Source organism: Mesorhizobium sp. M0491 (assembly GCF_040321265.1).
In the GTDB taxonomy this organism is placed as follows: Bacteria; Pseudomonadota; Alphaproteobacteria; order Rhizobiales; family Rhizobiaceae; genus Mesorhizobium.
In genome coordinates this window covers 1-54,981 of the sequence record NZ_JAMYRE010000032.1, presented here as the reverse complement: position 1 = coordinate 54,981, position 54,981 = coordinate 1, and the positions used below count along the sequence as shown (strand labels likewise).

Sequence of the window (54,981 nt, the reverse complement as noted above, 5' to 3'; positions counted from 1 at the left end):
TGACCGGATCGGCAGCCATGTCCTCGTCGGCGATGCCGAAGGCGGCGGACGGCGTTGCCGGGGTCAGGATGACATCGACGCCGGCGGCGAAGACAGTCTCGAAATCCCGCTTGATCAGATTGCGCACCTTCTGCGCCTGCAGATAGTAGGCGTCGTAATAGCCGGCCGACAGCACATAGGTGCCGATCATGATGCGGCGCTTGACCTCGCGGCCGAAACCCGCGGCGCGGGTCTTCTCATACATGTCGACGATATCCTTGCCCGGCACGCGCAAGCCGTAGCGGACGCCATCATAGCGGGCGAGGTTGGACGAAGCCTCGGCCGGCGCCACGATGTAATAGGCGGGCAGCGCGTATTTCGTATGCGGCAGGGAAATGTCGACGATCTCGGCGCCGGCGTCCTTCAGCCAGGCAATGCCCTTCTGCCACAGCGCTTCGATCTCTTCGGGCATGCCGTCGACGCGGTATTCCCTGGGAATGCCGACCTTCATGCCCTTGATCGGCTTGCCGATCACCGCCTCATAATCCGGCACCGGCCGGTCGACCGACGTCGTGTCCTTCGGATCGACAGAGGCCATCGATTTCAACAGGATCGCGGCATCGCGTACGTCGCGCGCGATCGGGCCGGCCTGGTCGAGCGACGAGGCGAACGCGACGATACCCCAGCGTGAGCAGCGGCCATAGGTCGGCTTGATGCCGACCGTCCCGGTGAAGGCGGCCGGCTGGCGGATCGAGCCGCCGGTGTCCGTCGCGGTCGCGCCGGCGCACAGGAAGGCGGAGACTGCCGTGGCCGACCCGCCAGAAGAGCCACCCGGCACCAACTGCGCATTGTCCAGGCTGCGCACGGTCCTCGTGCCGCCGGCCGAAACGAAGCCGCCGTCGCCCTGATGCGTCGTGGGCATCACCGCAGTATCGAGGCGCGAGCGCCGCCACGGATTGATGACCGGGCCATAGTAGGACGTCTCGTTGGACGAGCCCATGGCGAACTCGTCCATGTTGAGTTTGCCGAGCATAACGGCGCCGTCGGCCCACAGATTTGACGTAACGGTCGATTCGTAGCGCGGCTTGAACCCGTCGAGCACATGGCTGCAAGCCTGCGTGTGGACGCCTTCGGTGCCGAACAGGTCCTTGATCCCCAACGGAATGCCTTCCAGCGCACCGCCCTCGCCCTTGACCAGCCTGGCGTCGGACGCCTTGGCCATGTCGCGCGCCTTGTCGCCGGTCACGGCGACATAGGCATTGAGCGCCGGATTGGCGCGCTCGATAGCGCCGAGATAGGCCTCGGTGATCTCGGTCGCGGTGATTTCCTTGTCGCGCAGCTTGGCGCGGGCCTGTGAAATCGTCAGCTGGGTCAGGTCGCTCATCCAAGGCTCTTTTCGTAAAACACCGACCACTCAGAATCGGGATAATCCAGCACCGGGCCGCAGCGCGAAAACCCGGCGCGTTCGTAGACTGTCCACGCCGCGGGATGACGATCGCCCGTCTCCAGCACCAGGCGCTTCAGCCCCTCGTTGCGCGCGAGCGATTCGACCCGCTCAACGATTTTCGCGCCGATCTTCTGCCCGCGATGCGACGGCCTGATATACATGCGCTTGACCTCGCCAATGGCGCCGTCATGACGCTTCAGCGCGCCGCAGCCAATGGCCAGGCCATTATCGCGGGCGATGAAAACCGTCGTGTCCTCACCGGCCATCTGCTCGACCGTCAAATGGTAGCAATGCTCCGGCGGCGTCAGTTCGAGCAAGGTCTCGTTGAGTTCCGTGACCAGCCTGCGCACGTCGTCCTGGAGCGGCTTCTCAATGGCGATCTCGATTGCCATCGGCCGGTTTACTCCACGACCTTCGGCACGAGGAAGAAATTCTCTTCGGTCGCCGGCGCGTTAGCGACGATGTCGGCGGCCTTGCCGCCGTCGGTGACGACATCGCTGCGCTTCTTCATGTCCATCGGCGTTACCGAGGTCATTGGTTCGACACCGGAAACATCGACCTCGTTCAGCTGCTCGACGAAGCCCAGAATGGCGTTCAGCTCCCCGGTCATCCGTTCGGCATCTTCTTCGCTCACCGCGATGCGGGCGAGATGCGCGACGCGCTTCACTGTCTGAAGATCTACGGACATGTTTTTGCCTCGGGGAAAACCAGTTCGGGCTATAGCGGCGCCGCGCGCGCTGCGCAACATGCATCGTGCGAGAGACCAGGCTGTGCCGGCGGCCCGCTCGTGGGCCCTCAGAATACGTCTATGGCAGAGCAACGCCTTCGCACAGATAGTAGCTGCCGCTGTTGCCGCTTGCTTCGCTTTCGTCGTCGACGGGCCGAACCGACACGAGATCGATCTGCTTGGCGTTCATTTGCGTCACGGAGAGAACGTCGGGAAAGACATAACCCGGTTCCTGGCAGATGGCCGTCACCGCCCAGCTCGGCGAAGCCGTGGCCTTGCTGATCTGCAGAAACTCGCAATTGTATTCGACGCTCTGCAGGCCGTGCGCCGAAAGCACGATGTTGCCTGCGTCGATCAGCGTTTGCAGCGTGTCCTTTTTGGCCTGTTTGCAAAGCTCCTCGGATTGCAGGTAGACGCCCTCGATGAAATCATCCGCGGCGAGCGCGGGCGACGCCGCGACCAACATCGATACACAAAGAGATTTCCTCAAAGCCATGGTCTTATTCCGCTTTCGCCACGCCTAGATCGTAATCGTCTCACCGATATCAGGCAATGCCACCGTCACGCCGGACCCTTCCATGCCGGCCTCGAACTTGTCGGCGGTCGGATCGATCATCGGAAACGTGCCGAAGTGACAGGGAACCACGGTATCGAATTTGAAGAAGCGCCGGCAGGCAAGTGCAGCCACCGCGCCGCCCATGGTGAAACGGTCGCCGATCGGCACGATGCCGATCTTCGGTTCATGCAACTCGTTGATCAGCGCCATGTCGGAGAAGATGTCGGTGTCGCCCATGTGATAGAGCGTCTTGTCTTCCGGGAAATGCAGGACGAGGCCGCCCGGATTGCCGAGATAGGTGTTCTGGCCGCCCTCGCCGGGGAACGAGGATGAGTGCAGCGCCTGGACAAAAGTGGTGGTGAAGCTGCCGCAATCGACGGTGCCGCCGATGTTGCCCGGGTTGATCTTCTTGTCGCTGACACCCTTGCCGACCAGATACATGCAGATCTCGAAATTGGCGACCAATTGGGCGCCGCTTTTGCCGAGCACTTCCACGGCGCCGCTGATGTGGTCGCTATGGCCATGCGTCAGCAGCACATGCGTGATCCCCTCGGCCGGTCCCTCCCAGCCGCCCGTCCAGGACGGATTGCCGATCAGATAGGGATCGATGAGGATCTTGGCATCAGCGGTCTCGATGCGAAAGGCCGAGTGGCCGTACCAGGTCAGTTTCATGAATGCATTCCTCGATTTTTATCTTGCCAAAGGATAGAACGCCGACGGCCCGGAGATCAAAGGGTTACTGTGTCCGCCACGCGTTTGACAAAACACGTGGCGGTGAAAGGCGAAGGACGGCCGGTGGGCATTATCACGATCGAGGAATTGCCGGCGCGGCTGACCGGCGGCAAGACGCTGGCGGGGCTTGACCTCGGCGACAAGACGATCGGCGTCGCGGTCTCGGACCAGAGGTTTTCCTTCGCCCATCCGCGCCCGGTCATCATGCGAAGGAAATTCTCGCTCGATGCGGCGGTGCTGCTCGCCTTGCTGCGGAAGGAGAATGCCGGCGCGGTGGTGATCGGGCTGCCGATCAACATGGACGGTTCGGAAGGGCCGCGTGCGCAGAAATCGCGCGCCTTCGTCCGCAACATGGCCCAGATGAGCGACCTGCCCTTCGTGCTCTGGGATGAAAGACTATCGACGGTCGCGGCCGAAAGGACGCTGATCGAGATGGATTTCTCGCGCCGCAAGCGCGCCGGCAAGATCGATTCGGCGGCAGCCGCGTTTATTCTGCAGGGAGTTTTGGACCGGCTTCAGTCGCTCCACGCATCCGCTCGAACGGAACCGGACCCGCCCAGCGCTGTCTGACCCAGCCGGCGATTTCGCGGCGACGGCGGAAGGCCCAAAGCGCCATCAGCAGCAACCCGTCGAAGACGCACGTCTTCGCCACCATGCCGGGAATGATCGCCGGATCGATGCCGAGCATCTGGCCATAGAGCTGGAAGAAGAAGTCGTGCATCTGTCGGCTGAGCATCGTGTAGCCGAAATTGATGTCATTGGCCGACAGATAGAACCAGCCCCAGAAAATCGCCATCGGCGCCGCCCAAAATCCGAAGATGTAGCGCATCAGCGGCCTCCCCTGGGATTGGAGCCGGTCTTGGAGACCGTTCGGCCTGATATGAGTGAAAGCAGCGAATTGTGGGCCGCGGCTTTTGCCATGCCATGCGCGACGGCATGGATCTCGCTTTCGCCGGAAGCCGCTGCCGCAACCACGGACCGCCGCTCGGCAAGCATGGCGACATAGGACGCCAGAAGTGCCGCCAGTTGCACGGCGACAGCCATGAAGAGCCCGTTGATGCCTTGCGCGGCGCCACCGACGACGATCAGCGACAACACGCCGGACGCGCATATGAAGGCGATGCGGGCGACGCTGTCGGCGCCCGCGCTGGTCGCGTCGTTGACCAGGGCTTCGACAAAGGCCCAGAAAAACAGAACCGCGACGACAAGCAATGCGGTGGCGAGCGGCGCCACGACGACGAAATTGTCGAGGTCGACGAAGCGGGTACCCTCGATTGTAGTGCCCAGCACGCCGAGCGCCGCCGCCACACCCCGGTTTCCGTCGATGCAGATTAGCGCAAGCAGGGCGAAAACAATCGCCCAGTGCAAGGCCAGAAAAGAGGTCAGTACCTGTCGCATCGGTGTTCCTGCTTCGCAAAGCAAGAGACGGCCAATCTGAACCATTCCCTGCTTGCACTAGGACAGTGGGCCTTGCCGTCCGCCATCGCAACGGAAACCATTTGTTAAGGTTAACGACGATTAGCCATACGCGTGAGGATGCCCGCCAACACGTCAAAACTGTGGATGGCGCCGGTTTTTGCGATGCTCGTGCTCAGTTCACCGGCGGATAGAGCGTGTCGATGATCATGCGTGCATCGTGGCGCGAATCGATCATGCCATAGGTGTTGCGCCATTGGCCGGCCAAACGCGTCTCGACGAAAGCGTCGGCGATCCGCCCTGCCCCCAGACGGCGCAATTCCGCCGCCGCAGCCGACAGTGCCAGCTGCTCGGTCAGCAGCCGGGCAGAACCTTCGTCGGTTGAAGCAACCTGCATCGCCGCCTTCAGCACGCCGATCGTGCCGCGTCCGCCGGCGCCGAGATCACGGTCGATGCCGGCCAGCACATCCTCGAACAGGCCGGGCGCACGGCCGAGCACGCGCAGCACATCAAGCGCCATGACATTGCCCGAGCCTTCCCAGATCGCATTGACCGGGGCCTCGCGATAGTAGCGGGCGAGTGGCGCCTCCTCGACATAGCCATTGCCGCCGAGGCACTCCATAGCCTCATAGAGCAAAGGCGGCGCGATCTTGCAGACCCAGTATTTGACGACCGGCGTCATGGCCCGAGCAAACGCCGCCTCGCCGCGATCGCCGGCCGCCTCGTCGAAGGAGCGCGCCAACCGGAACGACAGCGCGGTGGCGGCGGCGACATCGAGCGCCATGTCGGCCAGAACGCGCTGCATCAACGGCTGCTCGATCAGGGTCGAACCGAACACCTGGCGATGGCGGGCGTGGTGAACGGCCTCGGCCAGGCCCGCGCGCATGATCGCCGACGATGCGATGGCACAATCGAGCCGGGTCAGGGTGACCATGTCCATGATCGTCTTCACACCGGCACCGGCTTCGCCGACCATCTCGCCGATGGCATTGACAAATTCGACTTCGGAGGAGGCGTTCGAACGATTGCCGAGCTTGTCCTTCAGCCGCTGAAAGCGGAAGCCGTTGCCCGAGCCGTCACCGAGAACGCGCGGCACGAGGAAGCACGATAGTCCCTCAGGCGCCTGCGCCAGCACCAGGAAGGCATCCGACATCGGCGCCGACATGAACCATTTGTGCCCGTTCAGACGATAAAAACCGCTGCCGGCGCGTTCCGCCCTCGTCACATTGGCGCGCACATCGGTGCCGCCCTGTTTCTCGGTCATGCCCATGCCGAGCGTCAGCCCGGTCTTCTCGACCGGCGGCTTTTGGCTCTGGTCGTATTTGCGCGTCGTCACGCGCGGCGCCCATTCGCGAAACAGTTTCGGGCTGGCCATCAAGGCCGCCAGCGAAGCGTTGGTCATGGTGATGGGGCACAGATGCCCGGTCTCGAGCTCAGCCGTCAGATAAAACCGGGCGGCGCGGACCTGATGGCGGCGGCCGATCTCGGTGTCGCCGTTTTCCCACACCGAGGAATGCAGCCCGTTGGCCACAGAGCGGCGCATCAAGGCATGATAGGCGGGATGGAACTCGACCACGTCGATGCGCCGTCCCTGGCGATCATGCGTCCTGAGCTTCGGCGTCTCGACATTGGCGAGGCGCGCCAATTCCTGCGCCTCCTGCGTCAGCACAAAGCGGCCGAGACCGTCGAGATCCTTGCGCACCGGATCGGAAAAACGCTCCGCGAGCTGGATCAGCAACGGATCGCCCCGCCAGGCGTTGCCGCCCGTCAGCGGCGGCGGCTGGTTCGTCACGTCGTCGGTCACGCCCAATCCTTCTATCGTCAGAAAGCCACGAATCCGAGGCTGTCGGCTAGATATAGCCAAGCCATGCAGCGCGCGCGATGAAAATACCGGCCGATACAATCGGCTATCTACACGAAAAAATTGAGGAGAACGGCTGCAATGCAAAGCTGGCGCTTGCAGCCGCAATATCTCCACCCTATAGCAGCGCCTTGAGATGACCGACGCTTCGTCCCCCTATCCTCATCGCCATCTTCTGGGCATCCGCGACCTTTCCCCCGCCGATATCGAGCTGTTGCTCGACAGGGCGGACCGGGCGGTCGCGATCTCGCGGCAGTCCGAGAAGAAAACCTCGACGCTGCGCGGCCGCACCCAGATCAACCTCTTCTATGAAGCCTCGACGCGCACACAGTCGTCGTTCGAGCTTGCCGGAAAGCGGCTCGGCGCCGATGTCATGAACATGTCGGTGGCAAGCTCTTCGGTGAAGAAGGGCGAAACGCTCATCGACACGGCGATGACGCTGAACGCCATGCGGCCCGACATCCTGATCATCCGCCACCAATCGGCCGGTGCTGCCGCCCTTCTGGCGCAGAAGGTCGGCTGCTCCGTCGTCAACGCCGGCGACGGCGCGCATGAACACCCGACACAGGCGCTGCTCGATGCGCTGACCATTCGTCGCGCCAAGGGTCCGCTGTCGAAGCTCATCGTGGCAATCTGCGGCGACATCCTGCATTCGCGCGTGGCGCGTTCCAACATCATGCTGCTCAACGCGCTCGGCGCGCAGGTGCGCGTCGTCGCACCGTCGACGCTGCTGCCCACCGGCATCGAGAAGATGGGCGTCATCGTCACCCGCTCGATGGCCGAGGGCCTCAAGGACGCCGACGTGGTGATGATGCTGCGCCTGCAGCGCGAGCGCATGGAGGGCGCCTTCGTGCCTTCGGTCCGCGAATATTTCCGCTATTTCGGCCTCGATGCCGAGAAACTGAAGGCCGCCAAGGATGACGCGCTGGTGATGCATCCCGGGCCGATGAACCGCGGCGTCGAGATCGCCTCGGAAATCGCCGACGGTCCGCAAAGCGTCATCCAGGAACAAGTTGAAATGGGCGTCGCCGTGCGCATGGCGGTGATGGAAGCGCTTCTTGACCCGCGCCGTAATCAAGAGGGCCGCGGCGCATGAGCATAACGGTCTTTGAGCGCGCCCGCGTTGTCGACCCCTCGCGCGGCATCGATGAAGTCGGCGCCGTCTTCGTCGATGGCCGCAAGATCGTAGCCGCCGGCAAAGCAGCGCTGAACCAGGGCGCGCCCGAGGGCGCCACCGTTATCGACTGCGCCGGCAAGGCGATCATTCCAGGCCTGATCGACGGCCGTGTCTTCATCGGCGAACCGGGCGGCGAGCATCGCGAGACCATTGCGTCGGCAAGTGTCGCGGCGGCGGCCGGCGGCGTCACATCCATCGTCATGATGCCCGATACCGATCCGGTGATCGACAATGTGGCGCTGGTCGAATTCGTGCTGCGCACCGCCAAGGACACGGCCATCGTCAACGTCTTTCCGGCTGCGGCGATCACCAAGGGCCTCGACGGGCGCGAAATGACCGAGTTCGGCCTGCTGCGCGAAGCCGGCGCCGTCGCCTTCACCGATGGCCGCCACACCATATCGAGCGCGCTGGTGATGCGCCGCGCGCTGACCTATGCGCGCGACTTCGGCGCCACCATCGTGCATGAGACGCAGGATGCGGACCTCGGTTCATCCGGCGTGATGAATGAAGGCCTCTACGCCAGCTGGCTCGGCCTCTCCGGCGTTCCGCGCGAAGCCGAATCCATCCCGCTGGAGCGCGATCTGGCCTTGGCCCGGCTGACGCGTGGTTCGTACCATGCAGCAAAGATCTCGACGGCGATGGCGGCAAACGCCATAACGCGTGCGAAAGCCGACGGCGCGACGGTGACGTCAGGCGTGGCGATCCACAATCTGTCGCTGAATGAAAACGATGTCGGCGAATACCGCACCTTCTTCCGCCTGACGCCACCTTTGCGCGCCGAGGAAGACCGGTTGGCGATGATCGAGGCGGTCAGGGACGGCACGATCGACATCATCGTCTCCTCGCATGATCCGCAGGATGTCGACACCAAGCGCCTGCCCTTCGCCGATGCGGCGGCCGGCGCCATAGGGTTGGAGACGCTTCTGGGCGCCGCACTGCGGCTCTACCACAATGGCGATGTGCCGTTGCTGCGGCTGATCGAAACCCTGTCCACCGCTCCCGCAAAACTGTTCGGCCTGCCCGGCGGCACGCTGAAGCCGGGCGCTGTCGCCGATCTTGCGCTTGTCGACCTCGACGAACCCTGGATCGTCAGCGAAAGCGGCATTCGTTCGCGGTCGAAAAACACCTGTTTCGAAGGCGCGCGACTGCAAGGCAAGGTCTTGCAAACGCTGGTTGCGGGCCGCACAGTGTTTTCCGCCTGAACCGGCCACGGCGCATCGCGCCTGATCCGGCCGAACTGGGGAAATGCGGGGGAAACAATGATTTACAGCCTCATCCCAGCGCTCGTGTTCGGCTATTTGCTTGGCTCGATTCCGTTCGGGCTCCTGCTCACCCGCGCGGCTGGCCTTGGCGATGTGCGCAAGATCGGCTCCGGCAATATCGGCGCCACCAACGTTCTGCGCACCGGCAACAAGGGCCTTGCCGCCGCGACACTGCTGCTCGACGCGCTGAAGGGCACGGCCGCCGTGCTGATAGCAGGCCATTTCGCGCCTGACCTGGCGATCTGGGCCGGTCTCGGCGCCTTTCTCGGTCATCTCTTCCCGGTCTGGCTCGGTTTCAAGGGCGGCAAGGGCGTCGCCACCTATCTCGGTGTGCTGATCGGCCTTGCCTGGCAGGTGGCGCTGATCTTCGCCGTCGCCTGGCTGGTGATGGCATTCCTCTTCCGGTATTCCTCGCTTGCGGCGCTGACAGCGGCGGTCATCGCGCCGATCGCCCTCTATGTCCTGAGCACACCACAGAATGCGGTCTTGTTCGTGGTGATGAGCATCATCGTTTTCATCAAGCACCGGGAAAACATTTCGCGCCTGCTTGCCGGCACCGAAGGAAAGATCGGAGCCAAGGGTTGAGCGATCACGCCACCATGGCGGGCCAGCCGACCGCCGGGCCGCGGCTCAGCGACCGGCAGCGGCTGAGCTGGCTGCGGCTGATCCGCACCCAGAATGTCGGCCCCGCATCCTTTCGCGACCTCATCAACCGTTTCGGTTCGGCCGAGGTGGCGCTAGAGATATTGCCGGAACTGATGATTTCGGGCGGCGCCATCCGGATCGCCCGCATCCCTTCCGTAGCCGAAGCCGAGGCGGAACTGGAACTAGCCGGAAAGGCCGGCGCCCGCTTTGTCGGGATCGGTGAGACAGACTACCCACCCCTGTTGCGCAACATGGACCATCCGCCGCCCCTGCTGGCGGTAAAGGGCAACGCAGCTGTTTTCCGGCTGCCGGGTGTCGCCATCGTTGGGGCACGCAACGCGTCGCTGGCCGGCATCAAGATGGCACGCATGCTGGCGGCCGACCTCGGCCGCGACGGCTACGCAATCGTCTCCGGCCTGGCGCGCGGCATCGACACGGCGGCGCATCAGGGCAGCCTGGCGACCGGCACGATCGGCGTCCTGGCCGGTGGCCTCGACCTGCCTTACCCGCCTGAAAATGCCGGCCTGTGCGAGGAAATCGCCGAGCGCGGCGCCATCATTTCAGAGATGCCGTTCGGCTGGCAGCCGCGCGCCCAGGATTTTCCGCGCCGCAACCGCCTTGTCGCGGGTGCGGTCCTTGGTCTGGTGGTGGTCGAGGCAGCGCAACGCTCCGGCTCCCTGATCAGCGCCCGGCTTGCGGGAGAAATGGGCCGGCTGGTCTTTGCCGTGCCGGGCTCACCGCTCGATCCACGCGCCGCCGGTACCAACGGCCTGCTCAAGGATGGTGCCACCCTGGTCACCGAGGCATCGGATATTTCCAGGGCGATCGCCCCGCTGACCGGCATGCGGGCGCCCGACATGCCGCCGTTCGAAGAGCCGCCCGACTTCTCGGCCACACCACCGCCCGGCGAAAGCGACCGCGCCCGCGTCATCGAGGCGCTCGGCCCGACGCCAGTGGCGGTCGACGAGATCATCCGCCACACCGGCCTGCACCCGGCCCAGGTCTTCATGGTGCTGCTGGAACTCGACCTCGCCGGCCGGCTCGAACGCCACGCCGGCGCCAATGTTTCGCTGGTGTTCGGGGAGCCTTCGGTCTGACGCTGTTCGCATTTTCGCGCCGCCGAACTCCTTCGAGAAGCTCGGCGAGGATGGCCTTTTCAGCCGGCTTTCCGCTTTACCGCGCCTGTGCTCATCTGTTCGACGCCAAGACCGGCCGGCGGATTGTAGGGCAAAGGTCTGATATCCTGAGGCAAAGGTCTCAAGCAAAAGTTGGCTCTTGCCACTCGCGTCCGTTGGCACCAATCTCGCTCAGCCGCTCATCGGTGGATGTCGGCATGACAGGATCTTGCCATGACCCGCGATCAGATGCTCGCCCACCTTCGATCCGCCGACGCGGTCGCGCGCGAGGCGGCGGATCATGGGCATCATCCGTTTGGTTGCGTGCTGGTCGGGCCGGACGATCGGGTGCTGATGCGGCAAGGCAATCTCGACACGGTGCGCCACGCCGAGACGGAGCTCGCCCGGCGCGCCGCGGCAGCCTACGAGCCGGAGTTCTTATGGCAATGCACGCTGGTCTCAACCGGTGAGCCCTGCGCGATGTGCACCGGAACGCTCTACTGGGCGAATATCGGCCGGCTGGTCTACGGCTTCGAGGAGACCGAGCTGCTGGCGCTCACCGGGGATCACGCAGAGAATCCGACGATGAGCCTCTCTTCGCGCACCGTCCTCGACTCCGGCCAGAAAAAGATCGAGGTCTTTGGCCCCTTCCCCGAAATCGCCGACGAGATGCTCGCACCGCACCGCGCTTTCTGGAAGCGTTGACGGCTTCCCCACCGGTTGTGGTGTGCCCTTCCCGAGAGATGGGTGACAGTTTATCGCGTGGATTTGGTGAGCGCGATGGGATTCGAACCCATGACCTACTGATTAAAAGTCAGTTGCTCTACCGGCTGAGCTACGCGCTCCCGCGGGCGAAAGGCGGCCCTCGAAATTGCGCGGAACATAGGGAGAGTGCCTCGACCGGTCAACCGGAAAAAGAGGGCTCGCAAACACGGGCGGCTTCGCCCTGTCGCGACACTGGCCAGCCGCGCCACCGGTGGGAGAACAGCCAAGGGAACATTGGCATTTCTGCCCGACAGCGGCATCCAGTCCGGGGAACAATTGTATGCGCCGCTCGTTTCCCCGCACAGGGACGTCCGCCAACCATCGAGGAGAAGACCAATGAACAGAATCACAACGAGCCTGCTGGCGGCCACTCTCTCCGTCACATTCGTTGCGGCGGAGGCGGTGTCCGTTAATGCCCAACCGAACTATGTGCCGCAGTCCCAGGTCGCGGTGCCGGATGTGCAGACAGTCCAGTACCGGGAGTGGCGCAAGGACCGCTACAATCGCAATTTTTCGCGTGACCGCAGTTTTTCGCGTGACCGCAGTTTTTCCCGCAATCGCGGCGCGTATTGGAACGGCCATCGCGGCTATCGCGAATATGGCCCCGGCTATCGCCGCCATGGCGATCATTGGTTCCCGCTGGCGGCGTTCGCGACTGGCGCCTTGATCACCGGTGCCATCATCAACAACGAGAACAATCGCGTCTACGGAGGCAACGCCCACGTCCAGTGGTGCTACGACCGCTATCGCAGCTACCGTGCTTCGGACAACACGTTCCAGCCGAATTACGGCCCCCGCAAGGAGTGCCGTTCGCCGTACTGATCCAAAGTGTGAGTGCTGGGTAAAAAGCCCGCGCCGGAAACAGCGCGGGCTTTCTATCGAGATACCTAGGCGGGAAAGTCGTTGTCAGATCGCCCAGTTGATGCTCTTAAAAATCAAATATAGCGCTCCACCCTCACCACGCGGTGAACGGTAGGCCCCAAGAGCGTCGCAAATCCGAGCCATCGCTCCAGTCAATTCCCAGCCTAGCGCTTCCAGGTCATTGTCGGCGTCCGTCACGTAGGCCTGCGTCAACTCATCTATGCTGTTCTTCTCGCCGAAGGAGCGAACGAGCTTGGCGTCGCTAAGAAGCTCGCCGGGCAAATTCGAATTTGCCCACGCCCACAGCCAGTTGCTGGCCTTGGCGCTCGTAGAGCCCGCAATCTGGATCTCGGTGACGATCTTGACGCCTCCTTCATCCGAGAACAGGAGCTTTCCGGCCGTAAGGTCATAATCATAGCGCGACCAGCTGCCGAGGTGGAAATCTTTGTTCAAGCGTGCATTCTTGGCATTCAGCTGTTCGATAGCCTCGTCGTGCCACGCAGGATACCAGTCTGGCTTCATCCCCCTCGCCCCATCACTCACCACCTGATGGCTGCTTATTGCACGCTCAGCGTCCTTCGCACAGCATCGCGCCAACCAGCGAGCTTGGCTGCGCGCTTTGTGGCATCCATGTCAGGCTGGAAGCGCCGTTCGAGTGCCCAGCTTTTCGCGAACTTCTTGGCATCCGGCCACACGCCGGCCTTCGAGCCGGCAAGCCATGCGGCACCCAGCGCCGTCGTCTCCAGAATGGTCGGGCGGTCGACCGGTGCATCGAGGATGTCGGCGAGGCGCTGCATCGTCCAGTCGGACGCTACCATCCCGCCGTCGACCCGAAGCACGGTCTTGGCTGAGGCGCCCTTCCAGTCCTTGCGCATGGCGTCGAGCAGGTCGCGCGTCTGGTAGGCCACGGCTTCCAGGGCGGCGCGGGCAAACTCCGCCGGGCCGGAATTGCGGGTCAGCCCAAAGATGGCGCCGCGTGCTTCGGCATCCCAATGCGGCGCGCCGAGCCCGACGAAGGCCGGCACCAGATAGACGTTTTGGGTCGGATCGGCTTCGGCAGCCAGTTTGCCGCTCTGCTCGGCCTTGCCGATCACCTTGATGCCATCGCGCAGCCATTGCACCGCAGCACCGGCAATGAAGATCGAGCCTTCCAGCGCATAGGTCGTCTTGCCGTTCAGCCTATAGGCAATGGTAGTTAGCAGCCGGTTCTTCGAACGCACCAGATCGCTCCCGGTGTTGAGCAGGGCAAAGCAGCCGGTGCCGTAGGTCGATTTCATCATGCCTGGCTCGAAGCAGGCTTGGCCGATGGTTGCCGCATGCTGGTCGCCGGCTACACCGAGGATTCTTATCTCGGCACCAAAGAGATTTTTCTCCGTGATTCCATAATCATCGGCGCAGTCTTTCACTTGGGGAAGCATTTCTGCCGGGATGTTGAGGATCGACAGCAGCTCATCGTCCCAGGCATTCTCAGCGATGTTGTAGACCAGCGTGCGCGAGGCGTTGGTGGCGTCCGTGGCGTGAACCTTGCCGCCGGTCAGCCGCCAGATCAGGAAACTGTCGATGGTGCCGGCGAGCAGTTCGCCTTTCTCGGCGCGTTTTCTGGCGCCCTTCACCTTGTCCAGCATCCAGGCGATCTTGGTGCCGGAAAAATAGGGATCGAGCAGCAGCCCGGTTTTCTTGGTGAATGTCTTCTCCAACCCTTGCTTCTTGAGTTTCTGGCACAGCGGCGCGGTGCGCCGGTCCTGCCAGACAATGGCATTGTGGATCGGCTTGCCGGTCGCTCTGTCCCAGATGACGACGGTTTCGCGCTGATTGGTGATGCCGATCGCGGCCACGTCGGAAGCATTCCGGCCGGCCTTCTTCAGCGCCGCCTTCACGGTCGACACCACACTCGCCCAGATATCCTCGGGATCGTGCTCGACCCAGCCGGAAGCCGGATAGTGCTGGGCGAATTCCTTTTGCCCGCTGCCGGCGACCTTCATCTCGCCGTCGAACAGTATCGCCCGGGTCGAAGTCGTGCCCTGGTCGATGGCAAGGATATATCCGGTCATTATGCCTCCCCGCTTTGTCTTTTACACAAACAGGGGAGACGGCAAGATGCCGCCTCCCCCAATGTCACACGGGCGCAGACGCCCGCTTAGAACAGTCTTACTTTTGCCAGCTCTTCACCAGCTCGTCGTAATTGATGGTGACCGGCTTTTCCTTCTCGTTCTCGATCTTCAACTGAGGAGCGAGATTGCCCTTCTTGACCGCGTCGGCGTTCCAGTAGGCGAGGTCATGCTCTTCGGCCATCTTCGGGCCGATATCGCCCTGGATGCCGGCCTTTTCCAGGCGTTCCATGACCTTTTCCTGCTCAGAGCAAAGCGAGTCCATCGCCTCCTGTGCCGTCTTGGCACCCGACGACGCATCGCCGATCGCCTGCCACCAGAGCTGTGCCAGCTTCGGATAGTCCGGAACGTTCGTTCCGGTCGGCGACCACTGAACACGGGCCGGCGAGCGGTAGAACTCGATCAGGCCGCCGAGCTTCGGAGCGCGTTCCGTGAAGCTCTTGTCCTGGATCGTCGACTCGCGGATCAGCGTCAGGCCGACATGGCTCTTCTTCACGTCGACCGTCTTCGATACGACGAACTGCGCATAGAGCCAGGCGGCCTTGGCGCGATCGTCAGGCGTGGACTTGAGAAGCGTCCATGAACCCACGTCCTGGTAGCCGAGCTTCATGCCGTCCTTCCAGTAGACGCCATGCGGCGAGGGAGCAAAGCGCCATTTCGGGGTGCCGTCCGCGTTCACGACCGGCAGCCCTTCCTTGACGAAGGAGGCGGTGAAGGCGGTGTAGGTGAACATCTGCTGCGCGACCGTGCCCTGCGACGGGACGGGGCCGGATTCGCCGAACGTCATGCCTTGGGCTTCCGGCGGCGCATAGGCCTTCAGCCAATCCAGGTACTTCTGGATCGAATATACGGAAGCCGGGCCGTTGGTGTCGCCGCCGCGCGCGACGCACGAGCCGACAGGCTGCGACTTCTCGTTGACCTTGATGCCCCATTCGTCGACCGGAAGACCGTTCGGCAGGCCCTTGTCGCCATTGCCGGCCATGGACAGCCAGGCATCGGTGAACCGCCAGCCGAGCGAGGGGTCCTTCTTGCCGTAGTCCATGTGGCCATAGACCTTCTTGCCGTCGATTTCGCGGCCGGTGAAGAACTCGGCGATGTCCTCATAGGCCGACCAGTTGACCGGAACGCCGAGGTCGTAGCCGTACTTGGCCTTGAAATCGGCCTTGTTCTTCTCGTCGTTGAACCAGTCGTAGCGGAACCAGTAGAGGTTCGCGAACTGCTGGTCCGGCAGCTGGTAGAGGTCGCCGTCCGGAGCGGTCGTGAACTTGGTGCCGATGAAGTCGGCGAGGTCGAGGTTGGGATTGGTGACATCCTTGCCCTCATTCGCCATCCACTTGGTCAGGCTGCGCGCCTGCTGGTACCGCCAGTGGGTGCCGATCAGATCGGAGTCGTTGACGTAGGCGTCGTAAATGTTTTCGCCCGACTGCATCTGCGTCTGCAGCTTCTCGACGACATCCCCTTCGCCGATCAGGTCGTGAGTGATCTTGATGCCGGTGATCGCGGTGAAGGCGGGCGCCAAGACCTTGGACTCATAGCTATGCGTATCGATGGTCTCGGAGACCACCTTGATGTCCATCCCGGCGAAAGGCTTCGCGGCATCGATGAACCATTGCAATTCGGCTTCCTGGGCGCCGCGATCGAGCGTCGACAAGTCCTTGATTTCGGTATCGAGGAAAGTCTTGGCTTCGTCCATTCCGGCATAGGCCTGGCCTGCTCCCCAGAGCAGGACAAGCGCAGTCGTTGATGTTAAAAATTGCCTTCGCATTTCGTTTCCTCCACTTTTCAAGTTTCAAGTGCGATCTGGAGCGGCCGCCGGCACGCGGTCGCTCCAACAGTTTCCCCCTCTATACGTAGCGGAACACGCCGACGGCGTAGACTACGGAGAGAGCGAGAGCCCACCACAGGTTGGGTCCGACAAGACCCAGCCAAGCGAGATGGATAAAGGCGCTGCCGAGCAGCGAAACAAAGAGGCGGTCGCCGCGCGTCGTCTCGAAGCGCAGGAGGCCGACCCGGGGATTGCCGCCAGGCGAGGCGTATTCCCAGACCGCCATGCCACAGAGCAGTACCAGGATCGTGATGAAAAAGATCGCCGTTGGCAGCGTCCATGCCATCCAGGTGAGGTTCATGGTCATACCCTCCCTAGGGCAAAGCCCTTGGCGATGTAGTTGCGGACGAACCAGATCACGAGCGCGCCTGGAAGGATGGTGAGCACGCCGGCGGCGGCCAGCACGCCCCAGTCGAGCCCGGAGGCCGAGACCGTACGCGTCATGATCGCCGCGATCGGTTTGGCGGCCGTCGTGGTCAAGGTGCGCGCGATCAGCAGTTCGACCCATGAGAACATGAAGCAGAAGAAGCAGGCCACGCCGACGCCGCTTGCGATCAGCGGCATGAAGATTTTCAGGAAGAAGCGCGGGAAGGAATAGCCATCGATATAGGCGGTCTCGTCGATCTCCTTCGGCACGCCGGACATGAAACCCTCGAGGATCCAGACCGCCAGCGGCACGTTGAACAGGCAGTGCGCCAGCGCCACCGCGATATGCGTGTCGATCAGCCCGAACGCCGAATAGAGCTGGAAGAACGGCAGCGCGAACACTGCCGGCGGCGCCATGCGGTTGGTCAACAGCCAGAAGAAGAGGTGCTTGTCGCCGAGGAACCGGTAGCGCGAGAAAGCGTAGGCCGCCGGCAGCGCCACCGAAACCGAGATCACCATGTTCATGACGACATAGATGATCGAATTGATGTAGCCCTTGTACCAGGACGGGTCGGTGAAGATCACGATGTAGTTGGCCAGGGTCGGGCTCTTCGGCCACAGCGAAAACGCGCCCAGAATCTCCTGATTGGTCTTGAAGCTCATATTGACCAGCCAGTAGATCGGCAGCATCAGAAAGATGATGTAGATCGTTGGCACCAACCACCAGAACCGGGATTCTTCGCCGCGCCGGCGCATCAGCCGCGCAAGCTGGTCCTGCGACAATGTGCTGGCGAGCCCGTCCGAAACCGCCGTCTCACGCACTCGGTCCTGCCTCGTCGTTCCTTCGTTGGCGCCGCTCATCTCAGCGCTCCGCATCGACATTGGTCATGACGGTGTAGAACACCCAAGACAGCAAAAGGATGATCAGGAAGTAGATGATCGACATGGCGGCCGCCGGCCCGAGATCGAACTGGCCGATCGCAATCTTGACCAGGTCTATCGACAGGAACGTCGTCGAATTGCCAGGGCCTCCGCCCGTGACCACGAACGGCTCGGTGTAGATCATGAACGAGTCCATGAAGCGCAGCAGCACTGCAATCAGAAGCACGCGGTTCATCTTCGGCAGCTGGATGTAGCGGAACACTGCCCAGCGTGAGGCGCCGTCGATCTTGGCCGCCTGGTAGAAAGCATCGGGGATCGAGACCAGTCCGGCGTAGCAAAGCAGAACGACGAGGCTTGTCCAGTGCCAGACGTCCATCAGGATGACCGTCACCCAGGCGTCGGTCGGATCGTTGACGTAGTTGTAGTCGAAGCCGAGCGACGACAGCGTGTAGCCGAGCAGGCCAATGTCGATGCGGCCGAACACCTGCCAAATCGTGCCGACGACGTTCCACGGGATCAGCAGCGGCAGAGCCATCAGCACCAGGCAGACCGGCACGCCCCAGCCTTTCTTGGGCATGTTAAGAGCGATGAAGATGCCGAGCGGAATCTCGATGGCGAGGATGGTCGCGGAAAAGATCAGGTTGCGGACCATCGACAGCCAGAAGCGTTCCGACTCCAGGATTTCGGTGTACCAGTCCGAGCCGTTCCAGAAGAAGACGTTGTTTCCGAACGTGTCCTGCACCGAATAGTTGACCACCGTCATCAGCGGGGTCACCGCAGAGAACGCCACCAGCAGAAGAACCGGCAGCACCATGAACCAGGCCTTGTTGTTCCAGGTCTTCTCCATCTAGGCCTCCATCTCGACACGCCAGGAATCGGCATAGATGTTGATGCCGGCCGGGTCGAACCGCACCTTCGGATCGGCGGGCAGGGTCTCGTCCTCACCGATCACGGCAGAAATATCGCGGCCTTCGAGCTTGGCGCGCACCACCTTGTGGCGGCCGAGATCCTCGACCTTGCTGACCTGCACGGCCATGCCTTCGCGGCCGAGCCGGACATATTCGGGACGGATGCCGAGCTCGACGGCGCCGCTGCCTGCCTTTGGCGCGCCCGGCAGTTCGATGCGCTGCGAGCCGAGCGTCGCCGTCTTGCCGTCGATTGCCACCGGCATGACGTTCATGCCCGGCGAGCCGATAAAATAACCGACAAAGGTATGGCGTGGCCGTTCGAACAATTCGGCCGGTGTGCCGATCTGCACGATGCCGCCATCATACATGACCACGACCTGCTCGGCGAAGGTCAGCGCCTCGGTCTGGTCGTGGGTCACATAGACCATGGTGTAGCCAAAGCGGCGGTGCAACTGCTTCAGCTGCGAGCGCAGCACCCACTTCATGTGCGGATCGATGACGGTCAGCGGCTCGTCGAACAGGATGGCGTTGACGTCGGAGCGCACCAGCCCGCGGCCGAGCGAGATCTTCTGCTTCTGGTCGGCGGTCAGGCCCCTCGCCTTCTTCTTCGCCCAGGACGCCAGATCGATCATCTCCAACGTCTCGCGAACCTTGCGGTCGACATCGGCTTCCGGCACGCCGCGGTTGCGCAGCGGGAAGGCCAGATTATCGTAGACGGTCATGGTGTCGTAAATGACCGGGAACTGGAACACCTGCGCGATGTTGCGCTCCTGCGTCGATAAATTGGTCACGTCCTTGCCGTTGAACAGCAACTGGCCGTGCGAGGGGTGCAACAATCCCGAAATGATGTTGAGCAGCGTGGTCTTGCCGCAACCGGAGGGCCCGAGCAGCGCATAGGCGCCGCCGTCCTCGAAGACATGATGCACTTCCCGCAGCGCGAAATCGGCATCCTTCTGCGGGTTCGGCAGGTAGGAATGTCGGACATGGTTGACGTCGATGCGTGCCATCTCTTTGCCCTCAAGCCGCCAGCTTCGACGCAGTCACGGCGCTGCCGTGCTCGTCGAAAACCATGATGTGGCGCGGATCGATGAACACCTCGACCACCTCGTCTGGCTCGAAATGCCTGATACCATGGGTCAGCATGACCCAGCGCGCATCGGCGAAATCGAGATGGATGAAGCTCTCCGATCCGGTGATCTCGGTGATCGTCACCTTGGCACGCACCGGCACCGCCGCCGCATTGGGCCGCTCGAGCGACAAGTGGTGCGGCTGAAAACCGATCGTATAGATGGCGTCGGCAATGCCGGAGAGTTCGGCCGGCACCGGTAGGTTCACGCCGCCCTCGAGCAGGAAATCCCGACCCTTCTTGGCGAGCACGATGGTGTTAAGCGGCGGATCGGAAAACGTCCTGGCTGTCACCAGATCTACCGGCTTGCGGAACACCTCGATGGTCGGTCCGAACTGGGTGATCTTGCCTTGCGAAAGCGTCGCCGTGTTGCCGCCAAGCAGCAGGGCCTCGTGCGGCTCGGTGGTGGCGTAGACGAAGATGGTGCCGGCGGCGGCGAATATCCTGGGCAATTCGGCGCGCAGTTCCTCGCGCAATTTGTAGTCGAGATTGGCGAGCGGTTCATCGAGCAGGACCAGGCTGGCGTTCTTGACGATGGCGCGCGCCAGTGCGGTGCGCTGCTGCTGGCCGCCGGACAGGCTGAGCGGCGTGCGGTCGAGATAGGGTGTCAGCTTGAGAAGTGCGGCGGCTTCACGTACCTGGCTGTCGATCCTGGCCTGCTCGATGCCGGCTACCCGCAGCGGCGAAGCGATGTTCTCATAGACGGTCATCGCCGGATAGTTGATGAACTGCTGGTAGACCATGGCGATCTTGCGCTTCTGCACCGGCACGCCGGTGACATTCTGGCCGTCGAACCAGATCGAGCCGGAGGTCGGCACATCGAGGCCGGCCATCAACCGCATCAGGCTGGTCTTGCCGGAGAGCGTAGGTCCAAGCAGGACGTTGAGCGAGCCGTGCTGGAGCGTCAGCGACACGTCGCTTATATGCTCGACCGCACCGACCGTCTTGGTGACGTTTCTCAGTTCCAGCATGACGCCTCCTCCCAGGCCTTCTGCATCAGCTCAAACCCCTCTTCATTCGGCAGCCGCGACATGCCGCCGGCTTATGCCGTGCATGAATTCATCGAGCGCCGCCACCTGCTCGCGGCTGAGATGCAGGCCGCGCTTGGTCCGGCGCCACAATACATCTTCTGATGTGACGGCCCATTCGTTTTGAACAAGATAGCGCACCTCGGCCTCATAGAGATCGGCGCCGAAGTTACGGCCCAGATCAGCATTCGATTTGGCCAGCCCCAGCAGCATCCTTGCGCGGGTGCCGTAGAGCCGGGTCAGCCGGCGGGCCAGGCGCGCGTCGAGGAACGGATAGGCGGTTTTTAGTTTCGCCACTTCGGCATCGAAACCGGTGGCCGGGAAATCGCCGCCCGGCAGTGGCGCGTTCGCCGTCCATGGCTTACCGCGCTTGCCGAGAAAACCCTCGATCTTTTCCAGCATCGATTCCGACAGCCGGCGATAGGTGGTTATCTTGCCGCCGAAGGCATTGACGATCGGGGCAGCGCCCTCGCCGCCATCGGCCTTGAGCACATAGTCGCGTGTCGCTTCTTGCGCCTTGGAGGCGCCGTCATCATAGAGCGGGCGGACGGCCGAATAGGTCCAGACGATATCCGAGCGCGTCACCGGCTGCGCAAAATATTCGCTTGCCGCGGCGCAGAGATAATCGATCTCGGTGTCGCTGATCTTCACGTCATGCGGATCGCCGGGATAATCCTGGTCGGTGGTGCCGATCAGGGTGAACTCTTCCTCATAGGGAATGGCGAAGATGATGCGGCCATCCTTGTTCTGGAAGAAATACGCGCGTGGATCGTCGAACTTCCTGGCGATGACAATGTGGCTGCCCTGCACGAGGCGGACATTGTGCACATCGTTGAGCCCGACGACGCCGGACAGCACATGATCGACCCAGGGGCCGGCGGCATTGACCAGCAGTCGCGCCTTGATCTCCTCGGTCTCGCCGGTCTGCAGATCCTCGATCTGGATTGCCCACAGGCCGTTTTCGCGGCGCGCGCCGGTCACTTTCGTGCGGGTGCGGACCGTTGCGCCGCGGTCGGCGGCGTCACGTGCGTTCAGCGCCACCAGCCGCGCATCATTGACCCAGCCATCCGAATACTCGAAGGCCTTTTTGAACAGTGGCTTCAAAGGCTTGCCGGCCGGATCCCTGGCCATGTCCAGCGTCCGGGTCGCGGGCAGCAATTTGCGCCCGCCAATGTGGTCGTAGAGGAAGAGACCGAGCCTGATCAGCCAGGCCGGGCGCAGGCCCTTGGCATAGGGCAGCACGAAGCGCATTGGCCAGATGATGTGCGGCGCGTTCTTCCACAAAACCTCGCGCTCCATCAGCGCCTCGCGCACCAGGCGGAATTCGTAGAATTCGAGGTAGCGCAGGCCGCCATGGATCAATTTGGTCGAACCCGAGGAGGTTCCGCTGGCGAGGTCGTTCATCTCGGCGAGAAACACGGAAAAGCCACGACCGACGGCATCACGGGCAATGCCGCAGCCATTGATGCCGCCACCTATGACGAAAATGTCACGGATCGGAGATGCGTCCACAATTCCTCCAACGATTTCGCATTGCACCATTTTTGGGCTTTTACGAAACCGTGTCGGAATTATTTCGAAATGATAACGAATGTCAAACGAAATATCACGAGCGCGTGATATCGGGTGAAAACCGCCTAGGCGAGCGACGTCTCGATCAGCTGAACCTCGGCCTCCTGGCAGATCTTGCGCACCGACGGGATGTCGCAACGATCGGTGATGAAGGTGTTGACCTGCGACAGATGGCCGATGCGCACCGGTGCGGTTCGCTCGAATTTGGTCTGGTCGGAAACTAGGATGACATGCCTTGCATTGGCGATGATCGCCTGCGCCACCTTGACCTCGCGAAAATCGAAATCGAGCAAGGCGCCGTCATGGTCGATGGCGGATGCACCGATCACCGCGTAGTCGACCTTGAACTGCCTGATGAAGTCGACCGCCGCTTCGCCGACCACACCGCCATCAGAACCGCGCACAACCCCGCCGGCGATCACCACCTCGATCGAGGGATATATCCGCATCCTATTGGCAACATTGATGTTATTGGTGATGACCATGAGACCGTTGTGATCGAGCAACGCCTTGCTGACCGACTCTGTCGTGGTGCCGATGTTGATGAACAGCGAGGCATTGTCGGGAATCAGTCTGGCGGCCGCACGGCCGATCGCCTCCTTTTCGTCGGCGGCGATCTTGCGTCTCGCCTCATACTCCATGTTCTCGATGCCGGAGGGATACAGCGCGCCACCATGGATGCGCGAGAGCAGCCGCTGGTCGCACAAATCGTTGAGGTCCTTGCGTATGGTCTGCGGCGTCACATTGAAGTGGGCGGCCAGATCATCGACCAGCACGCGGCCATGATCCTTGGCCATCTGGATAATCTCGGCATGGCGCGGCGACAGATACATAGGCAACCTCCCGTTTTCGTTTTTCTTGTCTATAGTCGAAAACGAAACCGATGAAAAGGCATAAGCCGGCTAACGAAATCAGCGATCCAAGCCACGTGCGATATCAGTAATCACCACAAAAGCCATATCGACATCGGCGGCGGTCGCCTCGAACTGGCCGACCTGGAAACGGATTGCTATCAGTCCATCGACTTTCGTCTGCGTCAGGTAGATGCGGCCATCGTCGTTGATCGCATTGACCAGGCGCAGATTGTGCTCGTCCGCATCGGTTGCGGTCTTGTGTCGGAACGAGAACAACGACAGCATCGGTTCGCTGACGATCTCGAAATCCGGCTCCCTTGCCAGCCGCGCCGCCAACCCTTCGCTCCACGCGACATGATTGCGGATCATCATGCGCAGGTTTTCCAGACCATGGGCGCGCAGCAGGAACCACAATTTCAGGGCGCGGAAGCGCCTGCCGAGCGGCACCGACCATTCCGAATAGTTGATGATGCCGTCATGACCGTGCGTCTTCAGATAATCCGGCTTGATGGCCAGCGTCTTCACATGGCTTTCGGGGTCGCGCAGGAACTGGATCGAGCAGTCGAACTGGGCGCCCAGCCATTTGTGCGGGTTGAAGACGATCGAATCGGCGCCTTCGACGCCTGTCCAGAAATGCCGATACTCCGGACAGATCATCGCCGACCCCGCCCATGCGGCATCGACGTGGAGATAGAGCCCATGCCGCCGCGCCACCTCTGCCACCGCGGCGATGTCGTCGGTGCCGCCGGTGCTGGTGCCACCGACGCAAGCGATGATGCCGGCCGGCAGCATGCCCGCTTCCCGGTCGGCGATGATTGCCGCCTCGAGCGCTGCGGTGTCCATGGCGCGAAAGCGGCCGCCGACCGGAATGCGCACGAGATTGTCCTCGCCGATGCCTGACACCCAGATCGCCCGGTCGATCGATGTGTGCACCTGATCGGAGGAATAGATGCGCAGCCGCGCCTGCCCTGCCAGGCCTTGTTTGTTGCCTTGCCACTCGAGTGCCCGCTCGCGCATGGTGAGCACCGCGGCCAGTGTCGCCGACGAAGCCGAATCCTGGATCACCCCGGAAAACCCTTCGGGCAGACCGAGCGCCTGGCGCATCCAGTCGACGGTGCGCGTTTCGAGTTCGGTCGCTGCCGGTGACGTTTGCCAGAGCATGCATTGCGCGGCCATCGCCGAAACCAGATATTCCGCCACCACCGAGACCGGCGCCGCATTGGCCGGGAAATAGGCGAAGAAACGCGGATGCTGCCAATGTGTCATTCCAGGCAGAATCTTCTCTTCGAAGTCGGCGAAGATCCGGTCCATCGGTTCGGCGTCTTCGGGCGGCGACGCCTCTATGCCTCGGAAAATGTCGCCAGGCTCGACCAGCGGCCGCACCGGCCGCTCGCGCAGCGTATTGCGGTAGTCGGCGCCCCAGTCGGCGGCGCGCCGCGACCATTGCCGGAAATCATCGTTGTTCATCCTGTCCTCCCGACATGATCCATCGCTACCATCCATCGCGGCTGGTCTCTTTATTAATTAACGCGTGAAATATATGCAACCAGCAACGGATGCCGCACGCCTCAGCCGGGGAAATCCGGCAGGCTGGCAAAGGCCGTCTTCAGCGCATTCGACCAGCCGTCGGAGATCGTGCGGTAGTACTGGTCATCCTGGCCGATCCGCTTCTTCAATCCGACCTTGAAGGCGTCCTTCTCCAGGAAGAGCAGGTCGAGCGGCAAGCCGACGGACAGGTTCGACTTCAACGTCGAATCGAACGACACCAAAAGCAGCTTCACCGTCTCGGCCAGGCTCATCGTCCTTTCGTAGGCGCGGATGATGATCGGCTTGCCGTATTTGGTCTCGCCGATCTGGAAAAACGGCGTGTCATCGGTCGATTCGATGAAATTGCCTTCGGGATAGATCATGAACAGGCGCGGCTCGCTGCCCTTGATCTGACCGCCGAGGATGAAGGACGCATTGAAATAGGAATCCGCCTTTTCGCCAGCGGGTGACGAATTGGCGATGACCTCCTTGACCGTGTCGCCAACAATGCGGACCGTTTGGTACATCGACGGCGTTTCGAGCACCGTAGAATGCCTTTCGGAGATCGCCTTGGTGCGCTCGTCGAGCAGGCTGACCACGGCCTGCGTCGTCGCCAGATTGCCCGCCGACATCAAAACGATGACACGCTCGCCCGGCTCTTCCCAGACATGCATCTTGCGAAAGGTGGAGATGGAATCCATGCCTGCATTGGTGCGCGTGTCCGACATGAACACGAGCCCGCGGTCGATCTTCAGGCCAACGCAATAGGTCATGGAATCTCTTCTAGAGCAATTCCAGGAAAAGTGTGAAGCGGTTTTCCGTGCGGAATTGCGTTAAAACAAGGGGATAGAGCGGTTCGGCGTTCCTTGAAACGATGAATCGCTCGGCAGCAATCGTGCGGAGGATTACTGCTCCACCGTGACGGTGACCGCAAGCCGTTCTTCCGCCTGTCCCAGCCGAATTCCCGACACCGGCGTGGCGTCGCGGTAATCGCGGCCCGTTGCCACCTTTACATAACGCTCGTCGGGTGAAATGCCATTGGCGGCATCAAAGGCAACCCAGCCGAGACCCGAGACATGCGCTTCGGCCCAGGCATGGCTGGCCGCCTGCTCGACCGTGGCATCCAGCATCAGATAGCCGCTGACATAGCGAGCTGGAAAGCCCATGGCGCGGGCGGCGGCGGCAAAGATATGGGTATGATCCTGGCAGACCCCGGTCTTGAGCGCCAAGGCTTCCTCCGCCGGCGTCGTCGCGTTGGTGGTGCCGGGCGTGTAGGCGACGCGTTCGCCGATGATGGCCATCAGCCGGTGCAGCCTTTCAATGTCGCTGCCCTTGCCGACCGACGCGGCGAGATCGCGAACACCGCTGCCGATCGTCGTCAATGGTGTCTCATGGCTGTACAGCCAGAGCGGCGTAAAGCCCTGGTGTGGTCCCGAGACACCCGCGGTGTCGCGCGTCACCACTTCGCCTGATGCTTCCACAGTGATGAAGTCGCGCTCGCCCTCGACGCTCAACAGCCTTGTGTCGTTGCCGAAATGGTCGACGAAGCGGACCTCTTCGCGCGCGCCTTCGATCGCCAGAGCCCAGGACAGAACAGTCTGCGTCGATCCGCTGACCGGAAGCAACCGCAGCCGCTGCAACAGATAGTGCACCGGCGCATCGTAGCGGTATTCGGTCCGATGGGTGATCTTCAGCCGCATGCTTCTATTCCGTTTGTGAGCACGATCTCCGGACAAACGGTTTCCATTTGTCTGAGAAAACCGGCTCCACCTTTCGGGACCATGCTCAATTGAACCGATAATCTTGTGCGATCTCTTCGCCCAGCTTGGTGTTGTCGCGAATGAAATTGGCCAGGAATTCATGCAGGCCGGCGTCGAATATGCCCTTGATCGACCCGGCTCTCAGCATTGTCTGCGTCTTCTCGGCCGTTGCGTGGCAGGCATGGCGTTCGCCGTAATCGTCGCCGAGGAATTTCAGATGCTCCGACAGGAAGCGATAGCAGAACATCAGCGAGCGCGGCATACGAACGTTGAGGATCAGATAATCGGCAATGTTGGTCGGCTTGTAATCGGCATCGTAGACCCAGCGATAGGAGCGATGCGCCGAGACCGAACGCAGGATCGATTCCCACTGATAATTGTCGAGCGTCGAGCCGACCCAGGAGATCGACGGCAGCAGCACATAATATTTCACGTCGAGGATGCGCGCCGTGTTGTCCGCGCGCTCGACATAAGTGCCGAGCTGCGAGAAGTCGAAGATCTCGTTGCGCAGCATGGTGCCGTAGAATGAGCCGCGGATCAGCGCCGTCTCGCGCTTGATGGCGTCGAGCACGCTGGGCAGGTCGCGCTCGTCGATCGGCCTGGCCAGCATCCGCTTCAGCGACATCCAGGCTTCGTTGATGCTTTCCCAGGTTTCGCGCGTCAGCGCGGTACGCACCATGCGGGCATTGTTGCGGGCCGTCTCGATCGACGCCATCGTGCTCGACGGGTTCGACGTGTCGCGCAACAGGAAGTCGGCGACATTGGCGGCGGTATAGTCAGAATATTTCTGGCTGAAGGTGACGTCGGAACCGGCGCTGAGCAGCACCGAACTCCACTCTTCCGAGGCGCTCTGCGTGCGGGTCAGCGCCATGCGCAGGCCGGCATCGACCAAGCGCGCCATGTTTTCCGCCCGCTCGATATAGCGGTTCATCCAATAGAGCCCGTTGGCGGTGCGGCCTAAAAGCATTGAATTGGCCCCTCGGGCTAGTGAGTAGGGAATAGGCAGTAGGGAATAGTAAGAGTTTGAATCTCAATGGAATATGGCATTTCCCTGTCCTCTGCTTCCACTACTGCCTACTGCCTACTGCCTGCTGCCTGCTGCCTGCTGCCTACTGCCTAATTCCTTACTCACTCACTTCAATCATCCAGCACCCACGTATCCTTCGTCCCGCCGCCCTGCGAGGAATTGACCACCAGCGAGCCTTCCTTCAGCGCGACGCGGGTCAGCCCGCCGGGCACGATCTGGATGCGGTCGGAGACCAGCACATAAGGCCTGAGATCGACATGGCGCGGCGCCAACCCCTTTTCCGTCAGGATCGGGCATGTCGACAGCGCGAGCGTCGGCTGGGCGATGTAATTCGAAGGTTTTGCCTGGAGTTTCTTGGCAAACGTCTCGCATTCCTTCTTGGTTGCTGCCGGCCCAACCAGCATGCCGTAGCCGCCGGAACCGTGCACTTCCTTGATCACCAGTTCGTCGATGTGTTCGAGCACGTATTTCAGACTGTCGGCCTCCGAGCAGCGCCAGGTTGGGATGTTGCCCAGGATCGCCTTGCGGCCGGTGTAGAATTCGATGATCTCGGGCATGTAGGAATAGATCGCCTTGTCGTCGGCGATGCCGGTGCCCGGCGCGTTGGCGATGGTGATGTTGCCGGCCCGATAGACATCCATGATGCCGGGTATGCCAAGTGCGGAGTCCGGCCGGAAGGTCAGCGGGTCGAGGAAGGAATCATCGACGCGGCGGTAAAGCACATCGATCTGCTTGTAGCCTTCGGTCGTGCGCATCGCGACATGCCCGTCGACGACCCGCAGATCCTGGCCTTCGACCAGTTGCACGCCCATCTGGTCGGCGAGGAAGGCGTGTTCGAAATAGGCGGAGTTGAAACTGCCGGGCGTCAGCACCGCAATGGTCGGCGCACCCTTTGTGCTTTGCGGCCGCACCGCCGCCAGCGACTGGCGCAGAAGCTGAGGGTAGTTTTCCACCGGCCGCACCTTGATCTTCTGGAACAGCTCGGGGAACAGCTGCATCATCGTCTCGCGGTTCTCCAGCATGTAGGAGACGCCCGACGGCGTGCGCGCATTGTCCTCCAGCACGTAGAATTCGTCCTCCGAGATGCGGACGATGTCGACGCCGATGATGTGGGTATAGACGCCGGCCGGCGGCCTGACCCCGATCATCTCCGGCAGGAAGGCCTCGTTCCTGGCGATCAATTCCCTGGGGACGCGCCCTGCGCGCAGGATTTCCTGGCGATGGTAGATGTCGTCGAGGAAGGCGTTCAGCGCCTGCACGCGCTGCTCTATGCCCTGCGTGAGGCGCCGCCATTCATTGCCTGAAATGATGCGGGGAACGATGTCGAACGGGATCAGCCGCTCGGAGGCTTCCTGCTCGCCATAGACGGCGAAGGTGATACCGGTCTTGCGGAAGACGCGTTCGGCGTCCTGCATCTTCTCGGTCAACCTGGCTGGGTCCTGCTCCTTCAGCCAGCGATCATAAGCCGAATACGGTCTTCTCAATCCGGAGACTTCCGGAAGCATTTCATCGAACGCTGCCAATCGCATACTCCCCTGTGACGCCATTTCACTGGCGTCGCCGGAGAAAATCAAGCGCAATCGGTGATTTGGGAGATACGGGCGATCAGTATGTTGCGCCTGCCTAAAATTGAGGCAGTCGAAATATGACCCTGGTCAGCCTTTGCCTCGTGCCCGGGCAAATGCGTTTGCCAGCTAGAAAGCGCGGAACGTGACGACGGTGAACGTGTCCTTGATGCCGGGGAGAATCTGCACCTTCTCATTGACGAAATGGCCGACGTCTTCCTCATCGTCGACGTAGAATTTGGCGAGCAGATCGTAATTGCCGGCGGTGGAGTAGATTTCCGAGGCGATCTCGGCATCGGCAAGCGCGCTGGCAACCTCATAGGATTTGCCGAGCTCGCATTTGATCTGCACGAAAAACGCCTTCATGGCTTCGTCCCGCTAAACGTCCAAGTCCAGCGGCCCTTCTGGCAGACTGGAGGCGGGCTTTCAAGCGCTGGAATCCGTACCCAGCCGGCCCAGGCCTGGGCTGCGACCTTCCGCAGCTGCTACACCAGCATGCAACCTGCCGCCGATCGCCAGCGATTATTCGCAATCGCTGAAACCGCGATGCGCTGCCAAGCGTATGTTATGATGCGTCTTCGGACAGCACCATTTTTGAGGGAAGATATTTCGCGGGATAACGGAGACAGGCCATGCGCCACGCCTTTTTCGCAATCGCAGTCGTTCCATTCCTCTTTGTATCGTCGGCATTGGCCGGCGATGCCGAGATCAAGGCGGGCCAGTCCGTCATCGACAGTCAGCTAGAGGCCCTCATTGCCGATGACGGCGCCACTGCCTACAGCTTCGCCGCCCCGAATGTGAAGCGGATCTTCCCGACCGTCGACGCCTTCATGAACATGGTGACCAACGGCTATCCGCCGGTGCGCAAGCCGCGGACCTATTCCTTCGGCAAGGTCGAGGAGACGGCTCCGGGTTCGATCGTCCAGCAGGTGCTGATCGTCGGCCCCAACGGCAAGGACTACGAGGCTGTCTACACGTTGCAGCAACAGCCCGACGGCACGTTCCAGATCACCGGTTGCAGCCTGCGCGCCTCGAATTCGCTCAGCACTTGAGGCCTCACAGCAACGGGATATCGCCCCTTGCCCAGCCCTCGGTGATTTCCGCGCCGCGCGCCTCGAAGGCGCCGGCCTCGATCGCAGCGCGGATATCCTGCATCAGCTTTTGATAGTAGGAAAGGTTGTTCCAGGTCAAAAGCATGGCGCCAAGTGCCTCCTGTGAGCGCACCAGATGATGCAGATAGGCGCGTGAGTAGTCCCGGGCGGCAGGGCAGTCGCTTTCCTCGTCGAGCGGCCGCGGATCGTCGGCATGGCGGGCGTTGCGCAGATTGACCTTGCCGCGCCTTGTATAGGCAAGGCCGTGGCGGCCGGCCCGCGTCGGCATTACGCAGTCGAACATGTCGATGCCGCGCGCCACCGATTTCAGGATATCGTCAGGCGTGCCGACGCCCATCAGATAGCGCGGCTTGTCCGCTGGCAATTCCGGACAGGTGATGTCGAGCATTTCGAGCATCACCGCTTGCGGCTCGCCGACGGCCAGGCCGCCAACCGCGTAGCCCTTCAGCTCCATCGCGCTCAGCGCCTGCGCCGAACGCACCCTGAGCGCTGCGTTGTCGCCGCCTTGCACGATGCCGAACATCGCCTTGCCCGGCTGATCGCCGAACGCCGTCTTGCAGCGCTCGGCCCAACGCAGCGACAGCTCCATGGCGCGCTCGATCTCCTTCATCTCGGCCGGCAGCGCCGTGCATTCGTCGAGCTGCATCTGGATGTCGGAATCAAGCAGTCCCTGGATCTCGATCGACCGCTCCGGCGACATCTCGTAGGCAGCGCCATCGATATGCGAACGGAAGGTGACGCCCTTTTCGGTCAGCTTTCTCAGCTTCGACAGCGACATCACCTGGAAACCACCGCTGTCGGTCAGAATCGGATGCGGCCAGCGGGCGAACTCGTGCAGGCCACCGAGCCGCGCGACGCGCTCGGCGCCGGGCCGCAGCATCAGATGATAGGTGTTGCCCAGGATGATGTCGGCGCCGACACCGCGCACCTGGTCCATATACATCGCCTTGACGGTGCCGCCGGTGCCGACCGGCATGAAGGCCGGCGTGCGGATTTCGCCGCGCGGCATGTCGATCACGCCGCGTCGCGCCTTGCCGTCGGTTGCCAGAACCTTGAAGCTGAACGGCTTAGCCATTGAATTCCTTGTCGTGGACCGGGGCGTCCGGCGCCTGATTGTCAAGCGACTGGCGGTAGTGGATGCCGCGCATGGTGGAATCGCGGTGCTGGCGAATGCCCGCGCGCAGTTTTTTCACTTCCGCGACCAGCGCATCACGGTCAAAGGCTTGCAGATCATCGTCCATCGCTCGTCTCCGCTCGGAAAAGCAGGCTTGCGTCGCCATAGGAATAGAATCTGTAGCGGCTCTCGATGGCATGCGCATAGGCCGCGCGCATCGTGCCGAGGCCGCTGAAGGCCGAGACCAGCATGAACAGCGTCGAGCGCGGCAGATGGAAATTGGTCATCAGCACGTCGGCGGTGCGAAAACGGTAGCCGGGCGTGATGAAGATATCGGTCGGACCGGACCACGCAGCCAGAGTACCGTCCTCACGCGCCGCACTCTCCAGCAGACGCAGCGAGGTCGTGCCGACAGCGACGATGCGCCCGCCCCTTGCTCTTGCGGCATTCAGGGCGTCCGCAGTGGCTTCGCTGACCGAACCGGTCTCGGCATGCATCTTGTGGTCGGCGGTATCGTCCGCCTTCACCGGCAGGAACGTGCCTGCGCCGACATGCAAGGTGACGAAGCGGCGTTCGATGCCCTTGCTGTCAAGCGCTGCAAAAAGCTCCGGCGTGAAATGCAGGCCCGCTGTCGGAGCCGCAACGGCGCCTTCCTCGCTTGCATAGATGGTCTGGTAGTCGGCCCGGTCGCGTTCGTCGTCGTCGCGTTTCGAGGCGATGTAGGGCGGCAGCGGAATGTGGCCGACCGCGTGCAGCGCCTCGTCGAGGAACGGCCCCGACAGATCGAAGTCAAGCAGCGCTTCGCCGCCCTCGCCTTTCTCGATCACCGTGGCGTCGAGCTGACCGAGGAAACAGGAATTGCCGTCATGGCCGAAATGGATACGGTCGCCGGCTGCGATGCGCTTGCCCGGCCGCATGAAGGCCAGCCAGCGGTCCGGCGCCATGCGCATATGCAGCGTGGCTTCGACCTGCGCCGTCGCCTCACCCCGCCGCCGGATGCCTTTGAGCTGCGCTGGAATGACCTTGGTGTCGTTGAACACCAGCACGTCGCCGGCCCTGAGCAACGATGGCAGGTTGCCAACCGTCCGGTCGTCGAGCGCCTCGCCCGGCTTGACCACCAGCATCTTGGCGCTGTCGCGCGGCTCCGCCGGGCGAAGCGCGATGCGCTCCTCCGGCAAATCGAAGTCAAAGAGATCGACGCGCATCAGTAGAGCCGGACGAGCAGCGCTCCGACCAGCAGCAGCACCGCGCCGGCGATGCGACCGAGCGAGATTTCACGCACCGCGACGCCGAGGAAGCCGATGCGGTCGATGAGCATGCCGGCCAGCAACTGGCCGGCGACCAGAAACGCCATCAGCGCGGCCGCACCCATGCGTGGCGTGAGAATCGTCGACAGCGTGACATAGAAACCGCCCAGCATGCCGCCGGCCACGAACAGCCAGGGCGCCGGCGCCTTCCAGTCGAGCGAGATGCCCTGCAGCTTCACCACCGTGACGGAAATAATGCCGAGCACGATCGCGCCCGACAGGAACGAAAACGCAGCCGCCGCGACCGGGAGGCCCAGGCCGCGCGCCAGTTGCGAATTGATCGGCGCCTGAATGGCAATGAAGGCGCCGGACAGGATGCCGAGAAGCGACCAGACGACGCCCATCATTGTCGTTTGCCCTTACTTGACGTCGGCCGCGACCTTCAGCGAGACGATCTTGTCGGGATCCTGCACCGGCTCGCCGCGCTTGATCTTGTCGACATTGTCCATGCCTTCGATGACCTGGCCCCAGACCGTGTACTGACGATTGAGGAAGGCGGCATCGTCGAAGCAGATGAAGAACTGCGAATTGGCCGAGTTCGGGTTCTGCGAACGGGCCATCGAGCAGGTGCCGCGAGCATGGTTGGCGTTGGAGAATTCAGCCTTCAAATCCGGCTTTTCAGAGCCGCCCATGCCCGCGCGGGACGGCGCGAAGGAATGCTTGCTGGAATTGCCGAACTTGACGTCGCCGGTCTGCGCCATGAAACCCTCGATAACGCGGTGGAAGACCACGCCGTCATAGGCGCCTTCCCTGGCCAGTTCCTTGATGCGGGCGACATGGCCCGGCGCCAGGTCGGGGAAAAGTTCGATGACCACATTGCCCTTGGTCGTTTCCATGATGAGCGCGTTCTCGCGGTCCTTGATTTCGGCCATGTCAGATATCCTTTTTCAGAAAAACAGAGTTATTCGACAATTTACTTGTCGGCGGCGATGCGCACCTTGATCATCCGGTCGGGATCGGTGACCGTGCCGTTGTCCGCCTGGTCGCCCTTCTTGATGTGATCCACCAGTTCCATGCCGCTGACGACATTGCCGACGATCGTGTACTGGCCATCGAGGGGCGGTGCCGGAGCGAACATGATGAAGAACTGCGAATTGGCCGAATTGGGGTCCTGCGAGCGGGCCATACCGACCACGCCGCGCTTATAATGTTCGGTCTGTGAGAATTCGGCGGGCAGGTCGGGCAGGTCGGAACCGCCGGTGCCAACGGCCTCGGCGCTGAAACCCTTTTTCATATTGCCGAACTTGACGTCGCCGGTCTGCGCCATGAAGCCGTCGATGACGCGGTGGAAGGCGACGTTGTCATAGGCGCCTTGGCGCACCAGCTTCTTGATCTGCTCGACATGCTTTGGCGCCAGATCGGGCCTCAGCGCAATGGTGACGTCGCCGTCCTTCAGCGTGATGATCATTGTGTTTTCCGGGTCGGCGGCGAAAGCCGAGACCGACGCAGCCACAAGACCGGCGAGCACGACAAGGAACGAGGCTAGCTTTTTCAGCTGCATGGTTTTCTCCGAAAACTTACTTCTTGAACTTGGCTGTGAGCGCGCCGGCAACCGCCGCCGGCACGAAGGGGCGAATGTCGCCGCCCATCGAGGCAATCTGGCGGACAAGTGTGGCGGTAATGGTGCGTACCGAAGGACTGGCGGGCAGAAAAACCGTCTGCAGTTCAGGCGCCATGGTCTCGTTCATGCCGGCCATCTGCATCTCATAGTCGAGGTCGGTGCCGTCGCGCAGGCCGCGGATCATGATCGAGGCGCCGTGCTTCCTGGCGGCGTCGATGACCAGCCCGTCGAAGGCGACGATCTTGATGCGGGCACCATCGCTGCCGAATTCCGTCTTCGTCGCCGTCTCGATCAGCTTCACCCGCTCCTCGAAGGAAAACAGCGGCTGCTTGCCCGGATGGATGCCGATCGCCGCATAAACGATATCGGCCACGGCCAGCGAGGCCTTCAGCACATCGAGATGGCCGTTGGTCAGCGGGTCGAAGGAGCCGGCATAGAGGGCGATGCGTTCAGTCATGGCTGGTGCTTCTAATGCATGATCCCAAAAAGTGGAAACCGGTTTTTGCGGACAAACGGTTTTTCGTTTGTCCTAGAGATCATGCTCAAATGAAAGCTAGAGCCTGTTCCATCTTCCGTCCATCAAGATGGAACAGGCTCTAGCGAGCCTCTCTCGCAAAGGCAAATCCGATCGGCGCGCCGGCCATGAACCTTTTCCGGCACATGAACGACAGATGAACACGCTGATCACGAAGCCTTCACGCAGCGTTCACTAAGGTTGCACCTTAATAAGATGAAACCAAAATCCCATCTATCCGTTGTTAGGCGCAGGAGAACACGCACATGCTGATCTACATGCTCGCCACCGCAATGACCGTCGCCATGCTGATCGCCACCGTCTTTGGGCTGCATCACGAGGCACAACGCATCCGCGTCAAGGCAAACACCAAGCGCTTCGAAGGCTTCGGCCTGCGCAAGCCATATCGTCACTACTGATAAAGCCTGATTTGCTGCTGCGCCGGCCAACTGGCCGGCGTTGCCATGTCAAAACCTGGGTGCCGGACTTAGTCCGTACCCTCCGGACCGGCGTCAGGCGCCGGAGCGGCATCGGGACCGCCCTCGACCGTCTCGTCGCTTTCTTCGTCCGCTTGCGGTTCCGATATCCGCTCGACCGAAACCACCTTTTCACCTTCAGCCGTGTTGAAGATGGTCACGCCCTTGGTGGCGCGGCTGGCGAAACGGATGCCGTTGACCGGCACCCGGATGACGGTGCCGCCGTCCGACACCAGCATGATCTGGTCGTCATTGCCGACCGGGAACGTCGCCACCAGCCTGCCAATCTCGGCTGCCTTCGACACGTCGGTGGCGCGGATGCCTTTGCCGCCGCGTCCAGTCAGCCGGAAATCATAAGACGACGAACGCTTGCCGTAGCCGAACTCGGTCACCGTCAGCACGTATTGTTCGTGCGCCTTGAGCTCTTCGTATCGGCTTTCGGAAAGCTCCGTCTCCTCGCCGATCTCCTCATTGGTCAGCGCGATCTCTTCCTCTTCGCCGGCCGTTTCTGTGGCAAGACGCCGCTCCGCCGCCGCGCGCTTCAGGTAAGCGGCGCGTTCCGCCGGCGAAGCATCGACATGCTCTATCACCGACATCGAGATGATGCGGTCGGTCTCGGCCATGGTTATGCCACGCACGCCGACCGAATTGCGGCTCTGGAAGACGCGCACGTCGCCGACGGAGAAGCGTATGCACTGGCCGGAACTGGCGGTCAGCAGCACGTCGTCCTTGTCGGTGCAGGTCTCGACGCCGAGGATCTCGTCGCCTGCTTCCTCCAGCTTCATGGCGATCTTGCCATTGCGGTTGACCTGGACGAAGTCGGATAGATCGTTGCGGCGCACGGTGCCACGTGTGGTGGCGAACATCACGTAGAGTTCGCTCCAGCTGGCCTCGTCCTCGGGCAGCGGCATGATGGTGGTGATGCGCTCGCCCTGCTCCAGCGGCAGCATGTTGATCAGCGCCTTGCCGCGTGATTGCGGATTGCCGATCGGCAGCCGCCAGACCTTTTCCTTATAGACGATGCCGCGCGAGGAAAAGAACAGCACCGGTGTATGGGTGTTGGCGACGAACAGCCGGGTGACGAAATCCTCTTCCTTGGTCGACATGCCGGAGCGGCCCTTGCCGCCGCGGCGCTGCGCCCGGTAGAGCGACAGCGGCACGCGCTTGATGTAGCCGGAATGGCTCACCGTCACGACCATGTCCTCGCGCTGGATCAGATCCTCGTCTTCCATGTCCGAACCGCCGTCGGTGAGTTCGGTGCGGCGCGGCGTGCCGAACTCGTCGCGCACGGCGGCAAGCTCGTCCTTGACGATCTTCTGGACACGCGCTCGGGACGACAAAATGTCCAGATAATCAATGATTTCAGCGCCGATCGTGTTCAACTCGTCGGCGATCTCGTCGCGGCCGAGCGCGGTCAGGCGCTGCAGGCGCAGTTCGAGGATGGCGCGCGCCTGTTCCTCTGACAGATTGTAGGTGCCGTCTTCATTGATCCGATGACGCGGGTCATCGATCAGGAGGATCAGAGATTCCACGTCGCCAGAGGGCCAGCGCCGCTCCATCAACTGCTCACGCGCTGTCTGCGGATCCGGAGCGGTGCGGATCAGTTTGATGATCTCGTCGATATTGGCGACGGCGATGGCGAGACCGACCAGCACATGGGCGCGGTCGCGCGCCTTGCGCAGCAGGAATTTTGTCCGCCTTGTGATCACCTCCTCGCGGAAGGCGACGAACGCCTTCAGCATATCGGTCAGGTTCATCACTTCCGGTTTGCCGCCATTCAGTGCCACCATATTGGCGCCGAAAGAGGTCTGCAGCGGCGTGAAGCGATAGAGCTGGTTGAGGATGACGTCGGCAACGGCGTCGCGCTTCAACTCGATGACGACGCGGTAGCCCTGGCGGTCGCTCTCGTCGCGGATATCGGAAATGCCCTCGATACGCTTGTCGCGCACCAGTTCAGCCATCTTCTCGATCATCGACGATTTGTTCACCTGGTAGGGAACTTCGGTGATGATGATCGACTCGCGGTCATTGCCGCGCTGTTCGATGTTGACCTTGCCGCGCATGACGATGGAGCCACGGCCGGTCGAATAGGCGTTGTAGATGCCCGAACGGCCAAGCACGATGCCGCCGGTCGGGAAATCCGGTCCCGGAATGATCTCCATCAACGCCGGCAGGTCGATCGCCGGATTGTCGATTAGGGCAATGGCGCCGTTGCAGATTTCGCTGAGATTGTGCGGCGGGATGTTGGTCGCCATGCCGACGGCGATGCCGCCCGAGCCGTTGACCAAAAGGTTGGGAAACCGTGCCGGCAGAACCTTCGGTTCGCTGCCCGACGCGTCATAAGTGTCCTGGAAATCGACGGTATCCTTGTCGATATCCTCCAGGAGCTCGTGCGCGACCTTGGTCAGGCGCGCTTCCGTGTAGCGCATCGCCGCAGGCGGATCGCCGTCGATCGAGCCGAAATTGCCCTGCCCGTCGATCAACGGAACGCGCAGCGACCAGTCCTGTGCCATGCGCACCAAGGCATCATAGATGGAGGCGTCGCCATGCGGATGGTATTTACCCATCACGTCGGCGACAGGACGCGCCGACTTCACATATTTGCGGTTCCAGTGGTAACCGCTCTCATGGGCGGCGAAGAGAATGCGGCGATGCACCGGCTTGAGGCCGTCGCGCACGTCCGGCAGCGCACGGCTGACGATGACGCTCATGGCGTAATCGAGATAGGAGCGCTGCATCTCCTCGACGATGGATATCGGCTCGATGCCGGTGGGGCCGCCGTCGGCGCCGCGCGGTGTCTTCTGGTCGGTCAAATCGGATCACAATCTAATCAGGAATCACTTGGTGCTTATATAGGAAGCAAGGCTGAAACTCCAACATTCCCAGCACTTTTCCAGTGTCATTTTTGGTGGTAATTTCAAATGGATACCACTGATTGCGACGATATGGCCAAGGCGGTTTCGCCGCCATCGACGCAAAAGCCTGCAATGGACGTTTTCCCCGAGCAAAAGCCACGAGCGCGATGGATTGGACCCTGTGGCTGCCCTTGCGAGCACCTGAGCCGATTCACGAGACGCGAAGGCCCATAGCGCCACGGCGGGCGCGATACTTACCGGGCGTTTCGCCCATGACACGACGAAACCGGCGGTTGAAGGTCGACAGGTCGTTGAAGCCGGCCCCGAAGGCGATCGCCGAGACCGCATCATCCGACATCTGCAGCCGCACCGCTGCCCTGTGCAGCCGCGTCTTGAGCAAGAACTGATAGGGCGTCATGCCCGCGACCTGCCGGAAGATGCGCAGGAAATGGTAAGGACTGGTCGCAGTCTCATCCGCAAGCGCTGAAAGCGAGACCGGCCCGTCGGCATCCAACTCTATCCGCCGCACCGCTTCGGCCACCCGTTTCTGATCGCGGCGGCTCGGCGCGCGCCTGACATGCGTGGCTCCGGTGGCAATCGTCGCGGCGGCACCGGCCATGCGCAGGGAAAGTTCCTCGAAGGCATCCATGTCAGCAGTCTCGCGCGCGGCTTCCGCCTCGGCCAGCAGTGGCGCCAGCACCGGCAAAGGCGGCAGGCGCGGCGTGGCGAAGGCCAGCTTCCTGGCGCCCGGCACGCCGGCCACGACCCGCTCCATGTAAGACGGTCCGAAATGAAACGACAGGCAACGGTCGCCGCCGCCATGCTCATGCCCGCATTCGTAGCATGTGCCGGGATTGCCGAGCAGGAGCGCGCCGGGCGCCAGCATCGCCGTGCCTTGTTGCGCACGGTAGCGGAACGTGCCGCTGGTGACGGCAGCCACGCAGAAATCCTGATGTGCTTCCTCGAACGGCCGGTCGCCGGCACCGGCCGTGCAGATGACATCCGTCACGTGCCAGCCAGGTCCGGAGGCGAGAATATGTGTGGTCGCTGTCATGGCCGAAATATAGCAATTTTTCCCAAGCCCAGAACCCCTTCACCGCCTACCCTTCCCGGTCTCCTGACAAGAAGAGGCCACAACCATGTTCGATCAATCCTCGTTTGCCGAAGCCCTGCATAGCCCCGGACCGATCGAAGGGCTTGCCGAAAAACTGAGCCTTTACGGCCGCTTCGTCGGCGCCTGGACTTTCAACGCCTCGCGCCATCTCGAGGACGGTACGGTGCTGACCGGGCGTGGCGAGGTGCATTTCGGCTGGGTGCTGGAAGGCCGGGCGATTCAGGACGTGTGGATCCTGCCCGCGCGGGACACTGGTTCCCAGCCTTCGCTCGGCAAATGGACTTTTTATGGCACGACGCTGCGCGTCTATGATCCCGGCGCGGATGCCTGGCACATCTTCTGGAGCGATCCGCGCAACCAGTATTACAGCCGCCAGCTCGGTCGCGCCGAGGGCGACACGATCATGCAAGTGGGCGCCGACGGCACCGGCAGTTCAGTACGCTGGAGCTTTTCACGCATCACCGAAAACTCCTTCCGATGGCTGGGCGAACGCTCGCAAGACAATGGCGCGACATGGCGGCTGGAAGTCGAGTTCCTGGCGCGCCGAGAGGTTTGATCGCCGAGGAATGCAGCAGCAGCCCAGAATAAAAGCGTCGCGATCCTTTGCGCCGGCATCAACCACTTTCCCGCTGACAGTTCCCACCGACCGGGCTTTGCTCTACCAATATTCTGTCCGGGCACGGCCCGGCGGGAGGGTCAGAGATGCCGAGTTTCGACAGCCTGTTCAACGCCTTCGTCACCATTCTCGTGACCATCGATCCGCCTGGCCTGGCGCCGCTGTTCCTGGCCGTAACGCGCGGCATGAACCGCGAGGAGCGCCAGCAGGTTTCCGTCCGTGCCTCGATCATCGGCTTCCTGGTGATGGCGTTGTTTGCAGTTGCCGGCGCATCGATCCTGTCGGTGTTCGGCATAACGTTGCCGGCCTTCCGCGTCGCCGGCGGTTTCCTGCTGTTCTTCATCGCCTTCGAGATGGTGTTCGAGCGCCGGCAGGACCGTAAGGAGAAGATCGGCGACGTCGCCATCACCAAGGACATGATCCACAACATCGCCGCCTTCCCGCTGGCGATCCCGCTGATCGCCGGCCCCGGCGCGATTTCGGCGACGGTGCTGCTTTCCAGTTCATTTCAGGGATTTGCCGCGCAGGCAGCCCTGGTCGGCATCATCTTCGTCTGCCTCGCCATCACCTATCTGGTGTTCGTGCTGTCGGAACGCATCGACCGCATCCTCGGCCAGACTGGTCGTTCGATCCTGACCCGGCTGCTTGGCGTCATCCTGGCGGCACTGGCCGTGCAATTCGTGGCCGACGGCATCAAGGCGCTGATGGCGGGGTAACGCGACGAGCTGCCGCCGAAGCCGGCCCTATTTCACCGTCGTGTCGATCACTTCGAAATCGTGGGTAATCGTCGCGGTCTTGGCCAGCATCGCAGACGCCGAGCAATATTTTTCGATCGAAAGGTCGATCGCGCGTTTCACCTTGTCGCTGGAGAGTGCCCTGCCCTTGACGACGAAATGCATATGGATGCGTGTAAAAACCCTGGGCTCGGTTTCGGCCCGGTCGGAGTCGAGTTCGACGACGCAGTCCTCGACCGCCTCGCGGCCTTTTTCGAGGATATGCACGACATCATAGGCCGAACAGCCACCGGTGCCGATCAGCACCAGCTCCATCGGGCTTGGACCCGGCGTCTTGCCTTCCGATCCGTGCGCTGTTCCGAGCACGACCTTGTGACCGCTGCCGGATTCCCCGACGAAGGTGCGCTCCTCGACCCACTTTACGCGTGCTTTCACCGAACTCGTCCTTTCACCGTATTTCCTTGATCGGCCCGGTCAGCCTCAATCACGATGCAAAACCCCGAAAGTCCATGAATGACTCTCGGGGCACTGTGTCTGACATAACTGTTGCGATCAGAACGGGATTTCGTCATCCAATTCGCGCGACGAACCGCCACCGCCGCCGCTCTTGGTACCGCCGCCGCCGCGATTGAAGCCTTCGCTCGGGCTGGACTGACCGAAATCGGAACCACGGCTGCTGCCGCCACCGGTATAGCCGCCGACCTGACCGCCCTCGCCCTGTCCGCGTGCGTCGAGCATCTGCAGCTCACCGCGGAATTTCTGCAGCACGACTTCCGTCGTGTACTTGTCGGCACCGGTCTGGTCCTGCCATTTGCGCGTCTGCAACTGGCCCTCGACATAGACCTTCATGCCCTTCTTCAGATACTGCTCCGCCACCTTGGCGATGCCCTCATTGAAGATGACGACGTTGTGCCACTCGGTTTTTTCCTTGCGTTCGCCGGAATTCTTGTCGCGCCAGCTTTCCGATGTGGCGATGCGGATGTTGACGACCGGTTCACCCGAATTCAGGCGACGGATTTCGGGATCCGCGCCGAGATTGCCGACCAGAATGACCTTGTTGACGCTACCCGCCATGATATTTCTCCGCGCTCATCCGAAACAAATTTTTGTCGCAGCACCTTACAGGCTGCAGGCGATCGCCGCTTGCCATGGCTGCCTTTACCCACAAGGTTTTTGTTCCCTTTTCGTTCTTATCCGCATCGCTGCTTATTGTCAAGGAATGGCAGCAATGCCGAAGCCGCTCATATGGGTTTGAAAAGACCGCTTGCCAAATCAATAAGTATTCACTTATGCTTTTGGCATGATCGAAGCAGAGATTTTCCGGGCACTGGCCGACCCGACGCGCCGCGCCGTCTTTGAGCGGCTGGCCGCCGGCGAGATGAGCGTGTCGGAATTGCGCACCGGGATGACGGTGTCGCAGCCCGCGGTGTCGCAGCATCTGGCGGTGCTGCGTGGGGCCGGGCTGGTGGTCGAGCGGCGAGCCGGCCGCAACGCCTATTACCGCGCCGATCCGCAGGGGCTCGCCCCCTTGCTCTCCTGGATCGAACGCTACCGGACCTTCTGGCCGGAGCGCATCGAAAGGCTGAAGGCGGTTTTGAAGGACATGGATCAATGAAGAAGGCGGGATCAACGACCAACGCGGGCCAAAGCGACGCCGCGGATGCGCTCGAGTTCGAGTACGAGCTTGCCGAGCCGCCGGAAAAGGTCTGGCGGGCCCTGACCGTACCGGAATTGCTCGCCGCCTGGATGATGCCGAACGACATCAGACCCGAGATGGGCAACCGTTTTGCCTTCGCCGGAACGGGCGCGTCGATCGAATGCGAAATCCTCGACGCCGATCCCGAGAAGCTGCTGCGCTATTCCTGGCGGGAGCAGCCGGGCGACGCAGCCAGGCAGGATCCGCTCGACAGCACCGTCACCTTCACACTTGCCCGAACCGTTTCCGGCGGCACGCATCTGCGTGTCGTCCATGACGGCTTTGCCCGCAAGGCCATGCCTGCCGTCGCCATGGCAGGCGCCGGCTGCCGGCTTTCGCTCGATGCAAACAGGTCACCTAAGCCAATCGCCGCAAACACGCCTCGCCTCCTGCTGCGCGCGGCCTGAAAACAAACAGACGGAGAGAGACAATGAGCGGTGTTGCCAATCTGGTTCCGATGGTGATCGAGCAATCGAGCCGCGGCGAACGCGCCTTCGACATCTTTTCACGACTGCTGCGCGAGCGCATCGTCTTCATCAACGGTGAGATCAACGACGACATCTCGGCGTTGGTCTGCGCGCAGCTTCTGTCGCTGGAATCGGACAATCCCGACAAGGAGATCTCGCTCTACATCAACTCGCCGGGCGGCGTGGTCACCAGCGGCTTCGCCATCTACGACACAATGCAATACATCAGCTGCCCGGTGTCGACCGTATGCATGGGCTTTGCCGCATCGATGGGCTCGTTCCTGCTGATGGCAGGCACACCGGGGCGCCGAATTTCCCTGCCGAACGCCACCATCCTGCTGCACCAGCCGCTGGGCGGCTTCCAGGGCCAGGCCTCCGACATCCAGCGCCATGCCGAGCGCATCGGCCGGACGAAACGGCACATGGCCGAACTCTACGCGCAGCATTGCGGCCGCAGCTATGAAGAGGTCGAGCGCACGCTGGACCGCGACCACTTCATGACCGCCCGCGAGGCCCAGGCATGGGGCATCGTCGACCATGTTTTCGACACGCGAAAAAAGGCGGCGTGAGCCAGGGCCGGATCGGAGTACGTCCGGCTGTCGAAGATTTGACGATGCCGGTCTGGTTCCATCGGCGGCGCGCCACTATAGTCTTGGGATGACCGACACTCATCAGTCCAGATCATTGCACCGCGTCATCGCCGTTATAGCGCTCGCCATTGCGGGCCTCACCAGCGGCGCGGCACTTGCCGAAGACAGTTCGCCGTCAACGCAAAAAGGCGCCCTGCCCGGCGTAACCGGTGACTACCGCATCGCCAAGCCGGCTCCGGAGTCCGACGACGCGTTTCCCGGCAACGGCAACGGCCAGTTCAAGATCGGCGATACGGATGTCAGGATTTCCGGCAGCATCACCGTCGATGTCGGCGCCGGCTCGATCGGGCCGCCGCGCCACTGACAGTCTGTCGGCGCGTGCTGCGTTGCGCCAAACAGACAATCCGCACATGAAAACGGCCCCGCCGTGCTTTGCGCAAACGGACGGGGCCTTTTTGGATCTCAAATCCAATCTCTACCGGGAGTGTACTGCCGGCATTTGATTTCGGATGCAACGCGGCGTTCAACCGACGATCCGACTAACAGTCTCTGATTTTTACGGGGATATGGCAGGTCACGGTTTGTCGGGTGGCGAAAACGCTAAACCCTGGCACTTATGCCTGCCGCCGCTCCAGTAACAACTGGAACCCTATGGGACGATCCGGTGGCGTCATAGCTCCGCTCCTTTGTCCATTGCGACGTTGTCGTCACGAAGCACAAATCGCAAATGCCTGCGGCGTCTCGCAGGCCGCCTTTGGGCGGCGAGGCCATCGAAAGACGGCCGTCTTCGTTGACTGCTGGAGACTGCTCCCGTCAGCTGGTGGCGTCAACCATCAATAGCCGGTTACCGAAAAATGTGATCGCCGGAAGGTTACGTGCAGGTCAGCTTTTGCACAGCTTTGTCAGGAGCGTGTTCGGCCTTTGTTCTTTCCGCTTGCCCGTTCACGCGAAAGACGGTTAAACGCTTTGGTCGGGAATTGTGGCGTCTCTCGACGTGGCGGCAAAACTACCTACATAGGGGATGGCCGGGAAAACCCGCCATTCCAGGAAATTCCAGATTCTGAGGCGGCGACCGGCTATGGCCGACCATAAATATCTTTCCATTCGCGGGGCGCGCGAACACAATCTGAAGAATGTCGATCTCGACTTGCCGCGTGACAGCCTGATTGTCATGACCGGCCTGTCGGGGTCCGGCAAGTCATCGCTTGCCTTCGACACGATCTATGCCGAAGGCCAGCGCCGCTACGTCGAAAGCCTGTCGGCCTACGCGCGGCAATTCCTTGAGATGATGCAGAAGCCTGACGTCGACCAGATCGACGGCCTGTCGCCCGCCATCTCCATCGAGCAGAAGACCACCTCGAAGAACCCGCGTTCGACCGTCGGCACCGTCACCGAGATCTACGACTATATGCGGCTGCTTTTTGCGCGCGTCGGCATCCCCTATTCGCCGGCCACCGGCCTGCCGATCGAGAGCCAGACGGTTTCGCAGATGGTCGACCGCGTGCTGGCGGTCGAGGAAGGCACGCGGCTGTTCATCCTGGCGCCGATGGTGCGCGGCCGCAAAGGCGAATACCGCAAGGAATTGCTGGAGTTGCAAAAAAAGGGCTTTCAGCGCGTCAAGGTCGATGGCGTCTTCTACGAAATCGCCGACGTGCCGGCGCTGGACAAGAAGTACAAGCATGACCTCGACGTCGTCGTCGACCGCATCGTCGTGCGCGGCGATCTGGCGACGCGGCTTGCCGATTCCATCGAGACCGCCCTGAAGCTGGCCGATGGGCTGGCGGTCGCCGAATTCGCCGACAAGCCGCTCGATGCCAGCCAGACCGGCGAGGATTCGGTCAACAAGTCGAAGAACGAGACGCATGAGCGCATCCTGTTCTCGGAAAAGTTCGCTTGCCCGGTCTCCGGCTTCACCATTCCGGAAATCGAACCGCGGCTGTTCTCGTTCAACAACCCGTTCGGCGCCTGCCCGACCTGCGACGGTCTCGGCAGCCAGCGCGCCATCGACGGCAATCTGATCGTGCCGGACGAGAACATCTCGCTGCGCGACGGCGCCGTCAGCCCGTGGGCGAAGTCGACCTCGCCCTATTACGCGCAGACGCTGGAAGCGCTGGGCAAGGCTTATGGCTTCAAGCTTGGCGACAAGTTCAAGGATTTGTCCGAAGAGGCCAAGGAAGCCATCCTGCACGGCACGGGCGAGCGCGAAATCACCTTCCAGTATGATGACGGCCTGCGCTCCTACAAGACCACCAAGACCTTTGAAGGCGTCATTCCCAATCTCGAGCGGCGCTGGAAAGAGACCGAATCCGCCTGGATGCGCGAAGAAATCGAGCGCTTCATGTCGGCGACGCCCTGCCCGGTCTGCAAGGGCTATCGGCTGAAGCCCGAGTCGCTGGCGGTGAAAATCGCCGGCAAGCACATCGGCGAAGTCACCGAGCTTTCCATCCGCAAGGCCGACCAGTGGTTCACCGACCTGCCAGCGTCGCTCAACGACAAGCAGAACGAGATCGCGGTGCGCGTGCTCAAGGAAATCCGCGAACGGCTGCGCTTCCTCAACGATGTCGGGCTCGACTATCTGACGCTGTCGCGCAATTCCGGCACGCTGTCGGGCGGCGAAAGCCAGCGCATCCGGCTGGCGTCGCAGATCGGCTCCGGTCTCACCGGCGTGCTCTATGTGCTGGATGAGCCATCGATCGGCCTGCACCAGCGCGACAATGCCCGCCTGCTTGATACGCTGAAGCACCTGCGCGACATCGGCAACACGGTGATCGTCGTCGAGCATGACGAGGACGCCATCCTGCATGCCGACTATGTCGTCGACATGGGCCCGGCCGCCGGCATCCATGGCGGCGAGATCATCGCCCAGGGCACGCCGCAGCAGGTGATGGCCAATCCCAATTCGATCACCGGCAAATACCTGTCGGGCGCGCTCGAAGTGGCGACGCCCGGCGTGCGACGTGAAGCGAAGAAGAACCGCCGCCTGAAGATCGTCGGCGCGCGCGGCAACAATCTGAAGAACGTCACCGCCGAAATACCGCTCGGCACCTTCACCGCCGTCACCGGCGTGTCCGGCGGCGGCAAGTCGACCTTCCTGATCGAGACGCTGTTCAAGGCTGCCTCGCGCCGCATCATGGGCTCGCGCGAACATCCGGCCGACCACGACCGCATCGAGGGCCTCGAATTCCTCGACAAGGTCATCGACATCGACCAGTCGCCGATCGGTCGCACGCCGCGTTCGAATCCCGCCACCTATACCGGCGCCTTCACGCCGATCCGCGACTGGTTCGCTGGCCTGCCCGAAGCCAAGGCGCGCGGCTACCAGCCGGGACGCTTCTCCTTCAACGTCAAGGGCGGCCGCTGCGAGGCCTGCCAGGGCGACGGCGTCATCAAGATCGAGATGCACTTTTTGCCCGACGTCTACGTCACCTGCGACGTCTGCCACGGCAAGCGCTACAACAGAGAGACGCTCGATGTCGTGTTCAAGGGCAAGTCGATCGCCGACGTGCTCGACATGACGGTCGAGGAAGGCGTCGACTTCTTCGCCGCCGTGCCCGGCGTGCGCGACAAGCTCGAAACGCTGAAGCAGGTCGGCCTCGGCTACATCCACATCGGCCAGCAGGCGACGACGCTGTCCGGCGGCGAGGCGCAGCGCATCAAGCTCGCCAAGGAACTGTCGCGCAAGGCAACTGGCAAGACGCTCTATATCCTCGACGAGCCGACCACCGGGCTGCATTTCCACGACGTCGCCAAGCTGTTGGAAGTGCTGCATGAACTGGTCGACCAGGGCAACACGGTGGTGGTCATCGAGCACAATCTCGAAGTGATCAAGACCGCCGACTGGGTGCTCGACCTCGGCCCCGAAGGCGGCGACGGCGGCGGCGAACTGGTTGCCTCCGGCACGCCGGAAGCAATCGTGCGCGAGAAGCGCAGCTACACCGGCCAGTTCCTCAAGGAGCTTCTGGAGCGGCGCCCCGGAGGCAAGCGCGAAGCGGCGGAGTGATCGGACCGGTTGGCGCCTGGAGAGCTTTTGAATGAAAATCAGAAGAGCGCTTGCCGGTGATCTCCAAACTGTCGTCTCGCTGACGGAAGCGGCCTATGCGCCTTACACTGCACTGTTAGGCGCACCGCCGATCCCAGTCACCGAAGACTATACGCCGCGCATCGCGCGCGGCGAGGTGTGGGTGTTGGAAAGCGGCAGCGAAATTGCCGGAGTACTCACACTGGAACGGCACGACGATCACGCGATGATCTTCTCCGTCGCGGTCTCTCCTGAATTTCAGGGCAAAGGCTTCGGTATTGCGTTGCTCAAACACGCGGACGAACAGACGCGGCTGTGGCGCTTGCCCGAGGTGCGGCTTTACACCAACGCCAGGATGGAGCGGAACATCGCGCTCTATCTGGCCTACGGTTTCCACGAAACGGGTCGCCGGCCCAATCCCTACCGGCCGGGATGGGTGCTCGTCGACATGGCAAAGTCGTCGATGAGACCACCGCGGCCTGATTTTTTCAGCACTGGGAGGATGACAATGAGCACATCGGGAACAATCCGCGCCGGCATGGGCGGCTGGACCTTCGAGCCCTGGGATACGTCCTTCTATCCCGACAAGCTTCCCAAGGCCAAGCAGCTGAACTACGCCACTCGCCAGGTGCCGAGCATCGAGGTCAACGGCACTTACTATTCCAGCTTCAAGGAGCCGACCTTCGTTAAATGGGCCAACGAGGCGCCGGACGGTTTCGTGTACTCGCTAAAGGGCAACCGCTTCGTCACCAACCGGCGCGTGCTCGGCGAGGCCGGCGAATCGATGATGCGCTTCCTCGGCTCGGGTGTTGCCGCGCTCGGTGAAAAGCTCGGGCCGATCCTGTGGCAGTTCGCGCCGACCAAGAAATTCGATCCGGACGATTTCGAAGCCTTTTTGAAACTGCTGCCGGAAAAGCAGGACGGCGTTGGGCTGCGCCATGCGCTCGAAGTCCGCAACGACAGTTTTGTCGTGCCGGAATTCGCAGCACTTGCCCGAAAATACAAGGCCGCGATCGTTTACGCCGACCATGCCAAATATCCCGACATCGCCGATGTCACCGGTGATTTCGTCTACGCCCGGCTGCAGACCGGCAGCGATGACAATCCCGACTGCTACACGCCGAAAGGCCTCGATGAATGGGCCGCGCGGGTAAAGATTTGGGCGCAAGGCAAGCAGCCGGCCGACCTGCGGCGCGCCGACCCCGCCACCGATGCGCCGGTCAAGCCGCGCGACGTGTTCGTCTACTTCATCACCGAGGGCAAGGTGCGCGCGCCGTTCGGCGCCATGGCACTGATGAAGCGAGTGGACCAGGGTCAGCCGGTGCCCTGACGCAGCGGAATCATGGCATCTTCGCTACCGTCGTAACCTTATCGATACCTCCTTGCTACATGAATCCAGCCGAACCAGTCGCAGATTTGGGCCGCCGCGGGCAAGGACGAGGGGCATGTCGCTCGACTACACTTCACTTCTGCTGGCTGTCGGTTTTTCCGCTGCCTGCCTGAGCCTGACATTGTTTGGCATGTGGCTGACCGCTCGCTCGGAGAAATTCCTGCTGACATGGGCGATCAGTCTGGTGTTCGTGGTCGGCGATATTTTTGTCTATGACGCCTATATCGATATGCCCGGGCGCCTGCTCGGCATCGCCACGCTGGCTTTCCTCCTGCTCGGTTTCTCGACAATGCTGGGCGCGGCCTACCAGTTCAGAACCGGCGGCTCGCCAGTGCCGCGAACGGTGCTTGGCAGCGCCATTTCGCTGGCCGTGACGTTGCCTCCGATGGCTCTAGGCTATGACGGGCTGGGCTTCATGTTCGAAAATGCCTTCGCCGCCTTGCTTCTGTTCGCAACGGCGGTCGAATACTGGAAAGGCCGCGACGAAGCCCCTGCCCTGACGATCGGTATCACCGCGCTCTATTCCGCCACGGCCGCATCCTTCGCTCTCTGCGCCATGGTTCTAGCCTTGGATGGAAAGCTGGTCCTTGGACATGCGCCAAGCAACTGGGCCGAGGAACTGAGCCTCATCATCGTCATCGCCAGCATGACCGGGATCGGGGCGCTTTCCCTGGCCCTGAACCAGGGACGTCTGGCCCGGCATCACCGCCACAATGCCCTGACCGACCCGCTGACCGGCCTGCTCAACCGCCGCGCCCTGTTCGACCTGCACGGCGATGCGCCGGTCGGCGCCTTCACGGCGGTGGTCGTCTTCGATCTCGACAACTTCAAGGCCGTCAACGACGAATTCGGCCACGCCGCCGGCGATGAGGTGCTGAAGGTGTTCGCACGGGAACTCGCCGGCAATCTCCGCCCGGGCGACGTCGCCGCGCGCATGGGCGGCGAGGAATTCGCGCTGGTGCTGAAGCGGACCTTGCCCGAAACGGTGGAGGCCACCGCCGAGGCCATACGGACAGCTTTTGCCGCGCACCGCATCGAAACCGAGACAGGCTCGCTGATATGCACGGTCAGTGCCGGATTTGCTTTCGGCACCAAGGAAGGTCTCGGCTTCGACAAGGTGCTCAATACCGCCGACAAGGCGCTCTACGACGCCAAGCGCGGTGGCCGCAACCGCGTCACCGCCTCTCCGTTCAGGCGCGCAGGCTGATCGCGCATCTGTGGCAGCCACGATCACGATGAGCGGTGCGACTTCCAGAGCATTTCACCGTTTCAAGGAAACGGCGAGCTGCTCTAACCCTGATGCAATTGTCCAGGGAAAGCGCTTCGCACTTTTCCCAGAATTGCTCTACGCCGCCATCACGATTTCATTGAATGCATCCAGGTCGACATAGAAGACCTTGGTGATCTCCTCGATCAGGTCGTCATGGCCGTAGCCTTGGGACTTCAAGATGTTGATGGCAGTGATGATATCGACGCGCTCGGTAAGCCGCCGCTTCTGGTAGTCCTCGACGTAACGTTCCATGGCTGTCCCTTAGCCTGTGTGCCCAAACGCGTTGAACGACAAAGATCGCAGGAGAGAAGCTAGGAAGCCTTGCTTGCGTGAGACTTGCCGGTGATAGCCGCGGCTCGATCTGCGATAAACCAGACTGGTACGGAAGCGGCCGACTCACAAAAGCCTAGGAAAAGACTAGCACGCAGTTGCCGATGCACCAGAGACGCTGATGCAGGGCCGGAGAAATATTGGACTTGGCAAGGACTTCGGATCGTCAACTGAAGTGCGGCGGCGATTCTACACCGTCAGGAACTTCCGGACATCGGCACGGTCCAGATCTTCCGCCGGACCGGTATGGACGATCACGCCCCGGTCCATGATGTTGACCTCGTCGGCGAGTTCGCGGCAGAAATCGAGATATTGTTCGACCAAAAGCACGGCGATGCCGGCTTGGTCGCGCAGGTAGCGGATGGCGCGGCCGATGTCCTTGATGATCGACGGCTGGATGCCTTCGGTCGGCTCGTCGAGCACCAGCAGCTTCGGCCGCATCACCAATGCCCTGCCGATGGCGAGCTGCTGCTGCTGGCCGCCGGAAAGATCGCCACCGCGACGGCCGAGCATCTGCTTCAGCACCGGGAACAATTCGAAGACATGTGCAGGAATGTTGCGGTCGGCCCGTTTCAGCGGCGCAAAGCCTGATTCCAGGTTCTCCCGCACGGTGAGCAGCGGAAAGACCTCCCTGCCCTGCGGTACGAATGCGATGCCCGACCGGGCGCGGTCATACGCCGCGCTCCGGTCGAGCGCCTTCCCCTCGAAGGCAACGCTTCCGCTCGTCAGCCGGTGATGGCCGACGATCGATCTCATCAAACTGGTCTTGCCGACGCCGTTGCGGCCGAGCACGCAGGTGATCTTGCCGGCGCCCGCCTTCAGCGACACGCCGCGCAGCGCCTGGGCGGCGCCGTAGTGCAGCGTGGCATTGGAAACTTCGAGCATGTCAGCGCCTTTTCCACAACCGCAGGAACGACAGATCGAAGTGATGGAATTGCACCCGCCAGACCATGCTCATCTCCCCAGATAGACTTCGACGACACGCTCGTCGGCCGACACGAAATCGAGTGTGCCCTCACTCAGCACCGAGCCCTCATGCAGGCAGGTGACCTTGACGCCGAGCTCGCGCACGAAATGCATGTCGTGCTCGACGACGATGACCGAATGGTCGCGGGCAATATCCTTGAGCAGCCGCGCGGTTTCCTCGGTCTCGGCATCGGTCATGCCGGCGACCGGTTCGTCGACCAGAAGCAGTTTCGGGTCCTGCGCCAAGAGCATGCCGATCTCGAGCCACTGCTTTTGCCCATGGCTCAGATTGGCCGCTAGTTCGTCACGCTTGTCGCCAAGCCGGATGATGCCGAGGATGTCATCGATCTGCCGCGTCTCGGCGGCCGAGCGGCGATGGAACAGCGCCGGGAAGATCGAGCGCGGCCCCTTCAGCGCCAGCATCAGGTTTTCCTCGATCGTGTGGCTTTCGAACACGGTCGGCTTCTGAAACTTGCGGCCGATGCCCATCATGGCGATCTCGGCCTCATCATGCTTGGTCAGATCGACCTGGCCGTCGAAGAACACGTCGCCTTCGTCGGGCCGCGTCTTGCCGGTGACGATGTCCATCATCGTCGTCTTGCCGGCGCCGTTGGGGCCGATGATGGCGCGCATCTCACCCTTGTCGAGCACCAGCGACAGATTGTTGATGGCGCGAAAGCCGTCGAAGGAGACCGAGACGCCGTCGAGATAAAGGATCGTGTTCGACTTTGACATGGTCGCTCACTCCGCCGGCTGCGGTTCGGGGTTGTTGGCAGACCAGTCGCCGGGCTTTCTCGCCTCGCTACGAACGATTTTCGCCGGCGGCGGGACGTCGGCATCGGTGCCGGCTTCCTCGGCAATCGAAGCTGCCCGCAACGCCTTGGCGTTGCCGCGCCAGCTGTCCCACATGCCGATGATGCCCTTGGGCAGCAAGAGCGTCACGGCGACGAACAGCCCACCCAAGGCAAACAGCCAGAATTCCGGCAGCACGCCGGTGAACCAGGATTTGCCGGCATTGACCAGCAACGCACCGATGATCGGTCCGACAATGGTGCCGCGCCCGCCGACGGCGGCCCAAACAACGACCTCGATCGAATTGGCCGGCTCGAATTCACCCGGATTGATGATGCCGACCTGCGGCACGTAGAGCGCGCCGGCTATGCCGGCCATGACGGCCGAGACGGTGAAGGCGAACAGTTTTACGTTCTCCGCCCGCCAGCCGAGGAAGCGCGTGCGGCTCTCGGCATCGCGCACAGCCATCAAGAGCTTGCCGTATTTGGAGCCGACGATCGCCCAGGTGACGAAGACGGCAAGTGCCAGCATCACGGCGCTGGCCGCGAACAGCGCCGAACGCGTCGCGTCGGCCTGCACGTTGAAGCCCAGAATATCCTTGAAATCGGTCAGGCCGTTGTTGCCGCCGAACCCCATGTCGTTGCGAAAAAAGGCAAGCAGCAGCGCGTACGTCATCGCCTGGGTGATGATCGAGAGATAAACGCCGGTGACGCGGCTGCGGAAGGCGAACCAGCCGAAGACGAAAGCCAGCAGGCCAGGCACCGCCAGCACCATGAGGCCGGCGAACCAGAAATGGTCGAAGCCATACCAGAACCACGGCAATTCCTTGTAGTTCAGGAACACCATGAAGTCGGGCAAGATGGGGTTGCCGTAGACGCCGCGCGAGCCGATCTGGCGCATCAGATACATGCCCATCGCATAGCCGCCGAGCGCGAAGAAGGCGCCGTGGCCAAGCGAAAGGATGCCGCAATAGCCCCAGACAAGATCGAGCGCCAAGGCGAGCAGTGCATAACAGAGATATTTGCCGGTCAGCGCGACAATGTAGGATGGGATGTAGAAGGCGCTGGCAGGAGACACCGCAAGGTTGAGCAGCGGCACGATGACGGCCACCGCCAGCAGGATGAAGATCGTGATGGCGATGCGGCGGTCCGCGCCGGCGGCAAAGAAGCGTCCCGTGATCATGCTTCCACCGCCCTGCCCTTGAGCGCGAACAGGCCGCGCGGGCGCTTCTGTATGAACAGGATGATCAGCACCAGCACGACGATCTTGCCGAGCACCGCGCCCGCATAGGGCTCGAGGAACTTGTTGACGATGCCAAGCGAGAAGGCGCCGACCAGCGTGCCCCACAGATTGCCGACGCCGCCGAAGACGACGACCATGAAGCTGTCGATGATGTAGCCGCGACCGAGATTGGGCGAGACATTGTCGATCTGGCTGAGCGCGACACCGGCAATGCCTGCAATGCCGGAGCCGAGCGCGAAAGTCAGCGCGTCTACCCATGGCGTCCTGATGCCCATCGAGGCGGCCATGCGCCGGTTGGCGGTGACGGCGCGCATCTGAAGGCCCCAGGGCGTGCGCTTCATCACGTAGAGCAGGATGCCGAAGACAGCGAGCGCGAAAACCAGGATCCACAGGCGGTTCCAGGTGATCGCCAACTGTCCGACATTGAACGAGCCCGACATCCACGAGGGGTTGCCCACCTCCTGGTTGGTCGGCCCGAAGATCGAACGCACGGCCTGTTGCAGGATCAGCGAGACGCCCCATGTCGCCAGCAGCGTTTCAAGCGGCCGGCCATAGAGGAAACGGATGACGCCGCGCTCGATGATCAGGCCGACTAGGGCCGCGACGAGGAAAGCCAGCGGCAGCGCAATAACCAGCGACCAGTCGAACAGGCCGGGAAAGGAGGTGCGGATCACCTGCTGGACGACGAAGGTCGTGTAGGCGCCGAGCATGACCATCTCGCCATGCGCCATGTTGATGACGCCCATGACGCCGAAGGTGATGGCAAGGCCGATTGCCGCCAGCAGCAGCACCGAGCCCAGCGAGATGCCGTACCAGATGTTCTGCCCGGCATCCCAGAAGGCCAGCGTCGAATTGATGTTGGCGATTGCGGTCGCCGCCGCTTGCTTGACCGCATCGGTGGAATTCGCCTCGACCGAGGTGAGCAGGGAAACCGCATCTCGGTCGCCACGCGCGCCGATCAGAGCAATTGCAGCGAGCTTGTCGGCTTCAGGCCGGTCGGAGACCAGAACGGAGGCGGCACGAGCCTGTTCGAGCAGCGCCTTGACGCTTGCCACGCTCTCACTGGCGATTGCCGTGTCGAGCGGTCCGATGTTTGCGGCGTCGGGCGTCTTGAACATGGTGTCGGCGGCGGCAACGCGCACGGCCGGATCCTTGGCGCCAAGCGTCAGCGTGCCCAACGCATCGCGGATGACGCGACGCAGCGTATTGTTGACCTTGACCTTGGTGATGCCGTCCTTGGCCGCCTCGCCCGATGCCTCGCCGCTCAACGGGTCGGAAAGCTGGACGCTTTCGCCCGCTTCCTTGCCGACAAACACCAGGGAATCGGCCTTGCGGACATAGAGGTTGCCGTCGGCAAGTGCCGCAAGCGGCCGCTCTACAGCCGGATCGCCGGCGGCCGCCAGTTCGTGGACGACGGCTCCGATCTCGGAAAAGCCCTTGGCCGCGGCGAATTTGGCGATGATGCCGCGCAGATCGGCTTCGCCGGCGCCGGAGGACGACAGTGTCGCCAGCAGGAACAACAGCATCAAACCAATCGTACGAAACAGGTTCATCGGTCTCTGGTAACCCTTGAAGGTTGAAGTGGGCGTGGGGGGGGGGGGGGGGGGCGGCCGGGCCCCCCCCCCCCCGCGCCCGCGCGCGGCGGGGGCCGGGCGGGGGGGGAGCCGCGGCGGGGGCCGGCCCCCCCCCCGCGCGGCGGGACGCCGCCGCCCGGCCCCGCCCCCAC

58 protein-coding genes, 1 tRNA gene and 1 pseudogene (1 of these 60 only partly in view) are annotated in these 54,981 nt (G+C 62.2%); 19 read left to right on the top strand and 41 right to left on the bottom strand.

Going from position 1 to position 54,981, the window contains the following annotated elements; translation table 11 throughout:
• From NKI69_RS30310 to NKI69_RS30290, 5 genes are all read right to left on the bottom strand, one after another.
• Window positions 1-1,363, bottom strand: the 5' portion of a protein-coding gene (locus NKI69_RS30310) for an amidase (RefSeq protein ID WP_023812956.1). Its footprint begins 203 nt before the window's first position; the window shows 1,363 of its 1,566 coding nt (coding positions 1-1,363); its start codon is at window positions 1,361-1,363; its stop codon lies off the left edge, out of view.
• Complete coding sequence (locus tag NKI69_RS30305; RefSeq protein ID WP_352723135.1) at window positions 1,360-1,818, bottom strand: GNAT family N-acetyltransferase; 459 nt, start codon at window positions 1,816-1,818, stop codon at window positions 1,360-1,362. Before NKI69_RS30305 ends, NKI69_RS30310 begins: the two co-directional genes overlap by 4 nt.
• 8 nt (window positions 1,819-1,826) lie before the next feature.
• Window positions 1,827-2,114 carry an Asp-tRNA(Asn)/Glu-tRNA(Gln) amidotransferase subunit GatC gene (gatC, locus tag NKI69_RS30300; protein ID WP_023812958.1) on the bottom strand — a complete coding sequence of 96 codons (288 nt, stop codon included), beginning with the start codon at window positions 2,112-2,114 and terminating at the stop codon, window positions 1,827-1,829.
• Between the two features lie 118 nt (window positions 2,115-2,232).
• On the bottom strand, window positions 2,233-2,649 hold the full coding sequence (locus NKI69_RS30295) for a hypothetical protein (protein WP_352553071.1): 417 nt from the start codon (window positions 2,647-2,649) through the stop codon (window positions 2,233-2,235).
• A 24-nt stretch (window positions 2,650-2,673) separates the two neighbouring features.
• Window positions 2,674-3,381, bottom strand: coding sequence for a metal-dependent hydrolase (locus tag NKI69_RS30290; protein WP_352553069.1), 708 nt, complete (start codon window positions 3,379-3,381; stop codon window positions 2,674-2,676).
• A gap of 123 nt (window positions 3,382-3,504) precedes the next feature.
• On the opposite strand from NKI69_RS30290, the gene ruvX reads away from it, so the two are divergent.
• The gene (ruvX, locus tag NKI69_RS30285) at window positions 3,505-4,011 is read left to right on the top strand and encodes a Holliday junction resolvase RuvX (RefSeq protein ID WP_023812961.1); all 507 of its coding nucleotides are present in this window, start codon (window positions 3,505-3,507) and stop codon (window positions 4,009-4,011) included.
• Here the strand turns inward: ruvX and NKI69_RS30280 are convergent.
• The 3 genes from NKI69_RS30280 to NKI69_RS30270 all read right to left on the bottom strand — a co-directional run bounded on the left by NKI69_RS30280 (window position 3,929) and on the right by NKI69_RS30270 (window position 6,661).
• Complete coding sequence (locus NKI69_RS30280) at window positions 3,929-4,270, bottom strand: DUF6105 family protein (protein ID WP_023812962.1); 342 nt, start codon at window positions 4,268-4,270, stop codon at window positions 3,929-3,931. The two genes, ruvX and NKI69_RS30280, sit on opposite strands and share 83 nt — an antisense overlap.
• Window positions 4,270-4,839, bottom strand: coding sequence for a hypothetical protein (locus NKI69_RS30275; RefSeq protein ID WP_023812963.1), 570 nt, complete (start codon window positions 4,837-4,839; stop codon window positions 4,270-4,272). The genes NKI69_RS30280 and NKI69_RS30275 overlap by 1 nt, the downstream gene beginning before the upstream one ends.
• Window positions 4,840-5,032: 193 nt before the next feature.
• Entirely contained in the window at window positions 5,033-6,661 is a 1,629-nt protein-coding gene (locus NKI69_RS30270; RefSeq protein ID WP_352723134.1) for a DNA alkylation response protein, read from the bottom strand.
• A gap of 193 nt (window positions 6,662-6,854) precedes the next feature.
• Here NKI69_RS30270 and NKI69_RS30265 point away from each other — a divergent pair, with 193 nt between their 5' ends.
• From NKI69_RS30265 to NKI69_RS30245, 5 genes are all read left to right on the top strand, one after another.
• The gene (locus tag NKI69_RS30265) at window positions 6,855-7,814 is read left to right on the top strand and encodes an aspartate carbamoyltransferase catalytic subunit (RefSeq protein WP_013531794.1); all 960 of its coding nucleotides are present in this window, start codon (window positions 6,855-6,857) and stop codon (window positions 7,812-7,814) included.
• The gene (locus tag NKI69_RS30260; RefSeq protein WP_352723133.1) at window positions 7,811-9,097 is read left to right on the top strand and encodes a dihydroorotase; all 1,287 of its coding nucleotides are present in this window, start codon (window positions 7,811-7,813) and stop codon (window positions 9,095-9,097) included. The genes NKI69_RS30265 and NKI69_RS30260 overlap by 4 nt, the downstream gene beginning before the upstream one ends.
• Window positions 9,098-9,154: 57 nt before the next feature.
• Window positions 9,155-9,742, top strand: a complete 588-nt coding sequence (gene plsY, locus NKI69_RS30255; protein ID WP_352723131.1) for a glycerol-3-phosphate 1-O-acyltransferase PlsY — start codon at window positions 9,155-9,157, stop codon at window positions 9,740-9,742.
• Window positions 9,743-9,756: 14 nt separating this feature from the next.
• Window positions 9,757-10,899, top strand: a complete 1,143-nt coding sequence (gene dprA, locus NKI69_RS30250) for a DNA-processing protein DprA (protein ID WP_352723139.1) — start codon at window positions 9,757-9,759, stop codon at window positions 10,897-10,899.
• 252 nt (window positions 10,900-11,151) lie between these two features.
• Window positions 11,152-11,622 (top strand): nucleoside deaminase, encoded by a 471-nt coding sequence (locus tag NKI69_RS30245; protein ID WP_128303599.1) that lies wholly within the window; start codon window positions 11,152-11,154, stop codon window positions 11,620-11,622.
• 64 nt (window positions 11,623-11,686) lie between these two features.
• Here the strand turns inward: NKI69_RS30245 and NKI69_RS30240 are convergent.
• A tRNA-Lys gene (locus tag NKI69_RS30240) sits at window positions 11,687-11,762 on the bottom strand.
• 256 nt (window positions 11,763-12,018) lie between these two features.
• On the opposite strand from NKI69_RS30240, the gene NKI69_RS30235 reads away from it, so the two are divergent.
• The gene (locus NKI69_RS30235) at window positions 12,019-12,504 is read left to right on the top strand and encodes a BA14K family protein (protein WP_352723130.1); all 486 of its coding nucleotides are present in this window, start codon (window positions 12,019-12,021) and stop codon (window positions 12,502-12,504) included.
• Between the two features lie 84 nt (window positions 12,505-12,588).
• Here the strand turns inward: NKI69_RS30235 and NKI69_RS30230 are convergent, their stop codons facing one another.
• From NKI69_RS30230 to NKI69_RS30155, 16 genes are all read right to left on the bottom strand, one after another.
• On the bottom strand, window positions 12,589-13,065 hold the full coding sequence (locus tag NKI69_RS30230) for a DUF6882 domain-containing protein (protein ID WP_352723128.1): 477 nt from the start codon (window positions 13,063-13,065) through the stop codon (window positions 12,589-12,591).
• A gap of 35 nt (window positions 13,066-13,100) precedes the next feature.
• Window positions 13,101-14,594 (bottom strand): glycerol kinase GlpK, encoded by a 1,494-nt coding sequence (glpK, locus tag NKI69_RS30225; RefSeq protein WP_352723126.1) that lies wholly within the window; start codon window positions 14,592-14,594, stop codon window positions 13,101-13,103.
• Between the two features lie 97 nt (window positions 14,595-14,691).
• On the bottom strand, window positions 14,692-16,416 hold the full coding sequence (locus NKI69_RS30220) for an ABC transporter substrate-binding protein (RefSeq protein ID WP_023812972.1): 1,725 nt from the start codon (window positions 16,414-16,416) through the stop codon (window positions 14,692-14,694).
• Between the two features lie 79 nt (window positions 16,417-16,495).
• Window positions 16,496-16,777 (bottom strand): DUF2160 domain-containing protein, encoded by a 282-nt coding sequence (locus NKI69_RS30215; RefSeq protein ID WP_023812973.1) that lies wholly within the window; start codon window positions 16,775-16,777, stop codon window positions 16,496-16,498.
• A 2-nt stretch (window positions 16,778-16,779) separates the two neighbouring features.
• A complete protein-coding gene (locus NKI69_RS30210; protein ID WP_027036701.1) occupies window positions 16,780-17,703 on the bottom strand; it encodes a carbohydrate ABC transporter permease in 924 nt (307 codons plus the stop codon).
• Window position 17,704: 1 nt separating this feature from the next.
• Entirely contained in the window at window positions 17,705-18,571 is an 867-nt protein-coding gene (locus tag NKI69_RS30205) for a carbohydrate ABC transporter permease (RefSeq protein WP_352723124.1), read from the bottom strand.
• Entirely contained in the window at window positions 18,572-19,639 is a 1,068-nt protein-coding gene (locus NKI69_RS30200) for an ABC transporter ATP-binding protein (protein WP_023812976.1), read from the bottom strand.
• A 10-nt stretch (window positions 19,640-19,649) separates the two neighbouring features.
• The gene (locus tag NKI69_RS30195) at window positions 19,650-20,729 is read right to left on the bottom strand and encodes an ABC transporter ATP-binding protein (RefSeq protein WP_352442604.1); all 1,080 of its coding nucleotides are present in this window, start codon (window positions 20,727-20,729) and stop codon (window positions 19,650-19,652) included.
• A 42-nt stretch (window positions 20,730-20,771) separates the two neighbouring features.
• Window positions 20,772-22,298, bottom strand: coding sequence for a glycerol-3-phosphate dehydrogenase (glpD, locus tag NKI69_RS30190; protein WP_352723121.1), 1,527 nt, complete (start codon window positions 22,296-22,298; stop codon window positions 20,772-20,774).
• A 125-nt stretch (window positions 22,299-22,423) separates the two neighbouring features.
• Entirely contained in the window at window positions 22,424-23,191 is a 768-nt protein-coding gene (locus tag NKI69_RS30185) for a DeoR/GlpR family DNA-binding transcription regulator (protein WP_023812979.1), read from the bottom strand.
• Window positions 23,192-23,269: 78 nt separating this feature from the next.
• A complete protein-coding gene (locus NKI69_RS30180; protein ID WP_023812980.1) occupies window positions 23,270-24,679 on the bottom strand; it encodes a pyridoxal phosphate-dependent decarboxylase family protein in 1,410 nt (469 codons plus the stop codon).
• A 101-nt stretch (window positions 24,680-24,780) separates the two neighbouring features.
• Window positions 24,781-25,512, bottom strand: coding sequence for a proteasome-type protease (locus tag NKI69_RS30175; protein WP_023812981.1), 732 nt, complete (start codon window positions 25,510-25,512; stop codon window positions 24,781-24,783).
• A gap of 132 nt (window positions 25,513-25,644) precedes the next feature.
• Window positions 25,645-26,439 carry a transglutaminase family protein gene (locus NKI69_RS30170; protein ID WP_023812982.1) on the bottom strand — a complete coding sequence of 265 codons (795 nt, stop codon included), beginning with the start codon at window positions 26,437-26,439 and terminating at the stop codon, window positions 25,645-25,647.
• A gap of 85 nt (window positions 26,440-26,524) precedes the next feature.
• Window positions 26,525-27,466, bottom strand: coding sequence for an alpha-E domain-containing protein (locus NKI69_RS30165; RefSeq protein ID WP_023812983.1), 942 nt, complete (start codon window positions 27,464-27,466; stop codon window positions 26,525-26,527).
• 170 nt (window positions 27,467-27,636) lie between these two features.
• The gene (locus NKI69_RS30160) at window positions 27,637-29,049 is read right to left on the bottom strand and encodes a circularly permuted type 2 ATP-grasp protein (RefSeq protein ID WP_352723117.1); all 1,413 of its coding nucleotides are present in this window, start codon (window positions 29,047-29,049) and stop codon (window positions 27,637-27,639) included.
• 171 nt (window positions 29,050-29,220) lie between these two features.
• On the bottom strand, window positions 29,221-29,457 hold the full coding sequence (locus tag NKI69_RS30155; RefSeq protein ID WP_010909609.1) for an Lrp/AsnC family transcriptional regulator: 237 nt from the start codon (window positions 29,455-29,457) through the stop codon (window positions 29,221-29,223).
• 266 nt (window positions 29,458-29,723) lie between these two features.
• Here NKI69_RS30155 and NKI69_RS30150 point away from each other — a divergent pair, with 266 nt between their 5' ends.
• Window positions 29,724-30,143: a DUF4864 domain-containing protein gene (locus tag NKI69_RS30150; RefSeq protein WP_023812986.1), complete on the top strand. Its 420-nt coding sequence runs from the start codon at window positions 29,724-29,726 to the stop codon at window positions 30,141-30,143.
• A 4-nt stretch (window positions 30,144-30,147) separates the two neighbouring features.
• On the opposite strand, the gene tgt is transcribed toward NKI69_RS30150, so the two are convergent.
• The 7 genes from tgt to coaD form a co-directional block, all read right to left on the bottom strand.
• Window positions 30,148-31,278 (bottom strand): tRNA guanosine(34) transglycosylase Tgt, encoded by a 1,131-nt coding sequence (gene tgt, locus NKI69_RS30145; RefSeq protein ID WP_023812987.1) that lies wholly within the window; start codon window positions 31,276-31,278, stop codon window positions 30,148-30,150.
• Window positions 31,271-31,444 (bottom strand): hypothetical protein, encoded by a 174-nt coding sequence (locus NKI69_RS30140; RefSeq protein WP_023812988.1) that lies wholly within the window; start codon window positions 31,442-31,444, stop codon window positions 31,271-31,273. Before NKI69_RS30140 ends, tgt begins: the two co-directional genes overlap by 8 nt.
• Window positions 31,434-32,522 (bottom strand): tRNA preQ1(34) S-adenosylmethionine ribosyltransferase-isomerase QueA, encoded by a 1,089-nt coding sequence (gene queA, locus NKI69_RS30135; RefSeq protein ID WP_023812989.1) that lies wholly within the window; start codon window positions 32,520-32,522, stop codon window positions 31,434-31,436. Before queA ends, NKI69_RS30140 begins: the two co-directional genes overlap by 11 nt.
• A complete protein-coding gene (locus tag NKI69_RS30130; RefSeq protein ID WP_023812990.1) occupies window positions 32,522-32,971 on the bottom strand; it encodes a DMT family transporter in 450 nt (149 codons plus the stop codon). Before NKI69_RS30130 ends, queA begins: the two co-directional genes overlap by 1 nt.
• 12 nt (window positions 32,972-32,983) lie before the next feature.
• Complete coding sequence (locus NKI69_RS30125) at window positions 32,984-33,496, bottom strand: peptidylprolyl isomerase (RefSeq protein ID WP_023812991.1); 513 nt, start codon at window positions 33,494-33,496, stop codon at window positions 32,984-32,986.
• Window positions 33,497-33,537: 41 nt separating this feature from the next.
• Window positions 33,538-34,032 (bottom strand): peptidylprolyl isomerase, encoded by a 495-nt coding sequence (locus NKI69_RS30120; protein WP_245273275.1) that lies wholly within the window; start codon window positions 34,030-34,032, stop codon window positions 33,538-33,540.
• Between the two features lie 109 nt (window positions 34,033-34,141).
• A complete protein-coding gene (coaD, locus tag NKI69_RS30115; RefSeq protein WP_352723116.1) occupies window positions 34,142-34,642 on the bottom strand; it encodes a pantetheine-phosphate adenylyltransferase in 501 nt (166 codons plus the stop codon).
• Between the two features lie 323 nt (window positions 34,643-34,965).
• Here coaD and NKI69_RS30110 point away from each other — a divergent pair, with 323 nt between their 5' ends.
• Window positions 34,966-35,118, top strand: coding sequence for a hypothetical protein (locus NKI69_RS30110; RefSeq protein WP_023812994.1), 153 nt, complete (start codon window positions 34,966-34,968; stop codon window positions 35,116-35,118).
• A 68-nt stretch (window positions 35,119-35,186) separates the two neighbouring features.
• On the opposite strand, the gene gyrA is transcribed toward NKI69_RS30110, so the two are convergent.
• Both gyrA and NKI69_RS30100 read right to left on the bottom strand, forming a co-directional pair.
• Complete coding sequence (gyrA, locus tag NKI69_RS30105; RefSeq protein ID WP_023812995.1) at window positions 35,187-37,988, bottom strand: DNA gyrase subunit A; 2,802 nt, start codon at window positions 37,986-37,988, stop codon at window positions 35,187-35,189.
• A 253-nt stretch (window positions 37,989-38,241) separates the two neighbouring features.
• Window positions 38,242-39,084 (bottom strand): helix-turn-helix transcriptional regulator, encoded by an 843-nt coding sequence (locus tag NKI69_RS30100; protein WP_023812996.1) that lies wholly within the window; start codon window positions 39,082-39,084, stop codon window positions 38,242-38,244.
• Window positions 39,085-39,169: 85 nt separating this feature from the next.
• Between NKI69_RS30100 and NKI69_RS30095 the strand changes: the two genes are divergently transcribed.
• Both NKI69_RS30095 and NKI69_RS30090 read left to right on the top strand, forming a co-directional pair.
• Window positions 39,170-39,700, top strand: a complete 531-nt coding sequence (locus NKI69_RS30095; protein ID WP_023812997.1) for a hypothetical protein — start codon at window positions 39,170-39,172, stop codon at window positions 39,698-39,700.
• A 146-nt stretch (window positions 39,701-39,846) separates the two neighbouring features.
• On the top strand, window positions 39,847-40,476 hold the full coding sequence (locus tag NKI69_RS30090) for a MarC family protein (protein WP_023736559.1): 630 nt from the start codon (window positions 39,847-39,849) through the stop codon (window positions 40,474-40,476).
• 27 nt (window positions 40,477-40,503) lie between these two features.
• On the opposite strand, the gene NKI69_RS30085 is transcribed toward NKI69_RS30090, so the two are convergent.
• Together NKI69_RS30085 and NKI69_RS30080 are read right to left on the bottom strand one after the other, a co-directional pair.
• Complete coding sequence (locus NKI69_RS30085; RefSeq protein WP_023812998.1) at window positions 40,504-40,929, bottom strand: OsmC family protein; 426 nt, start codon at window positions 40,927-40,929, stop codon at window positions 40,504-40,506.
• A gap of 117 nt (window positions 40,930-41,046) precedes the next feature.
• Window positions 41,047-41,568, bottom strand: a complete 522-nt coding sequence (locus NKI69_RS30080; RefSeq protein ID WP_023812999.1) for a single-stranded DNA-binding protein — start codon at window positions 41,566-41,568, stop codon at window positions 41,047-41,049.
• A gap of 226 nt (window positions 41,569-41,794) precedes the next feature.
• On the opposite strand from NKI69_RS30080, the gene NKI69_RS30075 reads away from it, so the two are divergent.
• The 8 genes and pseudogenes from NKI69_RS30075 to NKI69_RS30040 all read left to right on the top strand — a co-directional run bounded on the left by NKI69_RS30075 (window position 41,795) and on the right by NKI69_RS30040 (window position 49,862).
• A complete protein-coding gene (locus tag NKI69_RS30075) occupies window positions 41,795-42,109 on the top strand; it encodes an ArsR/SmtB family transcription factor (protein ID WP_013531836.1) in 315 nt (104 codons plus the stop codon).
• Window positions 42,106-42,597, top strand: coding sequence for an SRPBCC family protein (locus tag NKI69_RS30070; RefSeq protein ID WP_023813000.1), 492 nt, complete (start codon window positions 42,106-42,108; stop codon window positions 42,595-42,597). Before NKI69_RS30075 ends, NKI69_RS30070 begins: the two co-directional genes overlap by 4 nt.
• Window positions 42,598-42,620: 23 nt before the next feature.
• Window positions 42,621-43,226: an ATP-dependent Clp protease proteolytic subunit gene (locus tag NKI69_RS30065; RefSeq protein WP_352723114.1), complete on the top strand. Its 606-nt coding sequence runs from the start codon at window positions 42,621-42,623 to the stop codon at window positions 43,224-43,226.
• An 88-nt stretch (window positions 43,227-43,314) separates the two neighbouring features.
• Window positions 43,315-43,611 (top strand): hypothetical protein, encoded by a 297-nt coding sequence (locus tag NKI69_RS30060; RefSeq protein WP_352553034.1) that lies wholly within the window; start codon window positions 43,315-43,317, stop codon window positions 43,609-43,611.
• 714 nt (window positions 43,612-44,325) lie between these two features.
• On the top strand, window positions 44,326-47,247 hold the full coding sequence (gene uvrA / locus NKI69_RS30055) for an excinuclease ABC subunit UvrA (RefSeq protein WP_352553032.1): 2,922 nt from the start codon (window positions 44,326-44,328) through the stop codon (window positions 47,245-47,247).
• A gap of 31 nt (window positions 47,248-47,278) precedes the next feature.
• Window positions 47,279-47,713 (top strand): annotated as a pseudogene (locus tag NKI69_RS30050) (GNAT family N-acetyltransferase); the annotation flags it as partial.
• 60 nt (window positions 47,714-47,773) lie between these two features.
• The gene (locus tag NKI69_RS30045) at window positions 47,774-48,595 is read left to right on the top strand and encodes a DUF72 domain-containing protein (protein WP_023813004.1); all 822 of its coding nucleotides are present in this window, start codon (window positions 47,774-47,776) and stop codon (window positions 48,593-48,595) included.
• 115 nt (window positions 48,596-48,710) lie between these two features.
• Window positions 48,711-49,862: a GGDEF domain-containing protein gene (locus tag NKI69_RS30040; protein WP_023813005.1), complete on the top strand. Its 1,152-nt coding sequence runs from the start codon at window positions 48,711-48,713 to the stop codon at window positions 49,860-49,862.
• A gap of 138 nt (window positions 49,863-50,000) precedes the next feature.
• On the opposite strand, the gene NKI69_RS30035 is transcribed toward NKI69_RS30040, so the two are convergent.
• The 5 genes from NKI69_RS30035 to urtB form a co-directional block, all read right to left on the bottom strand.
• Window positions 50,001-50,177, bottom strand: coding sequence for a hypothetical protein (locus tag NKI69_RS30035; protein WP_023759335.1), 177 nt, complete (start codon window positions 50,175-50,177; stop codon window positions 50,001-50,003).
• Between the two features lie 267 nt (window positions 50,178-50,444).
• Window positions 50,445-51,140: an urea ABC transporter ATP-binding subunit UrtE gene (gene urtE / locus NKI69_RS30030; RefSeq protein WP_023813006.1), complete on the bottom strand. Its 696-nt coding sequence runs from the start codon at window positions 51,138-51,140 to the stop codon at window positions 50,445-50,447.
• A gap of 69 nt (window positions 51,141-51,209) precedes the next feature.
• Entirely contained in the window at window positions 51,210-51,956 is a 747-nt protein-coding gene (gene urtD / locus NKI69_RS30025; RefSeq protein WP_023813007.1) for an urea ABC transporter ATP-binding protein UrtD, read from the bottom strand.
• Between the two features lie 6 nt (window positions 51,957-51,962).
• Complete coding sequence (gene urtC, locus NKI69_RS30020; RefSeq protein WP_352723113.1) at window positions 51,963-53,195, bottom strand: urea ABC transporter permease subunit UrtC; 1,233 nt, start codon at window positions 53,193-53,195, stop codon at window positions 51,963-51,965.
• Window positions 53,192-54,808, bottom strand: coding sequence for an urea ABC transporter permease subunit UrtB (urtB, locus tag NKI69_RS30015; protein ID WP_352723112.1), 1,617 nt, complete (start codon window positions 54,806-54,808; stop codon window positions 53,192-53,194). The genes urtC and urtB overlap by 4 nt, the downstream gene beginning before the upstream one ends.
• Window positions 54,809-54,981 lie beyond the last annotated feature (173 nt).

Bases quoted from the DNA above. Each gene is read 5' to 3' on its own strand.
- NKI69_RS30305 (WP_352723135.1), bottom strand. From the start codon at position 1,818: ATGGCAATCGAGATCGCCATTGAGAAGCCGCTCCAGGACGACGTGCGC.
- gatC (WP_023812958.1), bottom strand. From the start codon at position 2,114: ATGTCCGTAGATCTTCAGACAGTGAAGCGCGTCGCGCATCTCGCCCGC.
- NKI69_RS30295 (WP_352553071.1), bottom strand. From the start codon at position 2,649: ATGGCTTTGAGGAAATCTCTTTGTGTATCGATGTTGGTCGCGGCGTCG.
- NKI69_RS30290 (WP_352553069.1), bottom strand. From the start codon at position 3,381: ATGAAACTGACCTGGTACGGCCACTCGGCCTTTCGCATCGAGACCGCT.
- NKI69_RS30280 (WP_023812962.1), bottom strand. From the start codon at position 4,270: ATGCGCTACATCTTCGGATTTTGGGCGGCGCCGATGGCGATTTTCTGG.
- NKI69_RS30275 (WP_023812963.1), bottom strand. From the start codon at position 4,839: ATGCGACAGGTACTGACCTCTTTTCTGGCCTTGCACTGGGCGATTGTT.
- NKI69_RS30265 (WP_013531794.1), top strand. From the start codon at position 6,855: ATGACCGACGCTTCGTCCCCCTATCCTCATCGCCATCTTCTGGGCATC.
- NKI69_RS30260 (WP_352723133.1), top strand. From the start codon at position 7,811: ATGAGCATAACGGTCTTTGAGCGCGCCCGCGTTGTCGACCCCTCGCGC.
- plsY (WP_352723131.1), top strand. From the start codon at position 9,155: ATGATTTACAGCCTCATCCCAGCGCTCGTGTTCGGCTATTTGCTTGGC.
- dprA (WP_352723139.1), top strand. From the start codon at position 9,757: ATGGCGGGCCAGCCGACCGCCGGGCCGCGGCTCAGCGACCGGCAGCGG.
- NKI69_RS30245 (WP_128303599.1), top strand. From the start codon at position 11,152: ATGACCCGCGATCAGATGCTCGCCCACCTTCGATCCGCCGACGCGGTC.
- NKI69_RS30235 (WP_352723130.1), top strand. From the start codon at position 12,019: ATGAACAGAATCACAACGAGCCTGCTGGCGGCCACTCTCTCCGTCACA.
- NKI69_RS30230 (WP_352723128.1), bottom strand. From the start codon at position 13,065: ATGAAGCCAGACTGGTATCCTGCGTGGCACGACGAGGCTATCGAACAG.
- glpK (WP_352723126.1), bottom strand. From the start codon at position 14,594: ATGACCGGATATATCCTTGCCATCGACCAGGGCACGACTTCGACCCGG.
- NKI69_RS30220 (WP_023812972.1), bottom strand. From the start codon at position 16,416: ATGCGAAGGCAATTTTTAACATCAACGACTGCGCTTGTCCTGCTCTGG.
- NKI69_RS30215 (WP_023812973.1), bottom strand. From the start codon at position 16,777: ATGAACCTCACCTGGATGGCATGGACGCTGCCAACGGCGATCTTTTTC.
- NKI69_RS30210 (WP_027036701.1), bottom strand. From the start codon at position 17,703: ATGAGCGGCGCCAACGAAGGAACGACGAGGCAGGACCGAGTGCGTGAG.
- NKI69_RS30205 (WP_352723124.1), bottom strand. From the start codon at position 18,571: ATGGAGAAGACCTGGAACAACAAGGCCTGGTTCATGGTGCTGCCGGTT.
- NKI69_RS30200 (WP_023812976.1), bottom strand. From the start codon at position 19,639: ATGGCACGCATCGACGTCAACCATGTCCGACATTCCTACCTGCCGAAC.
- NKI69_RS30195 (WP_352442604.1), bottom strand. From the start codon at position 20,729: ATGCTGGAACTGAGAAACGTCACCAAGACGGTCGGTGCGGTCGAGCAT.
- NKI69_RS30185 (WP_023812979.1), bottom strand. From the start codon at position 23,191: ATGTATCTGTCGCCGCGCCATGCCGAGATTATCCAGATGGCCAAGGAT.
- NKI69_RS30180 (WP_023812980.1), bottom strand. From the start codon at position 24,679: ATGAACAACGATGATTTCCGGCAATGGTCGCGGCGCGCCGCCGACTGG.
- NKI69_RS30175 (WP_023812981.1), bottom strand. From the start codon at position 25,512: ATGACCTATTGCGTTGGCCTGAAGATCGACCGCGGGCTCGTGTTCATG.
- NKI69_RS30170 (WP_023812982.1), bottom strand. From the start codon at position 26,439: ATGCGGCTGAAGATCACCCATCGGACCGAATACCGCTACGATGCGCCG.
- NKI69_RS30165 (WP_023812983.1), bottom strand. From the start codon at position 27,466: ATGCTTTTAGGCCGCACCGCCAACGGGCTCTATTGGATGAACCGCTAT.
- NKI69_RS30155 (WP_010909609.1), bottom strand. From the start codon at position 29,457: ATGAAGGCGTTTTTCGTGCAGATCAAATGCGAGCTCGGCAAATCCTAT.
- NKI69_RS30150 (WP_023812986.1), top strand. From the start codon at position 29,724: ATGCGCCACGCCTTTTTCGCAATCGCAGTCGTTCCATTCCTCTTTGTA.
- tgt (WP_023812987.1), bottom strand. From the start codon at position 31,278: ATGGCTAAGCCGTTCAGCTTCAAGGTTCTGGCAACCGACGGCAAGGCG.
- NKI69_RS30140 (WP_023812988.1), bottom strand. From the start codon at position 31,444: ATGGACGATGATCTGCAAGCCTTTGACCGTGATGCGCTGGTCGCGGAA.
- queA (WP_023812989.1), bottom strand. From the start codon at position 32,522: ATGCGCGTCGATCTCTTTGACTTCGATTTGCCGGAGGAGCGCATCGCG.
- NKI69_RS30130 (WP_023812990.1), bottom strand. From the start codon at position 32,971: ATGATGGGCGTCGTCTGGTCGCTTCTCGGCATCCTGTCCGGCGCCTTC.
- NKI69_RS30125 (WP_023812991.1), bottom strand. From the start codon at position 33,496: ATGGCCGAAATCAAGGACCGCGAGAACGCGCTCATCATGGAAACGACC.
- NKI69_RS30120 (WP_245273275.1), bottom strand. From the start codon at position 34,032: ATGATCATCACGCTGAAGGACGGCGACGTCACCATTGCGCTGAGGCCC.
- coaD (WP_352723116.1), bottom strand. From the start codon at position 34,642: ATGACTGAACGCATCGCCCTCTATGCCGGCTCCTTCGACCCGCTGACC.
- NKI69_RS30110 (WP_023812994.1), top strand. From the start codon at position 34,966: ATGCTGATCTACATGCTCGCCACCGCAATGACCGTCGCCATGCTGATC.
- NKI69_RS30100 (WP_023812996.1), bottom strand. From the start codon at position 39,084: ATGACAGCGACCACACATATTCTCGCCTCCGGACCTGGCTGGCACGTG.
- NKI69_RS30095 (WP_023812997.1), top strand. From the start codon at position 39,170: ATGTTCGATCAATCCTCGTTTGCCGAAGCCCTGCATAGCCCCGGACCG.
- NKI69_RS30090 (WP_023736559.1), top strand. From the start codon at position 39,847: ATGCCGAGTTTCGACAGCCTGTTCAACGCCTTCGTCACCATTCTCGTG.
- NKI69_RS30080 (WP_023812999.1), bottom strand. From the start codon at position 41,568: ATGGCGGGTAGCGTCAACAAGGTCATTCTGGTCGGCAATCTCGGCGCG.
- NKI69_RS30075 (WP_013531836.1), top strand. From the start codon at position 41,795: ATGATCGAAGCAGAGATTTTCCGGGCACTGGCCGACCCGACGCGCCGC.
- NKI69_RS30070 (WP_023813000.1), top strand. From the start codon at position 42,106: ATGAAGAAGGCGGGATCAACGACCAACGCGGGCCAAAGCGACGCCGCG.
- NKI69_RS30065 (WP_352723114.1), top strand. From the start codon at position 42,621: ATGAGCGGTGTTGCCAATCTGGTTCCGATGGTGATCGAGCAATCGAGC.
- NKI69_RS30060 (WP_352553034.1), top strand. From the start codon at position 43,315: ATGACCGACACTCATCAGTCCAGATCATTGCACCGCGTCATCGCCGTT.
- uvrA (WP_352553032.1), top strand. From the start codon at position 44,326: ATGGCCGACCATAAATATCTTTCCATTCGCGGGGCGCGCGAACACAAT.
- NKI69_RS30045 (WP_023813004.1), top strand. From the start codon at position 47,774: ATGAGCACATCGGGAACAATCCGCGCCGGCATGGGCGGCTGGACCTTC.
- NKI69_RS30040 (WP_023813005.1), top strand. From the start codon at position 48,711: ATGTCGCTCGACTACACTTCACTTCTGCTGGCTGTCGGTTTTTCCGCT.
- NKI69_RS30035 (WP_023759335.1), bottom strand. From the start codon at position 50,177: ATGGAACGTTACGTCGAGGACTACCAGAAGCGGCGGCTTACCGAGCGC.
- urtE (WP_023813006.1), bottom strand. From the start codon at position 51,140: ATGCTCGAAGTTTCCAATGCCACGCTGCACTACGGCGCCGCCCAGGCG.
- urtD (WP_023813007.1), bottom strand. From the start codon at position 51,956: ATGTCAAAGTCGAACACGATCCTTTATCTCGACGGCGTCTCGGTCTCC.
- urtC (WP_352723113.1), bottom strand. From the start codon at position 53,195: ATGATCACGGGACGCTTCTTTGCCGCCGGCGCGGACCGCCGCATCGCC.
- urtB (WP_352723112.1), bottom strand. From the start codon at position 54,808: ATGAACCTGTTTCGTACGATTGGTTTGATGCTGTTGTTCCTGCTGGCG.